The 57,671-nt window shown below is 59.5% G+C and carries 51 protein-coding genes and 2 pseudogenes (1 of these 53 running past the window's edge); 27 read left to right on the top strand and 26 right to left on the bottom strand.

Annotated features, from left to right (window positions below; all coding sequences use genetic code 11):
• The 11 genes from F8N80_RS26995 to yaaA form a co-directional block, all read right to left on the bottom strand.
• Positions 1-859, bottom strand: partial view of an alginate O-acetyltransferase gene (locus F8N80_RS26995; RefSeq protein WP_150785077.1) — the 5' portion only. Its footprint begins 317 nt before the window's first position; the window shows 859 of its 1,176 coding nt (coding positions 1-859); its start codon is at positions 857-859; its stop codon lies beyond the left edge, outside the window.
• 11 nt (positions 860-870) lie between these two features.
• Positions 871-2,436 carry an MBOAT family O-acyltransferase gene (locus F8N80_RS26990; RefSeq protein ID WP_150747503.1) on the bottom strand — a complete coding sequence of 522 codons (1,566 nt, stop codon included), beginning with the start codon at positions 2,434-2,436 and terminating at the stop codon, positions 871-873.
• Between the two features lie 211 nt (positions 2,437-2,647).
• Positions 2,648-3,778 (bottom strand): mannuronate-specific alginate lyase, encoded by a 1,131-nt coding sequence (locus F8N80_RS26980; RefSeq protein ID WP_150785076.1) that lies wholly within the window; start codon positions 3,776-3,778, stop codon positions 2,648-2,650.
• Positions 3,779-3,789: 11 nt separating this feature from the next.
• Positions 3,790-5,238: an alginate O-acetyltransferase gene (locus F8N80_RS26975; RefSeq protein ID WP_150785075.1), complete on the bottom strand. Its 1,449-nt coding sequence runs from the start codon at positions 5,236-5,238 to the stop codon at positions 3,790-3,792.
• A 10-nt stretch (positions 5,239-5,248) separates the two neighbouring features.
• Positions 5,249-6,835, bottom strand: a complete 1,587-nt coding sequence (gene algG, locus F8N80_RS26970) for a mannuronan 5-epimerase AlgG (protein ID WP_150747500.1) — start codon at positions 6,833-6,835, stop codon at positions 5,249-5,251.
• Between the two features lie 26 nt (positions 6,836-6,861).
• On the bottom strand, positions 6,862-8,349 hold the full coding sequence (locus F8N80_RS26965) for an alginate export family protein (protein WP_150785074.1): 1,488 nt from the start codon (positions 8,347-8,349) through the stop codon (positions 6,862-6,864).
• Positions 8,346-9,851 carry an alginate biosynthesis TPR repeat lipoprotein AlgK gene (algK, locus tag F8N80_RS26960; protein WP_191632992.1) on the bottom strand — a complete coding sequence of 502 codons (1,506 nt, stop codon included), beginning with the start codon at positions 9,849-9,851 and terminating at the stop codon, positions 8,346-8,348. The genes F8N80_RS26965 and algK overlap by 4 nt, the downstream gene beginning before the upstream one ends.
• 15 nt (positions 9,852-9,866) lie before the next feature.
• Entirely contained in the window at positions 9,867-11,036 is a 1,170-nt protein-coding gene (locus F8N80_RS26950) for an alginate biosynthesis protein Alg44 (RefSeq protein ID WP_150785073.1), read from the bottom strand.
• A gap of 35 nt (positions 11,037-11,071) precedes the next feature.
• Positions 11,072-12,553 carry a mannuronan synthase gene (alg8, locus tag F8N80_RS26945; protein ID WP_412071189.1) on the bottom strand — a complete coding sequence of 494 codons (1,482 nt, stop codon included), beginning with the start codon at positions 12,551-12,553 and terminating at the stop codon, positions 11,072-11,074.
• 290 nt (positions 12,554-12,843) lie between these two features.
• Positions 12,844-14,160: a nucleotide sugar dehydrogenase gene (locus tag F8N80_RS26940; protein WP_150747496.1), complete on the bottom strand. Its 1,317-nt coding sequence runs from the start codon at positions 14,158-14,160 to the stop codon at positions 12,844-12,846.
• An 828-nt stretch (positions 14,161-14,988) separates the two neighbouring features.
• Positions 14,989-15,768, bottom strand: a complete 780-nt coding sequence (gene yaaA, locus F8N80_RS26935; protein ID WP_150747495.1) for a peroxide stress protein YaaA — start codon at positions 15,766-15,768, stop codon at positions 14,989-14,991.
• A gap of 269 nt (positions 15,769-16,037) precedes the next feature.
• On the opposite strand from yaaA, the gene F8N80_RS26930 reads away from it, so the two are divergent.
• The 14 genes and pseudogenes from F8N80_RS26930 to F8N80_RS26860 all read left to right on the top strand — a co-directional run bounded on the left by F8N80_RS26930 (position 16,038) and on the right by F8N80_RS26860 (position 28,624).
• Positions 16,038-17,162 carry a polysaccharide deacetylase family protein gene (locus F8N80_RS26930; RefSeq protein ID WP_150747494.1) on the top strand — a complete coding sequence of 375 codons (1,125 nt, stop codon included), beginning with the start codon at positions 16,038-16,040 and terminating at the stop codon, positions 17,160-17,162.
• A gap of 337 nt (positions 17,163-17,499) precedes the next feature.
• Complete coding sequence (locus tag F8N80_RS26925; RefSeq protein ID WP_150747493.1) at positions 17,500-18,894, top strand: PhoH family protein; 1,395 nt, start codon at positions 17,500-17,502, stop codon at positions 18,892-18,894.
• 228 nt (positions 18,895-19,122) lie between these two features.
• Positions 19,123-19,596: a cyclic pyranopterin monophosphate synthase MoaC gene (moaC, locus tag F8N80_RS26920; RefSeq protein ID WP_150747492.1), complete on the top strand. Its 474-nt coding sequence runs from the start codon at positions 19,123-19,125 to the stop codon at positions 19,594-19,596.
• Positions 19,593-19,835 (top strand): molybdopterin converting factor subunit 1, encoded by a 243-nt coding sequence (moaD, locus tag F8N80_RS26915; protein ID WP_150747491.1) that lies wholly within the window; start codon positions 19,593-19,595, stop codon positions 19,833-19,835. The genes moaC and moaD overlap by 4 nt, the downstream gene beginning before the upstream one ends.
• A gap of 3 nt (positions 19,836-19,838) precedes the next feature.
• Positions 19,839-20,291 carry a molybdopterin synthase catalytic subunit MoaE gene (gene moaE, locus F8N80_RS26910; RefSeq protein WP_150747490.1) on the top strand — a complete coding sequence of 151 codons (453 nt, stop codon included), beginning with the start codon at positions 19,839-19,841 and terminating at the stop codon, positions 20,289-20,291.
• A gap of 306 nt (positions 20,292-20,597) precedes the next feature.
• Positions 20,598-21,374, top strand: a complete 777-nt coding sequence (locus F8N80_RS26905; RefSeq protein WP_150747489.1) for an ABC transporter substrate-binding protein — start codon at positions 20,598-20,600, stop codon at positions 21,372-21,374.
• 234 nt (positions 21,375-21,608) lie between these two features.
• Positions 21,609-22,118, top strand: coding sequence for a disulfide bond formation protein B (locus F8N80_RS26900; protein ID WP_150785072.1), 510 nt, complete (start codon positions 21,609-21,611; stop codon positions 22,116-22,118).
• 826 nt (positions 22,119-22,944) lie between these two features.
• Positions 22,945-23,889, top strand: coding sequence for a ubiquinol oxidase subunit II (gene cyoA / locus F8N80_RS26890; protein WP_150747487.1), 945 nt, complete (start codon positions 22,945-22,947; stop codon positions 23,887-23,889).
• A 3-nt stretch (positions 23,890-23,892) separates the two neighbouring features.
• Entirely contained in the window at positions 23,893-25,923 is a 2,031-nt protein-coding gene (cyoB, locus tag F8N80_RS26885) for a cytochrome o ubiquinol oxidase subunit I (RefSeq protein ID WP_150785071.1), read from the top strand.
• 3 nt (positions 25,924-25,926) lie between these two features.
• Positions 25,927-26,553, top strand: coding sequence for a cytochrome o ubiquinol oxidase subunit III (locus tag F8N80_RS26880; RefSeq protein WP_064679616.1), 627 nt, complete (start codon positions 25,927-25,929; stop codon positions 26,551-26,553).
• A complete protein-coding gene (cyoD, locus tag F8N80_RS26875; RefSeq protein ID WP_150747485.1) occupies positions 26,554-26,889 on the top strand; it encodes a cytochrome o ubiquinol oxidase subunit IV in 336 nt (111 codons plus the stop codon). It abuts the gene before it with no gap.
• Positions 26,890-26,900: 11 nt separating this feature from the next.
• Positions 26,901-27,788, top strand: coding sequence for a heme o synthase (gene cyoE, locus F8N80_RS26870; protein ID WP_150747484.1), 888 nt, complete (start codon positions 26,901-26,903; stop codon positions 27,786-27,788).
• Between the two features lie 180 nt (positions 27,789-27,968).
• Positions 27,969-28,313, top strand: a pseudogene (locus F8N80_RS26865) (toxin).
• Positions 28,310-28,624, top strand: a complete 315-nt coding sequence (locus F8N80_RS26860; protein WP_150747483.1) for a helix-turn-helix domain-containing protein — start codon at positions 28,310-28,312, stop codon at positions 28,622-28,624. Before F8N80_RS26865 ends, F8N80_RS26860 begins: the two are co-directional and overlap by 4 nt.
• A gap of 341 nt (positions 28,625-28,965) precedes the next feature.
• Here F8N80_RS26860 and F8N80_RS26855 read toward each other — a convergent pair whose 3' ends face one another.
• Both F8N80_RS26855 and F8N80_RS26850 read right to left on the bottom strand, forming a co-directional pair.
• Positions 28,966-29,244 (bottom strand): DUF3077 domain-containing protein, encoded by a 279-nt coding sequence (locus tag F8N80_RS26855; protein WP_150747482.1) that lies wholly within the window; start codon positions 29,242-29,244, stop codon positions 28,966-28,968.
• Positions 29,245-29,805: 561 nt separating this feature from the next.
• Complete coding sequence (locus F8N80_RS26850) at positions 29,806-31,224, bottom strand: aminotransferase-like domain-containing protein (RefSeq protein ID WP_150747481.1); 1,419 nt, start codon at positions 31,222-31,224, stop codon at positions 29,806-29,808.
• Between the two features lie 147 nt (positions 31,225-31,371).
• On the opposite strand from F8N80_RS26850, the gene F8N80_RS26845 reads away from it, so the two are divergent.
• The 10 genes and pseudogenes from F8N80_RS26845 (at position 31,372) to F8N80_RS26800 (ending at position 40,669) form a co-directional block, all read left to right on the top strand.
• A complete protein-coding gene (locus F8N80_RS26845) occupies positions 31,372-32,472 on the top strand; it encodes a hypothetical protein (protein WP_150785070.1) in 1,101 nt (366 codons plus the stop codon).
• A gap of 41 nt (positions 32,473-32,513) precedes the next feature.
• Positions 32,514-33,794 (top strand): ATP-grasp domain-containing protein, encoded by a 1,281-nt coding sequence (locus tag F8N80_RS26840; RefSeq protein ID WP_150747479.1) that lies wholly within the window; start codon positions 32,514-32,516, stop codon positions 33,792-33,794.
• A gap of 49 nt (positions 33,795-33,843) precedes the next feature.
• Positions 33,844-34,338 carry a RidA family protein gene (locus F8N80_RS26835; RefSeq protein WP_150747478.1) on the top strand — a complete coding sequence of 165 codons (495 nt, stop codon included), beginning with the start codon at positions 33,844-33,846 and terminating at the stop codon, positions 34,336-34,338.
• A gap of 84 nt (positions 34,339-34,422) precedes the next feature.
• Positions 34,423-34,895 (top strand): annotated as a pseudogene (locus tag F8N80_RS26830) (cupin domain-containing protein); the annotation flags it as partial.
• A gap of 224 nt (positions 34,896-35,119) precedes the next feature.
• A complete protein-coding gene (gene yfcF / locus F8N80_RS26825; RefSeq protein WP_150747476.1) occupies positions 35,120-35,767 on the top strand; it encodes a glutathione transferase in 648 nt (215 codons plus the stop codon).
• A 42-nt stretch (positions 35,768-35,809) separates the two neighbouring features.
• Positions 35,810-37,150 carry a KamA family radical SAM protein gene (locus tag F8N80_RS26820; protein WP_150747475.1) on the top strand — a complete coding sequence of 447 codons (1,341 nt, stop codon included), beginning with the start codon at positions 35,810-35,812 and terminating at the stop codon, positions 37,148-37,150.
• Between the two features lie 24 nt (positions 37,151-37,174).
• Entirely contained in the window at positions 37,175-38,047 is an 873-nt protein-coding gene (locus F8N80_RS26815) for a branched-chain amino acid aminotransferase (RefSeq protein WP_150747474.1), read from the top strand.
• A gap of 21 nt (positions 38,048-38,068) precedes the next feature.
• Positions 38,069-38,827, top strand: coding sequence for a TauD/TfdA family dioxygenase (locus tag F8N80_RS26810; RefSeq protein WP_150785069.1), 759 nt, complete (start codon positions 38,069-38,071; stop codon positions 38,825-38,827).
• A gap of 67 nt (positions 38,828-38,894) precedes the next feature.
• Entirely contained in the window at positions 38,895-39,854 is a 960-nt protein-coding gene (locus tag F8N80_RS26805; RefSeq protein WP_150785068.1) for a diiron oxygenase, read from the top strand.
• Between the two features lie 14 nt (positions 39,855-39,868).
• A complete protein-coding gene (locus F8N80_RS26800; RefSeq protein WP_150785067.1) occupies positions 39,869-40,669 on the top strand; it encodes an N-acyl homoserine lactonase family protein in 801 nt (266 codons plus the stop codon).
• A 110-nt stretch (positions 40,670-40,779) separates the two neighbouring features.
• Here the strand turns inward: F8N80_RS26800 and F8N80_RS26795 are convergent, their stop codons facing one another.
• The 5 genes from F8N80_RS26795 to F8N80_RS26775 all read right to left on the bottom strand — a co-directional run bounded on the left by F8N80_RS26795 (position 40,780) and on the right by F8N80_RS26775 (position 46,325).
• Complete coding sequence (locus F8N80_RS26795) at positions 40,780-42,210, bottom strand: aminotransferase-like domain-containing protein (RefSeq protein ID WP_150747471.1); 1,431 nt, start codon at positions 42,208-42,210, stop codon at positions 40,780-40,782.
• Between the two features lie 234 nt (positions 42,211-42,444).
• Positions 42,445-43,149 carry a hypothetical protein gene (locus F8N80_RS26790; RefSeq protein ID WP_150747470.1) on the bottom strand — a complete coding sequence of 235 codons (705 nt, stop codon included), beginning with the start codon at positions 43,147-43,149 and terminating at the stop codon, positions 42,445-42,447.
• 223 nt (positions 43,150-43,372) lie between these two features.
• The gene (locus F8N80_RS26785; protein ID WP_150748931.1) at positions 43,373-43,873 is read right to left on the bottom strand and encodes a hypothetical protein; all 501 of its coding nucleotides are present in this window, start codon (positions 43,871-43,873) and stop codon (positions 43,373-43,375) included.
• A 221-nt stretch (positions 43,874-44,094) separates the two neighbouring features.
• The gene (locus tag F8N80_RS26780; protein ID WP_150785066.1) at positions 44,095-45,609 is read right to left on the bottom strand and encodes a sensor histidine kinase; all 1,515 of its coding nucleotides are present in this window, start codon (positions 45,607-45,609) and stop codon (positions 44,095-44,097) included.
• A gap of 5 nt (positions 45,610-45,614) precedes the next feature.
• Positions 45,615-46,325: a response regulator transcription factor gene (locus F8N80_RS26775; protein WP_150748929.1), complete on the bottom strand. Its 711-nt coding sequence runs from the start codon at positions 46,323-46,325 to the stop codon at positions 45,615-45,617.
• A 151-nt stretch (positions 46,326-46,476) separates the two neighbouring features.
• Between F8N80_RS26775 and msrB the strand changes: the two genes are divergently transcribed.
• On the top strand, positions 46,477-46,995 hold the full coding sequence (msrB, locus tag F8N80_RS26770; RefSeq protein ID WP_150748928.1) for a peptide-methionine (R)-S-oxide reductase MsrB: 519 nt from the start codon (positions 46,477-46,479) through the stop codon (positions 46,993-46,995).
• Positions 46,996-47,062: 67 nt separating this feature from the next.
• A complete protein-coding gene (msrA, locus tag F8N80_RS26765; protein WP_150785065.1) occupies positions 47,063-47,776 on the top strand; it encodes a peptide-methionine (S)-S-oxide reductase MsrA in 714 nt (237 codons plus the stop codon).
• On the opposite strand, the gene F8N80_RS26760 is transcribed toward msrA, so the two are convergent.
• The 8 genes from F8N80_RS26760 to F8N80_RS26725 all read right to left on the bottom strand — a co-directional run bounded on the left by F8N80_RS26760 (position 47,770) and on the right by F8N80_RS26725 (position 56,217).
• A complete protein-coding gene (locus tag F8N80_RS26760) occupies positions 47,770-48,024 on the bottom strand; it encodes a Txe/YoeB family addiction module toxin (RefSeq protein WP_150748926.1) in 255 nt (84 codons plus the stop codon). The genes msrA and F8N80_RS26760 overlap by 7 nt on opposite strands.
• Entirely contained in the window at positions 48,021-48,275 is a 255-nt protein-coding gene (locus F8N80_RS26755; protein WP_082069261.1) for a type II toxin-antitoxin system prevent-host-death family antitoxin, read from the bottom strand. The genes F8N80_RS26760 and F8N80_RS26755 overlap by 4 nt, the downstream gene beginning before the upstream one ends.
• A gap of 189 nt (positions 48,276-48,464) precedes the next feature.
• Positions 48,465-48,974, bottom strand: a complete 510-nt coding sequence (locus F8N80_RS26750; RefSeq protein ID WP_150785064.1) for an adenylate kinase — start codon at positions 48,972-48,974, stop codon at positions 48,465-48,467.
• 12 nt (positions 48,975-48,986) lie between these two features.
• A complete protein-coding gene (locus F8N80_RS26745; protein WP_150785063.1) occupies positions 48,987-50,933 on the bottom strand; it encodes an alkaline phosphatase D family protein in 1,947 nt (648 codons plus the stop codon).
• A 154-nt stretch (positions 50,934-51,087) separates the two neighbouring features.
• A complete protein-coding gene (locus F8N80_RS26740) occupies positions 51,088-51,309 on the bottom strand; it encodes a formate dehydrogenase subunit delta (protein ID WP_150748924.1) in 222 nt (73 codons plus the stop codon).
• Entirely contained in the window at positions 51,306-54,188 is a 2,883-nt protein-coding gene (gene fdhF / locus F8N80_RS26735) for a formate dehydrogenase subunit alpha (RefSeq protein WP_150785062.1), read from the bottom strand. Before fdhF ends, F8N80_RS26740 begins: the two co-directional genes overlap by 4 nt.
• Complete coding sequence (locus F8N80_RS26730; protein ID WP_191632991.1) at positions 54,185-55,744, bottom strand: formate dehydrogenase beta subunit; 1,560 nt, start codon at positions 55,742-55,744, stop codon at positions 54,185-54,187. Before F8N80_RS26730 ends, fdhF begins: the two co-directional genes overlap by 4 nt.
• On the bottom strand, positions 55,741-56,217 hold the full coding sequence (locus F8N80_RS26725; RefSeq protein ID WP_150748922.1) for a formate dehydrogenase subunit gamma: 477 nt from the start codon (positions 56,215-56,217) through the stop codon (positions 55,741-55,743). Before F8N80_RS26725 ends, F8N80_RS26730 begins: the two co-directional genes overlap by 4 nt.
• Positions 56,218-56,721: 504 nt before the next feature.
• On the opposite strand from F8N80_RS26725, the gene F8N80_RS26720 reads away from it, so the two are divergent.
• The gene (locus F8N80_RS26720; RefSeq protein WP_150748921.1) at positions 56,722-57,063 is read left to right on the top strand and encodes a potassium channel family protein; all 342 of its coding nucleotides are present in this window, start codon (positions 56,722-56,724) and stop codon (positions 57,061-57,063) included.
• The last annotated feature ends 608 nt before the right edge of the window (positions 57,064-57,671 follow it).

The following is a 57,671-nucleotide window of genomic DNA, read 5'->3' as shown; positions in this document are numbered from 1 at the left end:
CGATCAGGGCCACCGGTACTTCGGTGTTGGCGAACAGCGCGTCATCACCGCCAGCCTGATCATCAGCCACCACGGTGTTGCGCTTCTGCAACGGCTCGGTGGCCGGCATCAGGTTTTCGAACAGCGGATCCAGCGGCAGGAACAGACGCAAGTCGCCCTTGTGCGTGACCTTTTCCGCAGGTTCAGTCACGAAGTTTTGCGGCTCACCGCTCAGTGGCGTCTTGTCGGCAATGGTCTTGGCCAGGGTCTGGGCAGCGATTTGCGCGCCTTCCGGGGTCCAGTGGGTGTCGGTGCGCAGGAACACTTGCTGACCGTCCAGCTTGCCCTTGAGCAGCGGGCCGAGCAGGTCGGGAGCAATCACCTTGTTGGCCGCGACACGGGCGTGGAAGTCCTGATAGAGGTTGGCGTGGATGCTCGAAGGCTTCACGTCACCCAGGTGTTCCGGGTACAGGCGAGTCTTGGCCGGCACGATCGCCATCACCAGTTTCACGCCTTTCTCTTTCAGGGTCTGGCGCACGCCTTCGACCAGCGCGTAGTTGCCTTGCAGGTTCAACTCTTCGTTGACGATAGGGTTGAATTCCTCATCGCTGTACAACCACTGGTCCTGACCGAGCACGACGCCCGGACGACCTTCGTTGAACAGTTTGAAATCCAGCGCGGCCCAGAGGTTGGTGCCCAGGCGCTTGATCGGGAACTCTTCGTCGTAGTGCGTTTCCACGGCTTTGGACCAGCGGCCGTTGAGCACCGTCGCATCGGCGTTGGTGCTGAAGCCGAGGAAGCTGCGCGTGGACCACAGGCCCAGGGCCAACAGGGTCAGCATGAACAGGGCGATGTAGAAGATGCGTAATGAGCGGGTCATGGTCAGATCCCTCAGAACTGGAAGTAAAGGAACGGCGAGAAGCTTTGCGCCGAGAGTTTTAGGATCGAGGCAATGAACAGCAGCAGCACCAGGGCGCGCATCACATAACGCGACCAGTCTGCGGTCCAGTAGGCCGGTTGCACGGTCGCTTCAACGCCGACGGTGTAGCCCGGTTCGTGGATGCTGGCCGGGTCGTCGCCCGGTACGGCCTTGATCATTCCTGGCTGTGCAGTAGCCGGGCCATTGGCCTCGACGTTCACCGCAGGCTTGGTCTTTTCCGGTGGCAGGTTGCTGTAGAAATCACGGATGCCGAAGAACGCCAGGGTTGCGTACGCCACCACCAGAGTCGCCACTTGCAGGCCGGTCAGGCTGGCCTGGTTGAGTTCCGACAGCGACCATTCGCCGAAGCTGAACATCGCACCGTACATACGGCCGGCGACGTGCAGGTTTTCCGCGCGGAAGATCACCCAGCCCATCACCACGAGCAGGAAGGTCAGGGCCCAGCGGATCGGGTTGATGCTGCGCGGCGAGGTGTTCAGGCCCAGGGCCTTTTCGATCGCCAGCCACATGCCGTGCCAGGCACCCCACACGATGTAGGTGATGTTCGCACCGTGCCACAGACCACCGAGCAGCATGGTCAGGAACAGGTTGCGATAGGTCATCAGCGTGCCTTTACGGTTACCGCCGAGGGTGATGTACAGGTAGTCACGCAGCCAGGTGGAGAGGCTGATGTGCCAGCGCCGCCAGAACTCGGTGATCGACTGGCTGATGTACGGCTGCTTGAAGTTTTCCATGAAGCGGAAACCCATCATCAAGCCCAGGCCGATGGCCATGTCGCTGTAACCGGAGAAGTCGAAATACAGCTGCGCGGTGTAGGCCAGTGCGCCCAGCCAGGCATCGCCCGTGGTCGGGTTCTGCAGGGCGAAGCAATGGTCGGCCACCACCGCCAGGGTGTCGGCGATGAAGACTTTCTTGATGAAACCCTGCATGAACCGCGTACAGCCCTCGGAGAACTTGTCGAGGGTGTGGGTGCGGTTGTTGAACTGATCGGCCAGGTCGCGAAAACGCAGTACCGGGCCGGCGATCAGGTGCGGGAAGATCGCCACGAATGCAGCGAAGTCGATCAGGTTGCGGGTCGCCGGGGTGTCACCACGGTAGACGTCGATGATGTAGCTGATGGACTCGAAGATGTAGAACGAGATCCCGATCGGCAGCAGCACGTGGGTCAGGATGAACGGCGACAGGCCGACCGACGTCATCATCGCGTTGATGCTGTCGACGCCGAAGTTGGCGTACTTGAAGTAGCCGAGAATGCACAGGTCGACGCCCACGCCCAGGAGCAACCAGCGCTGCGCCGGTTTGGTCCTGACGCCTGCGGCACCGACTTTGAGGCCGATCCAGTAGTTCCACAGCGTGACGGCGGCGAACAGCGCCAGAAAGTCCACACGCCACCAGGCATAGAACACATAGCTGGCAATCAGCAGCAGCAGGTTGCGATAGCGTATTCCGCTCAGGTAATACATGCCGAGAAAGATCGGCAAGAACAAAAACAGGAATACATTGGACGAAAATACCATCCCGATCTCTCCGTGTTTAACCAACAGTCAGAGGCCAACGGCCCCCCCAAACCCCCCACCGAAAACCGGGGGAATATCACTCAACTCAAATCTTGCACTGCCCCTGTAGGAGCGAGGCTTGCCCGCGAAGAACGATGACACGGTTCATCAGTTCAACCGCGTAACGGCCTTCGCGGGCAAGCCTCGCTCCTACAGGGGTTTTGTGTTTGTCCTAGGAACCTTTGCCTTTCTCGTACGCCGGGTCGTAGACCTTGGTCAGGTCACCCCCGAGGCGGAAGGTCTTGAACGGCTGCATCTCGTGTTTCTTTTCCAGCACATCCGGCGAGCAGGTGTAGAGCGAGCAGAACGGTTCGAGCCAGGCGAATTTCGAGTCGACCTTGAGGTCGGTCATGTCCTGTTCCTTGCCGCTCTTCTCTTCGAACTCATCCTGGTCTTCAACCCCGGCGAGCACCCGGTCACCCAAGCGTTTCAACGCGCCGTTGTTTTCCTGACGCAAGTCCACACCATTGACCTGGGCGAAACTGGCGATCATCGCCAGCGGCGGCAGGGCATAGTTGTGATAGGCGAGGGCGCGTTGCTGGCGCTTGAGCTCGTTGGGCAAAAAGCCCTGGGCGTCGACCTGATTGGCGCCGACCTTGAATTCCTTCACCGACCAGTCGAACAGGTCGCGGCGGTTGGTGGCGACGGAGGTTGCCATCACCGACCAGGCGGACCAGTACGAATGGTTGTTGGTTTTTTCCAGCGGCAGGTTGTCCCAATCGCTGACCACTTGATCAGCCATCTTGCTGAACCAGGCTTCGATCAGTTGCGATTCCTGCTGATGGTTCGCCAACGGATGAGAGTCGGAGAACTTCAGGCGGACATAGGACGATGCCATGCTGCCCAGCGCCCATTTGCGCATGGACTTGCCGGTGTGGTTGAAATCCTTGGACATCAACGCATCGGCCTTGGCCCAGGCGGTCAACCAGTTCAGGGTGCATTCCAGCTGTTCAGGGCGACCGTCACGCATGTACTGCATCACGTGCTTGCTGGTGGCGCGCTCGATCTTGGTAATGTCGGCAGTGGTGTCGCGGAAAGCTTTTTCCGATACCTCGTTCAGGGTCGAACGGGCCTTGTCGGAGCCTTCGTACTTGCTGCGAAATTGCAACGACCCGGTGTAGGGCGTCGGCATGGCATCACAGCCTTCGCTCTTGTCACCGGTTTTGACTTTTTCGATCGGCGCGAAATAACCCTGGGGTGGACGCAGGGGCGCGGCGGCCTGAGTCGCCCCGGCAAACATGGCCAGGGTCAACAGGGACGGTGCGATCAATCTTTTCAAAGTTCGGGTTTGCATGCATCTCATAAGAGGTTGCCTCATTGCCCGGCTTGAGCGGTACGCTGCCCAATGCCAGGGAACACGTTGCGTTTGCAGATTTTCGCTTCGACTTTCTGCGGCGCGGCACCTGCTTCAGGGCCCTGGACTTCGACGGCCAGCAGGTTCTGCGAGCCCCAGTCTTCGTCCGTGCGCAACTCAAAGGCGAAACGCCCGTCGGTGTCGGAGGTTTCCGGTTTTTCGATCTTGATGTCCTCGTGGCGACCGTTCATGTACCAGAGGGTGGCTTGCAGGGTTTTCACCGACGGATCGGCGAAGCGGATATCCACCTGATGGCTGCTGTTCTGCAGGTTCAGGTTCTTGCTGTTGACCATCAATTCGTTCTTGCCCGGTTTCAACGTGGTGCTGCCGGTCATCTGTGCATCCTTTCCTTCGCAACCGTTGTCCAGCAGCGCCATCATCTGGCGGTAGGTGGTTTCCTGGTCGAGGCGATAAAGCGGCGAGAACTCCCAGATCAGGATCTTCGGCGGCTTGGTCTGGAACTCTTCGCTGCCCAGGTACTGCAGCATCGAACCTTCCAGCCCACCGCCGGGGAACGCCACGTTGAGGATGTCGGCGCCGATGGCCTCCTGGAGGAAACCGGCGAAGTTATAGTTCTTGCCACTGTGGCTGGTGCCGACCAGGGTGATCTCCGGATTGCCGGCGTCACTGAACAGATCGCCATCGCCGGCTTCGCCTTTAGGCTCGGTGGTGAACTGATCCATGTACTGGATCGCGTAGCTGGTGCCACAGAGTTGACCGGCCATGTTGTGTAATGTTCCGGTCTTGCCCATGCGACCCGACTTATGGGTCTCGAATTCACGCTTGGGAATGTCGGCGAAGCCCGGAATCTGCTTGACCTTCTCGGCCACGATTTTTGCCGTGCGCTGGGCGCCATACGGTGTCCAGTGCTGGTCGCCGCGGAAGTAGAAGTCGTGGGCGGGCAGGGTGTCGGGCAGCGATTCATTGGTCAGTGGCGACAGGTCCGGCACGACGTAGCCCATCTGCGCGAAACGGCCGAGCATGGTCTTGTAGTTCTTCAGCGCCTTGTCGAAATCGAATTGGGCTTTCTCTTGCGGATTGAGCTTGTTGCGGTTCACCAGGCCACGGGTCGGCTGGTAAACCACGACCAGTTCGACGCCTTTGCTCTTGAACGCATCGTGCAGCTCTTTCATGCGTTTGTAGCCGGCGGGCGTGGTGTCGAATTCGGTGCGCAAGTCTTCCTGGGTCCGGAACAGCCAGTCACCCTGGGCCTGTACCAGCGTGGTGAAGTTCTGCTGGTAGCGCGTGGTGTAGTTCTTGGCGTCGTGGGCTTCCGGGCAGAGGTTGCAGCACGGTTCGGCGCTGAAGCTGGGCGCTTTGGTTTCATCGGCCCGCGCACCGGCGCTGGCCGCGAGAATACCGGCGGCCAGGGCCGACAGGCTGAGTAATTTGATCAAGTGTGGACGCATAAAATTATCCTCAGTCCTGCATTTCGGTCTGGCGTTCGACAGGGTCGATCAGCACGGCTTTCTGCTGGCGCACCAGCAGGTCGAGAATTTCATCCTGGCGCTCGCCAAGAATCCCGTTGAAGCTGATGCCGCTGGATTTGGTCGGCGCGAGCATGGACACGCGATACAACTCGACGCTCAACGGCGAGTCGATGGACAGCGGTCCGCTGCCGTTGCCGGCCAGTTCGCCACCGACGATGATCAGGGACACCTGGGCGTCGAACGGATCGAGGTCGATGTCCCGGTCGGTGTCGGTCAGGTCCTTGATGTGGCCGTAGACACCGGTCAGGCCGTTGGCCATGGCCAGGTTTTCGTAGAGGCGGATGTTCACGCTGTTACGAATCCGGATGCCGTGGCGCCGGTTGCTGATCACCTTGTTGCCCCACAGCAGGTTGTTGCCACTCTCGTAGAGGGTGATGCCGTCGGTGTGGTTCTGGTAGATCTCGTTGTAGGCGACCAGGTTGTTCACGCTGTTACGGTCGATCACCAGGCCCGAGAGCTTGTTGTCGTAGCTGCGGTTGTTGAAGATGAAGCTGTCGTTGACCTCACGGGAAATGATGATCCCGTGCTTCTTCTTGGTCCCGAACACCGTGTTGTCGGCAATGATCAGGCCGTGGGAGCGGTCATGCGGGTCAATGCCATAGACGATGTTGTCTTTGTAGGTATTGCCCTTGACCACGAAGCCTTCGGTCTCGTAGCAGTAGAAGCCGTACCACATGTCCGAGAACTCGGAACCGATGATCCAGCCGGTCGGTTCAGCGCGCTTGAGCACCTTGGCCATGTTCGGCGTGTACTGCGAGATACTCACGCCGTAGGACTTACTGTTGGCGTAGCCGAAACTGGCCATCTTGCTATTGGCGATGTAGGTCTGGGTGCCGCCCCACGCCAGCAGGAACGGACGGAATTCCTTCGGCGACTTGAAGGTCGCCGGGCCGTTTTCCTTCTCGCGCCAGCCGGTGATCTTGGTATCGCGCACAAACAGCTGGCCGTCGTTGACCAGGAACGAACCGGCCTCCTGGGACAGGCGCAATTCCTGGGTCTGCTTGTCGATTTCCAGGATGCCCTTGTTCCCGACCACGATCGGCAACTTCGCCAGGAACACGCCCGGCGAGGTTTCGCTGAAGTACTGCTTGGGCACCTTTTTGACCAGGTCCTTGAGGTTCATGTAGCCGTCGTCGATGAAGATCGCCTGCGGGATGCCGTGCTGACGCACCACCCATTCGGCCATCTTGTTGTCGCCGCCGATGAAGTCCTTCAGCGCGTTTTCCTGCATCATCCGCCGTACGCTGATTTTGCCGGGCTTGGTGCGCACGATTTTCGCGGCGATGGCCTCGGCGGTGTAGCCGGAAGTGTCCGGCAGTTTCGGCTTCTCCAGCTCCAGCGGCGCGGTCGGTGCGCTGCTGACGGTATAGGTCTTGGCCTGTTGCAGTTCCTTGGCCATGGTGGCCGGCTTCCCTGGTTGAGGGGTTGCCGGTTCCACGCTGGCGAAGGCCGCCGAGCTTGCCAGCAGCATCGCGCCGGCCAGCAAGGTGATCGAGCCTCTCTTCGGACTGTTCATGTGAGGAACTCCCTTCGCGGTTCGCATCAGAAGCGCCAGATCACGTCGATGAATGCGCGATGCATGTACGAGTCGACGCCTTTGCCGTAGGCATCGCCTGGCTTGAATACACCGCCACGCAAACGCACCAGGGCCGACGGCTCATCGATAGACTGGCTTAGGGAGGCCGGCAGCAGGCCTTGCTTGAAGTACTTGGTGACGACCACGTCCATTTCCTGGCCGAGGTCCTTGTTGCCATCTTCCAGCGGCAGCGAGGTGCTGGAGAGCACGGCGCCGGTCACGTCATCGGTGTCGTTCTGCACGGCGTTGATGCCGTTGCTGCCGACCGGCTTGTTGCCGTCGACGCGCCAGAACTTGTGGTAGATCACGCTGGCGTCGTATTCGTCGTTGAGCATCCACGAACCGAACAGGGTGGCGGTCTGCATGTTGTTCATTTCGCCACGGAAGGCTTCGCCGAAACGGTGCACTCGCGAGCGGGTACCGGTGTAGTTCGAGCGGTTGCTTTCCAGGCCGTTCTGTTCGTAATCGGCGCTGGCGCGGGCATAGGCTGCACCGACTTGCCATTGCGGATCGAGGCGCAGACGCACGCCCAGGTCAGTGGCCCAGCCATCGACGTTGCCACTGGTCTTGGCTTGTGCCGGCGCGGTGCCGTCGGCGTTCAGCGGGTTGACCGTGTCGCGGTCGCCGCTCATGCCGGTGATGCTGCCCCAGTAGTTGACGGTGTTGGTGTTGCGCCAGTTATAGGCATCGCTGTCGGCGGTGAGGCCGATCCAGCTGATGTCGCCGTTCTCTTTCTTGTCCAGAGAATCGGCGGCCACACCCGGTTCCGCATAGTCGAGCTTGCCGTTATCGTGGGTGTGATGCCCGCGAATGCCGACCCAGTTGCCCGGGTTCCACTGATACGCCGCATCGGCATAAGCGTGCAGGCGATCCTTGTCCTTGGGCGCGAGTTCGGTGAGGTCGGTGCGGTATTCGCTGAAGCGTTCGGCCACACCGGCGTTGGCGCGCAACAGGGTGGTGTCGAAGGTCCAGTTCAGGGCTTCGATGTTGGTGTCGCGCCATTGGCCGTCGTCATTGCGCAGGCGTTGCCGACCGAGCTTGAGGATCTCGCCGGGGTAGGGCGTCAGACCGCTGTAGCCGACCCAGAACTCACGCATGGCCAGGTAGTTTTTCTTGCTCTTGCGATCGCCGTTGTCGGTGGCCTGGGTGCCGTCGGTGTCGGACTGTTGCAGGGTGTCGGTCTCGATGATGTCGGTCGACGTCACGGCCTGACCCATGGCGTAGCCGCTCCACGCGCCGCTCTCGCCATAAATCCATGGACGCAGGTCGAGGCCGACGCCGTTGACGTCGCCGCCGCTCGCCGTACCCAGGTCGGTATCGTCTTCGGACTGGGCAGTGACTTTCACGTCAAGGCCGTAGTTCTTGCTTTCGGTCAAGGCGGCCAGGGTCGGGCACGACCACAACAGGGCGAATGACAGGCCGATGCCGGCCTTAACGAATGGATTCAACTTCATAGGGATTCCTCGCCGTCTTCTTCTTCCAGCGCATGCAGTTCCAGGTTGTTCTGGCTCAAGGCACCACGAACGGCCTGTTCTTGTTTCAACAGGCGTTGGGCCTCGGCAAGCCGGGCAGGCGGCAGCTGGGCTTCGAGTGTTTGCGCAAGCTCGGTGGCTTGCGGAGTGTTCTGGGCCTTGGCCAATTGGCTGAAGACATAAGCGTTAAGTGGGTCGGGCTTGGTGCCCTTGCCTTGGGAGAACAATTGGGCGATGGCGAAGTCGGCGCTGTTCTGGCCGTTGCGCGCAGCGGTCAGCAGGTGGTCCAGGGCCTTCTGCGAGTAGACCTGGCCCAGGTAGCCACGGCGGTAGATCTGGCCGAGGTAGTAATCGGCGGCCACTTCCCGGCCGACGGCTTTCTTGAAGTGTTCTTCGGCGACCTTGGCGTCGGCCGGGACGATTTTGCCTTCGTAGTAGAGCTTGCCCAGCAACAGTTCGGCGCGGGGCTGGTCGGCGGCGCGGCCGTTGTCCAGGTACTTCATCAGGGTGTCGACGTCGCCCAGTTCCGGGAAGTCGTAGAGCAATTGCGCCAGGCTGACCCAGGAAGCGGGGTAGCCGGGTGCAATGCCTTCGAGCAGCGACTGCGCGGTTTTCTCGTCGGTCGTGCCCAGGGTTGCATCACCCAGTACGCGGGCCACGCTGTCCACGCGCTGAGCGGAGACCGCACCGCGAGCCTGGGCGGCTTGCATCTGCTTGATCAGCTCGGCTTGTTTCTCAGGCGCCGCTTTCTTCTGATAGACCGTGGCCAACTCGACATAGCAGATGTCGGTGGTGTTCAACGCGGCCTTGCAGATGCTTTCCACTTCGTCCAGATGCTGGTCGTAAGTGCCTTGGGTGCGATACAGCAGCACCTGGGCCAGACCCGCTTCCGGCTTGCCTTCGGCGCGCCACTGGCTGATCTGCTGCTGTGCGTTGACGTTGGGGAAACTGTGGGGGTATTGCAGGTACAGCATCGCCAACGGGATCAGGGTGTTGCCTTCTCCGGCGGCGGAGGCTTTCTTCAACAGGCCTTCGGCTTCCTGCTGTTCGGCTTCGGTGGAACCGGGTTTGGCCACCAACAGACGACCCAGGCGCGCCTGAGCCCGCGGCGAGACGCTGGCCGCGGCGCGGTAAGTCGCCTCGGCCTGTTTCATCTGCGCCGGGTCATGGCTGTCGACCTGGATATCGGCCAGGCCGACCTGTGCTTCGCTGTAGCCCAGTTCGGCCAGTTGCTGGTAATTCTGCGCCGCCAGCGCGGTATCGCCGCGCTTGAGGGCTTCATTGGCCAGACGCTGGTCGGGCAGGCCGGCGCAACCGCTGAGGCTGACTGCCAATGCTATTGCGCACAACGCATAACCAGTGTGGGAGCGGGCTTGCTCGCGAAAGCGGTGTGTCAGCCAGCATTGATTCTGAATGTTAAACCGCATTCGCGAGCAAGCCCGCTCCCACAGGGGTTGCGGTGTTCTGAGGTTTGGAGTCATCACAGGCATGTCCTCGACTTAAAGACCGGCGGCCATGGCTTTGTCGATCAGCCAGTTCAGGTTCGGACCACGGGTGCTGTTCACTTCCACCGGGCGACCGGCGAAAGCGCTGTTCAGCGGCTCGTCAGGCTTGATCTGGACGCGGATATCGGACGACAGGTCGGCGCTGTTCAGGCTGGTGCTGCTGACGATCTTGCCGCTGCGGACTTTGTCTTCGCCGGCGATCTGGAAGCTGACCGTGCTGCCTGGCAACACGTCGCCGAACTGGCGATAGGAGAAGCGCGCTTCGACGTTGGCTTCGCTGTTGCGCGGCACCAGTTGGAAGATCACGTCGCCTTTGCTGGCGTACTGACCGTCGGCAACCAGTTGCTGCGCCACGGTGCAATCGCATGGCGAGGTCAGGGTGCCGGTCATTTGCTTGCCGAACAGCTCTTCAACCTTGGCCGGTTGCAGCTGGTCTTCGTCCAGATGACCCTTGAGTATGTCGAGCATGCTGGTGCTGAAGGTCGCCAGCGGGGCGCCTTTGGCAGCAACACCGTCGGCTTTGATCAGGCTCTGCACGGTGCCGTCGCGCGGCATGGTGATGTTCATCGCCGGTACGCTGACCAGGCCAGCCTGGGCGTGGCTGACGAAGTACATGCCGTACACCGACTTGAAGATGAAACCGAAGGCCGTCAGGCCGACGAGGAAAATCGCCAGGCTGAAGGTCACTGCGCGCAGACGGCCGAACGGGGTCATGCCGTGGCCGCCATCCTTGACCTTGCGCGCCTTGGTGAAGTTGTCGCGCTGCAGGGTCGCCAGCATCTCACCGACGCTGACGATGTCGCCGGCCAGGTGCGAGGTGATCAGGTGGCGCAGGGTGGAAATGTCCTGCTGCTCCAGGTTCTGGAACTGGCAACCGGCGCGACCGGTCTGGCGATCGAAGGAGCGCACTTGCAGCTCCACGTCCATGGCCAGGCCGAGGTTATCGATGACGAATTGCAGGCGAGCCTTGTAAACCTCGCCAACCTTGAGTGGCAACTGACCGGCGTTGAAGGCCAGGCCGCCAGCGGAGAGGTCGATGACCCGGGCTTCAACCGGAGTCCGGTCGGGACCGAAGAAACGCAGCTTGGCCGGGATTTTCACTCGGGCGTGTTGGCGCTGGGCTTCTGATTCATGCACTACGTTGGCGTTGACGGCGGTATTCATATAGACGATTTCCTAGTTAATTCAGGCGAGTTCGGTCAGACCATCATCAGCAGCACGGCAACAAAAATGCTGCCGGCGGAGAAGGTCATGGTCCGAGACGACCAAGTGTTGAACCAACCTTGAAAGCTGGCGAGATCACGGGTCAGGGAAGTGGGCTGGCGACTCCAGGACTGTCGGTCGAGGCGGAAGAACACGTAGATCTTCACCAGCGCGCCGACGATCTGGTTGTAATAGAGAATCGCCGGGTAGGCCGGGCCGATCGTGTGACCGGACAAAGACAGGAGCACGGTCAGGATCAGGCGGGTAATGCCGATCCACAGCAGGTAAACCAGGATGAACGCGGCGCCGTACTTGAAGGTGGCGATGAGCGCGACGGTCAGGCCGAGCAGCGACGTCCACATCGACACACGTTGGTCGAACAGCACCACCGAAGTGAACAGGCCGAGGCGTTGCATCCCCAGGCCCAGGGCGCGGGAGTTCTGGCGCAGGTTATTGCCGTACCAGCGGAACATCAGTTTGCGGCTGGCCTTGATGAAGCTTTTTTCCGGCGGGTGTTCCACGGTGTGGATCGCGGCATCCGGCACGTAGAACGTGTCGTAGCCCAGGCGCATCAGGCTGAACCAGCTCGACTTGTCATCACCGGTGAGGAACTTGAAGCGACCCAGGCGCCAGTGTTGCAGCGAATCGCTTTCGACGTCGGCGATGAAGTCCGGGTTGGTGACCACGGAGGCGCGGAATACCGACATCCGGCCGGTCATGGTCAGTACGCGCTTGGACAAGGCCATCGAGCACATGTTGATGTGACGCTGGGCGAAGCGCAGTTTGTGCCATTCGCTCATGATGTAGCCGCCGCGCACTTCGCAGAACTCGTTGGTGGTCAGGCCGCCGACATTGCCGAACAGCTGGAACCACGGCACGGTCTTGAGCACGACGCCTTCAGCCAGCACGGTGTCGCCATCGATCACTGCAACCACGGCGCGGTCGTCCGGCAAGTGGCGGGAGATGGCGCGAAAACCGTAGGCCAGGCCATCGCGCTTGCCGGTGCCGGGAATGCGCACGAAGTCGAGCTTGACGCGGTTCGGCGGGTTCATCCGCGACCACAGGCTTTTCACCAGCAGTTCATCGGACATTTCCACGATCGAGCAGACCACGGTGGTGGGCAGGCCGCAGTCGATCGCTTCGCGAATCACCGAGCTGTAGACCTGGGCGGTGGTCAGCGCGTCGATTCGAAAACTGGTGACCATCAGGAACACATGGGACGGGTCTGCCGCTTTACCCAGCTTGCGCACTTTGCGCCGCAGGTGCGGGTAGACCACGTACAGAAACAGCATGCCGCGCAGAAAGTGCGTGGCACCCATCGAGTAGCGCCATATGCCGACGATACCGATCAGGAAGATAAAGTCCTTCGACTCGGAGTCGAACGTGGACGCAGGCAACGCCATGGCGATGCCCATCAATAAACTTAGGTAAAACAGCCAACCGGCGGCCTGAAGTAGGCCGTGCTTTAGCCTGTGCATAATCTGCATCCGTCTCTATCTCGGGCGAGCCTGTGGGGTGGCCCGATGGGGTTAAGGCAGGCATAAAAACCGTAGGAGCGAGGCTTGCCCGCGAAGGCGGCGCGCCTGACACACCGCGTTGCCTGGTTCGCCGGCAAGCCTGGCTCCTACAGGAGCGAAGGCGGTGTGCCTGACACACCGCGTTGCCTGGTTCGCCGGCAAGCCTGGCTCCTACAGGAGCGAAGGCGGTGTGCCTGACACACCGCCTTGCCTGGTTCGCCGGTAAGCCTGGCTCCTACAGGGGCGGTGTGTTACCAGCAGATGCCTTCGGTGCGGCCACTGACGCTGGTGGCTTGGGACATGAAGCCGACCAGGTCGATCACTTGCTTGCCGTGTGGCGCCTGTTGCGCCAGTGCACGGAATTTCTCGTCACGGTTGCCGAGGATGATCACGTCGCAGTTGTCGATCACGTCGTCGAAATCGGCGTTGAGCAAGGACGAGACGTGAGGGATCTTCGACTCGATGTAATCCTTGTTCGCACCGTGAACACGGGCGTATTCGACGTTGGTGTCGTAGATGCTCAGGTCGTAGCCCTTGCCGATCAGCATTTCCGCCAGATCAACCAGCGGGCTTTCACGCAGGTCATCAGTACCGGCCTTGAAGCTCAGACCCAGCAGGGCGACTTTACGTTTGCCGTGGCTGGAGACGATGTCGAAGGCGTTCTGCACCTGGGACTCGTTACTGCGCATCAGCGAGTTGAGCAGCGGTGCTTCCACGTCCAGGGAACCGGCGCGGTAGGTCAGGGCGCGAACGTCTTTTGGCAGGCAGGAGCCGCCGAACGCGAAACCAGGGCGCATGTAGTACTGGGACAGGTTCAGCGTCTTGTCCTGGCAGACCACTTCCATCACTTCACGACCATCGACGCCGACAGCCTTGGCGATGTTGCCGATTTCGTTGGCGAAGGTGACCTTGGTGGCGTGCCACACGTTGCAGGTGTACTTGATCATCTCGGCGACAGCGATGTCCTTGCGGATGATCGGTGCGTCGAGTTCTTCGTACAGCGATTGCAGAACGTCGCCCGATGCCTTGTCGAACTCGCCGATGACGGTCATCGGTGGCAGGTCGTAGTCGGCGATCGCGGTGCTTTCACGCAGGAACTCAGGGTTCACCGCAACGCCGAAATCAACGCCGGCTTTCTTGCCGGAGCAGTCTTCGAGGATCGGGATCACGACATTGGCCACGGTACCCGGCAGCACGGTGCTGCGAACCACGATGGTGTGGCGGGTGGTCTTGTCACGCAGGACAAAACCGATCTCGCGGCACACGGCTTCGATGTAGTTCAGTTCCAGGTCGCCGTTCTTCTTGCTCGGCGTGCCGACGCAGATCATCGACAGGTCGGTGTCGCGAATCGCTTCGGCGAAGTTGGTCGTGCCGCGCAGTTTGCCCGTCTCGATACCCTTCTGCAGAAGTTCGCCCAGACCCGGTTCAACGATCGGCGATTTGCCGGCATTGATCATATCGATCTTGTCTTTGGCGACATCGACGCCAACGACGTCATGGCCCCGTGCAGACAGGCAACCGGCACAGACTGCACCGACGTAACCCAAACCAAATATGCTGATGCGCATCGCATTTACCTCTCAGTTAATCAAGTCTGTTTCACCAAGCCATTACATGGCCGGAATTAAGGGTGTTAAGCGGTCATAGTGCACTCGCAAGTGCGGCCTTACAGGCGCCATAATGCAGCGCGCAGGCATAATAAGTTCCGAGTGTCTAAATAAGGGCACTCAGGATGTGCGCAACTAGGCCTTGTTATTATGATATGCCCTGTCATGCAGCCGAGCTTCTCTGTGGAAGTCACGGGTGCAAAGGTCTTGCGCGCTCAATGCCAGGCAATAAGCCCGTAAATCAAGCGGTTGGGTGCTCAGGTGAGCACGTTTATAGGGGCGCGGCCTTGGCCTGGCAGGGGATAGTATTGATGCGTTATCTCCTGTCCTTCATGTATTGCCCAAATCAGGGATTAGTAGCGCAAGTTAATCGTGACAACTTCGCTACGTGAATCACTGCTCTGCGTAAGTTATCTCGCACATGCACCGTGAGAATCGTTACCGGTGGTATGAACGACGCATTTGGACATAGTTCCGGTCCGCTCATCGCGAATCCTGAAATTTCTTGAAATATTGACAAAGATGGCACTGCTTTCATATTGATGGCATCGCCTGTTTCACCCTTGATACATAGGGTTATGAGCGCAATAGATAGGAATATGCCACTACCGATGAAAATTTTCGGTGCCACTACGGAAAAAAATCAGCGAAGTCGAGTGAAACTAAAGTTAGAGAATTGGGCGCTTGATTTTTGGCGCCAATAAAACGGCGAAACTCGCGAGGGATTGTCAGACGATCAAACGTCGGCGCATGACGGGTCATGACGAGTGTCGTGCGCCGACCGGGTGCCTACTCTGGAGCGTGATCGCGCAGAAAGACCAGAGTGTCCGCTGAGGACTGCTCGGCGCTGTAGCGATAGCCCTGCACGTCGAACTGTTTAAGGGCTGCCGGGTCGTTGATGCGCTCTTCAATGACAAACCGACTCATCATGCCCCGGGCTTTTTTTGCGTAGAAGCTGATGATCTTGTACTGGCCGTTTTTCAGGTCCTTGAACTCGGTATTGATGATGCGCGCGTTCAATGCGTTGCGCTTGACCGCCGAGAAGTACTCGTTGGAGGCCAGGTTCAGCAGCACGTCGTCGCCTTGATCGGCCAGGGCTTCGTTCAGCCATTCACTGATCCGCGTGCCCCAGAAGGCATACAGGTCCTTGCCGCGGGCGTTGGTCAGTCTGGTGCCCATTTCCAGCCGGTACGGCTGCATCAGGTCCAGTGGACGCAACAGGCCATAAAGGCCCGACAGCATGCGCAAGTGCTGCTGGGCGTAATCGAAGTCGGCTTCGCTGAAGGTTTGCGCGTTCAGCCCGGTGTACACGTCGCCCTTGAACGCCAGCAGTGCCTGTTTGGCGTTGGCGGGGGAAAAGGCCGGCGTCCAGCTGCCAAAACGCGCGGCGTTGAGCCCGCCGATCTTGTCGGAGACGTGCATCAACTCGCTGATCTGCACCGGGGTCAGTTCGCGCAACTGCAGGATCAGCTCCTGGGAATGGTCGAGGTATTGCGGCTGGGTGAAGCGCTGGGTCGCCGGCGGTGTTTCGTAGTCGAGGGTCTTGGCGGGGGAAATCACCATCAGCATGAAGTCGTCTCCTTTAATCGTGGGGGCGATTCTAGGGGGTTGTCTGTGTTGACTCCAGCTATCAAGTCCATAGGTGATGATCGGTGGATATCCGCAAATCCTTGTAGGAGCGAGGCTTGCCCGCGAAGGCGGTGTATCAGGCAGATTGACGTTGGATGTGCCGCCGCCTTCGCGGGCAAGCCTCGCTCCTACAGGAGTTCGGTGCTGCTGCGGGAATCACGGCCGGATCAGCTATAGTGCCGCGCGGGTTTTGTTATGGAGACATCCCATTGCGCATCGCTTTTCTGTTCTCGGCGTGGCTCTTGAGTTTCGGTGTCCTGGCCGCACCGGGCGAGGTGGCGACGCTTGATCGCAGTACATGGCCCGAACAGTTCAACAGCCCGACCCTGTTCGACGTTGCGTCGCGGGCCGAGATTCTGATGTTCGCCCGAGTCCTGCTGGCCAGCGAATCCCTGGATGAACCGAGCCTGGCCCAACGACTGGGCCTGCGTACGATCAACCTGGAGTCGGTCAACAACCTGCGTCAGCGCCTGTGGCAACGGTTGCTGAGCAACTACAACTTCGCCCGGCAAAGCTGCGATCAGGATGCCTCCTTCTGTTTCCTGGTCGAGGACATGGACACTTTGCGCCGGCAGGCAGCCAAGTTTCAGGTCAGTGACGACAGCTACTACATCAAGTGGGCAGAACCGAGTCGACTGTTCCATGCCCGGTACCTGGACGAGCAATTGCGCAAGGCCGCGCTGTTTGCGCAAACCAGCAGCGAAGTCGATCGTTTTGGCGACCATGAGCGCAACGGCGACCCGATGAACGACCGGCTGTTCCTGCTGACCTTCGACAGCGCCGCCAATGCCGCACCGGACAACACCGCCTGGGTGACCGAGTACCTGCGCAAGTCGAATTTGAGCGGCACCTTTTTCGTCCTCGGCAAGGACATCCAGGCGCGCCTGGCCGAACGTTCAGTTGCCAGCCTGCAAGCCACGTATTCAACGCAATGCATCGGCGTGCAAGGCTGGGAGTTCCGCTCCCATGGCCACTGGCAGGACTGGCAGGACTCGGTACGACGCAGTGTCGAACTGGTCAAAGGCAAACTACCGGAGAATTACGTGCCGCTGTTCCGTCCGCCCGATGGTCTACGTCGAGCGGACGCCGAAAGCTTCTTCAAGGCCCAGGGCCTGCAAGTGGCACTGTGGGATATCGATGCCCAGGATGGAGCCGGCAAACTCAAGCCCGACCAGAGCGCGCAACGCGTGCTGACCCTGATGCTGCTGTGGCGCCATGGGGTGATCAATTTCAACGTGAAGCAGGAGGGGGTGAAAACGGCGATGCCCTGGCTCATCACCCAGACGGCGCAAAGCGGGATCGGTTGGGAAAACTGTCGGGATGGGTTTCGCTGAAAATGGCAAAAGGCCGTAAACATTGGGCGAAGGGCGATTTCGGGAGAGAATTCGGTGCAGGCGGACTTCCGACTTTAACGGCACATTGCCTTCACGCCAAGGGCTATTCGTCACTCTGAAAAATAAACTTCAAAAAAACGTCAAAGTACTTTTTTCTGTCACAGGTTTTGGAGTATTACGAAGACAGACCGCCGAAACCTGCAACACAGGTGGCGTCTTCCAAGACCCAGCTATGGATGCAGTTCACTTGAGTCCCAGCAGGTGAATTCGGTGGCCACTTCGAGGCGCAGCACTGTCACGGTATTGCGTCGAATGGCTCCCACTAAGGTGACCGAGTATGGATGATCACGGACGTAGTTTTTCCTCCAACCAGCCAATCCTTTATGTACTCGATACCAACGTATTGATCCACGATCCAAACGCCCTGCTTAACTTCGAAGAACACCACGTAGCCATCCCCATGACCGTGCTCGAAGAGCTGGACAAGCTCAAGAGCGGGCATCACAGCGTGGCCGCGGAATGCCGTCAGGCCATTCGCCTGATTGACAAGACCCTGGGCGACGCCAGCCCTGAAGACGTCGAGCTTGGCGTGCCGATCCAGCGGGGCAAAAGCGGGCCCAAGGGTTTGCTGTCGATCCTGATGAGCAAGCGTGCCGAACCGAACATCATTCTGCCCGAGCACCTGAACGACAACATCATCATCAATCAGTTGATCGACCTGCACGCGCGCGAGCCCGAGCTGCCCGTGGTGCTGGTCACCAAAGACATCAACATGCGCCTCAAGGCCCGGGCCTGCGGGATCGCGGCCGAGGACTACAGCACCGACCAACTGGTTGACGACGTCTCGCTGCTGCCCAATGGTTATCACAACATGGACGGCTCCTTCTGGGACCGCGTGAAGAATGTCGAAACCCGTCAGGATCATGGCCGCACCTGGCACCAGGTGCAGTTGATCGACAACCTGCCGGCGGTGCACATCAATGAGTTCATCATCGACGAACAGGGCTTTGTCGGCTGGATCAAGGAGATCGAGGAAGACCGGCTGCTGATTCTCGACCTGCATCAGGAACCCCTGTTGCACCAGGAAGCCTGGGGCCTGAAACCGCGTGACATCTATCAGAGCCTGGCGCTGTACGCCTTGCTCGATCCGGATATCCACCTGGTCAACCTGTCCGGCGCCGCCGGCTCGGGTAAAACCATCCTGGCCCTGGCGGCGGCGATCGAGCAGACCATGGTCAGCAAGCGCTATCGGCGGATCATCGCGACACGTAGCGTGCAGGGCCTGGACCAGGAGATCGGCTTCCTGCCCGGTACCGAAGCGGAAAAAATGGAGCCGTGGCTGGGCGCCATCACCGACAACCTCGAAGCCTTGCACATGGATGACGAAAACACCCATGGCAGCGTCGACTACATCCTCAGCAAAGTGCCGCTGCAGTTCAAATCCCTCAACTACATTCGGGGTCGCAGTTTCCAACAGAGCCTGATCCTGATCGATGAATGCCAGAACCTCACGCCGCACCAGATGAAAACCATCATCACACGTGCCGGTGCCGGTTCCAAAGTGGTGTGCCTGGGCAACCTGGCGCAGATCGATACCCCTTACCTGTCCGCGACCAGCTCCGGGCTGACGTACCTGACCGAACGCTTCAAGGATTTCCCCAACGGTGTGCACATCACCCTGCAAGGGGTGCCGCGTTCGATTCTGGCCGAATACGCCGAATCGCATTTGTAACCCTTCACCAAAACCGGGCGGCCTCAAAACCGCCCGGTTTTTTATGCCTTACAAAAATCCCTTGTAGGAGCGAGGCTTGCCCGCGAAGACGGCGGTACAATCCAACATCAAGCTGCCTGACACACCGCCTTCGCGGGCGAGCCTCGCTCCTACAAGGACATTGCAATCAAAGGTGCGAAAATCTGACCCGCAGGTTTACAATCGGGATTCCTGATCAGGAGTAACCCTGTGCTGACTCATCTCGATTCCCAAGGTCGCGCCAACATGGTCGACGTCACCGAAAAAGCCGTGACGTTCCGCGAAGCGACCGCCCAGGCGCTGGTGCGCATGCTGCCCGACACCCTGCAAATGATCGTCAGCGGCGGTCATCCCAAGGGTGATGTGTTTGCGGTGGCGCGCATCGCCGGCATTCAGGCGGCAAAGAAAACCAGCGATCTGATCCCCCTGTGTCATCCGTTGCTGCTCACCGGCGTCAAGGTCGAACTCAGTGCCGAAGGCGACGATACCGTGCGCATCGTCGCGCGCTGCAAGTTGTCCGGGCAGACCGGCGTCGAGATGGAAGCCCTGACCGCCGCCAGCGTCGCGGCGCTGACGATCTATGACATGTGCAAGGCGGTAGACCGTGGCATGAGCATCGAAAGCGTGCGTTTGCTGGAGAAACTCGGCGGCAAGAGCGGCCATTTCCAGGCGGACCAGCCATGAACCTCACCGTGAAGTTTTTCGCTAGATACAGAGAAGCACTGGGCGTCGACTCGGTAAAGGTTGAAGGCGACTTCGCCACCGTTGACGATGTGCGTGCACTGCTGGCCAAGCGTGATGGTGCCGAGGTACTGAGCGAGCAGAACCTGATGTGTGCCCGCAACGAAGACCTGTGCCAGCTCGACGAGCCGGTGAGCGATGGCGACGAAGTGGCGTTTTTCCCGACTGTAACCGGAGGCTGAGCCATGGCGATTCGCGTGCAGTCCACGGCGTTCGATCCGGGGGCCGAAGTCAACGCCATGCATGCCGCCAATGTCGGCGTCGGTGCGGTGGTGAGTTTTGTCGGCTACGTGCGCGATTTCAATGACGGGCTGGATGTCGCCGGGATGGTTCTGGAACATTACCCGGGCATGACCGAAAAAGCCCTCGGCAAGATCGCCGTCGAGGCGCAGCAGCGCTGGCCGTTGCTCAAGCTGGAAGTGCTGCATCGCATTGGCGCCCTGGAACCGGGCGAGCCGATCGTGTTCGTCGGCGCCGCCAGCGCCCACCGCCAGGCGGCGTTCGACGCCTGCGCCTTTGTCATGGACTACCTGAAAACCCGTGCGCCGTTCTGGAAGAAGGAAAACACAAGTGACGGGGCGCGCTGGATTGAAGGGCGCGACAGTGATCATGCGGCGGCGGATCGCTGGAAGCAGTGATTCCTGCGGTGCATTCAAGTACGCCTTCGCGGGCAAGCCTCGCTCCTACGGGTTCTGTGCATACATAAGTTGTGTGAACGACTCAGAACCTGTAGGAGCGAGGCTTGCCCGCGAAGAGGCCATCCGCAACACCCGATACCCTCCTGACCCACCTCCCGACCACCGGCCGGCACCTCTTGATTTTCCCCAATTGACGACTTATACATAAAAGTCCAGTATGGAATTATAAGTACAAAAAAGGCCTCCCTCCGTTTCAGCTCTTTCTTCTGTCTTGCCAAACCAACAACAACCCGCGAGAGAACGAACATGAAGAAATTCCCACTCATCACCGGTCTGGCCCTGAGCCTGTTGGCGTGCAGTACCCTGTTCGCCGCCGAGAAAACCCTGCGCATCGGCATCGAAGCGGCCTACCCACCGTTCGCGTCGAAAAACGCCGAAGGCAAGATCGTCGGTTTCGACTATGACATCGGCAATGCCCTGTGCGCGCAGATGCAGGTCAAGTGCCAGTGGGTCGAAGGTGAGTTCGATGGCCTGATTCCTTCCTTGAAAGTGAAGAAAATCGACATGGCGCTGTCGTCCATGACCATCAACGAAGACCGCAAGAAGTCGGTGGATTTCACCCACAAGTACTACTTCACCTCATCGCGGCTGGTGATGAAGGAAGGCGCGGTGGTGGATGACCAGTACGCCAGTCTGAAGGGCAAGACCATCGGCGTGCAGCGCGCCACCACCACTGACCGTTACGCCACCGAGGTGTTTGAACCCGAGGGCATCAACGTCAAGCGTTACAGCAACAACGAAGAGATCTACATGGACCTGGCTGCCGGTCGCCTCGATGCCATTTTTGCCGACACCATTCCGCTGAATGACTTCCTGACGATGCCCCGTGGCCAAGGCTATGCCTTTGTCGGGCCGGAACTCAAGGATCCGAAATACGTGGGCGAGGGTGCCGGGATTGCGGTACGCAAGGGCAATACCGAGTTGGTTTCCCAGCTGAACTCGGCCATCGACGGCATTCGCGCCAGTGGCGAATACCAGAAGATTTCGGAGAAGTACTTCAAGTCTGATATCTACGGCGACTGAGCTAACGCTTTCGCGAGCCAGCCCGCTCCCACAATGGAATGCATTTCAACTGTGGGAGCGGGCTTGCTCGCGAAGAGGCCGCTGGCTGATTCAAATGCAGGAAAGTGTTGAAATTTAATCCCTTCTTAACCGGCCTGTCGTCTATTCCCCGATACCCACCCGTGCGCGCCAGGCTCTCCAAGGTCCAGGCCAGCGTGTAGACTTTGGGCAATCGATATTCAGAAGGGAAACGCAATGAGCGAGGAAACAATGCGGTTGGGCCGTGAACGGCGCTATCTGGTGTTACTGGGCGCCATCTGCCTGGCGCTGATCGGCGGCGCGCTGTACATGCAAATTGTCCTGGGCGAGGCACCGTGCCCGCTGTGCATCCTGCAGCGCTACGCCTTGCTGCTGATTGCGCTCTTCGCCTTCATCGGCGCGGCCATGCACACCCGCCGCAGCATCACGGTGTTTGAAACCCTGGTGGTGATCTGCGCCCTGGCAGGCGTCGGGGTGGCCGGGCATCACGTTTACACCCAGTTCTATCCGACAGTCAGCTGCGGTATCGATGTGCTGCAGCCAATCGTCGATGGTTTGCCGCTGGCGAAGATCTTCCCGCTGGGCTTCCAGGTCGACGGTTTCTGCTCGACGCCGTACCCGCCGATTCTCGGTCTGTCCCTCGCCCAATGGGCGCTGGTCGCCTTTGTACTGGTGGTCATCCTGGTGCCGCTGCTCACGTCGCGTAATCGCAGAGCGCTGCGCTGAGGTCATCCTTCGCATCGCTGCATCAACAAAAAAACGCCCCGATCCTCCTTGAGCGCGCCGGGGCGTTTTGCATTGCGCAGGACTGGTAAAAAGACCTTGATGCTCGACAAGTCGGGGGGCGGCATGTGTGCGACATGTTGTCACAGCGCGAGTGTCGCAGGACGTTTCGAAGCGGTGAATTGGCGCACGGTTTCGTAACAAAACGGGGCTTTTCTAATGGTGGGTAGCTTCGACACCGATCAGCCTGAGCAGGCAGTTTTAACAGGGCCTGACGAATTGCCAGAGCCCTTGTTTCATAGGGGCTAGGGCCGGTTCGAAGGAGCGTGTGGAACCTTCGATACTGTCCGAACTGAGCGCGGTAGACCTACTATTTTTGGTGTTTTTGTTGCGAATGAATTTCGATAATATGCCGGACTTTTGCGAAATCCGTGAATGATTGTTGCTGAAATGGATAAAAATTATTTCGGGATGAGACATGGTTTATGAATCGCTACGTCACTACAATCGCCCGCACTGAATTCCCGGCACTGCTCACCCTTACACAGGTGCACGAGCAGCAATAGGGTGTCGAGAGGCCGGATAGCTTCATGCGATTCCCAGGTGTCGGTGCCTTCCACTATCCGCACCAAATGGAATTGGTCTGTAACAAGGCCTTTGACCACGAATTCGAATAAGAACTCACCGCTGTCCCGGGATTTGTCGAACAGCGTCTGACGCGCGACGGGCAGCCCTTATTCAATCCAAGAAAAATGCCAACCCTTGGCAGGGTGAAGTGTTGGCGATCAAAACCCAACTGCATTGCGCAAGCTGCTTTAGAGGTCGTGAGATGAGTAAAAACAGGTACCCCAGACTACTAGGCTTATTGCCGCTGCTCGGCACGTTGTTGCTGGGAGGCTGCAACATGACCTTGCTCAATCCCACGGGCCAGGTCGGCCTGGAGCAGCGAAACCTGATCATCACCGCAACGTTGCTGATGCTGTTGGTCGTGGTCCCGGTCATCGTCATGACCTTCCTGTTCGCCTGGAAATACCGCGCGTCGAACACCAACGCGACCTACACCCCGAAATGGAACCACTCCACCAAGATTGAAATCGCGGTGTGGACCGTTCCGGTCCTGATCATCATTGCTCTGGGTTACGTCACCTACGTGTCGACCCACGAACTGGACCCGTACCGTCCGCTGGAATCCGACGTCAAGCCGATCACCATCGAAGTGGTCTCGCTGGACTGGAAGTGGGTGTTTATCTATCCGGAACAGGGCATCGCCACGGTCAACAAGATCGTGTTCCCGACGAATACACCGGTCAACTTCAAGGTGACTTCGGACTCGGTGATGAACTCGTTCTTCATCCCGGGCCTGGGCGGCCAGATCTACGCGATGGCCGGCATGCAGACCAAGTTGCACCTGATTGCCAACCGTGACGCTGAAATGGAAGGCATCTCCGCCAACTACAGCGGCGCAGGTTTCACCGGCATGAAATTCAAAGCGATCTCAACCTCTCAGGAAAATTTCGACGCCTGGGTAAGCGAAGTCAAAAAGGCACCTAAACAGCTGGAAACAGCTGAATACGAAGCCCTTACCAAGCCAAGCCAGAACAACCCAGTCGAGCTCTACTCCTCGGTCACGCCGAACCTGTTCCAGATCATCGTCGACAAGTACGAAGGCATGAAACCGGGCACGCCGATGCACCACGAGAAGAAAGAGAAAGAAGTGGCCCATATGGAAGGGATGGACATGAGTTCGCATTCAGCTGCCGGGGCAGAGGAGTAAACGATGTTTGGTAAATTAAGTTGGGAAGCGGTCCCGTTCCACGAGCCGATCGTGATGATAACCATCGCCATGATCGCACTCGGTGGCCTGGCACTGTTCGCGGGTATCACTTATTTCAAGAAGTGGACCTACCTGTGGACCGAGTGGCTGACGTCGGTCGACCACAAGAAAATCGGCGTGATGTACATCATCGTCGCCATGATCATGCTGCTGCGCGGTTTTGCCGACGCCATCATGATGCGTACCCAGTTGGCCATGGCCACCGAGGGTTCGCCTGGCTACCTGCCGCCTGAACACTATGACCAGATCTTCACCGCCCACGGTGTGATCATGATCATCTTCATGGCGATGCCATTCTTCACAGGCTTAATGAACCTTGCAGTGCCGCTGCAGATCGGCGCGCGTGACGTGGCCTACCCGTTCCTGAACTCCCTGAGCTTCTGGCTGCTGGTGTCCGGCGTGGTACTGATCAACCTGTCCCTGGGCGTTGGCGAATTCGCCAAGACCGGCTGGGTTGCCTATCCGCCGCTGTCGGGCCTGCAATACAGTCCGGGCGTGGGGATGGATTACTACATCTGGGCGCTACAGCTATCCGGGCTGGGGACGACGCTGACGGGGGTCAACTTCCTGGCCACCGTGCTGAAAATGCGTACCCCGGGCATGAAGCTGATGGACATGCCGATCTTCACCTGGACCTGCACCTGGGCCAACGTCCTGATCGTGGCTTCGTTCCCGATCCTGACCGCTACCCTGGCACTGCTGACGCTTGACCGTTACATGGATTTCCACATTTTCACCAATGAACTTGGTGGCAATCCGATGATGTACGTCAACCTGTTCTGGGCCTGGGGTCACCCCGAGGTGTACATCCTGATTCTGCCGGCGTTCGGGATCTTCTCCGAAGTCATCTCGACCTTCTCCGGCAAGAAACTGTTCGGCCACAAGTCGATGATCTACGCATCGGGCGCGATCTCGATCCTGGGCTTCATGGTCTGGCTGCACCACTTCTTCACCATGGGTTCGGGTGCCAGCGTCAACGCCTTCTTCGGTCTGGCGACGATGCTGATTTCGATCCCGACGGGGGTGAAGCTATTCAACTGGCTGTTCACCATCTACCAGGGCCGTCTGCGTTTCACCAGCCAGGTTCTGTGGACCCTGGGCTTCATGGTGACCTTCGCCATCGGCGGCATGACCGGCGTACTGCTGGCCATTCCGGGTGCTGACTTCGTTCTGCACAACAGCCTGTTCGTGATCGCGCACTTCCATAACGTGATCATCGGCGGCGCGGTATTCGGCTACATCGCCGGCTTCGCCTTCTACTTCCCGAAAGCGTTCGGCTTCAAGCTGCACGAAGGCTGGGGCAAGGCAGCGTTCTGGTTCTGGATCACCGGCTTCTTCGTCGCGTTCATGCCGCTCTATGTCCTGGGCTTCATGGGCATGACCCGTCGTCTGAACGCCACCACCAACCCTGAGTGGGTGCCGTACCTGTACGTCGCCATGTTCGGTGCGGTGATGATCGCTGTCGGCATCGCCTGCCAGCTGATCCAGCTGTACGTCAGCGTGCGTGACCGCAACAAGCCAGAAAACATGTGCGAACACGGCGACCCGTGGAATGCCCATACCCTGGAATGGTCGACCTCGTCGCCACCTCCGTTCTACAACTTTGCCGTGCTGCCGAAAGCCGACGTCATCGACCCGTTCACCGAAGCCAAGGAAGACGGCACCGCGTACAAGGCTCCGGCCAAGTATCAGCCGATCCACATGCCCAACAACACCGCGACCGGTGTGGTCATGGGCGCGCTGTTGACCGTGTTCGGTTTCGCGATGATCTGGCACATCTGGTGGCTGGCGATCGTTGGTCTGGTTGGCACCGTGGTGTATTTCACCATTCATGCCGCCCGTGACGATCAGGGCTACATGGTGCCGGTGGATGTCATCGAGCGCATCGAAGCCGAGCAGCACAAACGTCTGGTAGCGGCCGGGAAAGTCCCAGCCACCGCCACCCGTGTTGAAACCTCGTTGGAACAGGCTTAAACCATGTCGAACTTAGTGACCAATGCTGGACACACCCATGTCGATGGACATGGGCACGATGACCATCACCACGACTCGGGCGAGATGACCGTATTCGGTTTCTGGCTCTACCTGATGACCGACTGCATTCTGTTTGCGTCGATCTTCGCGGTGTACGCGGTACTGGTTAACAACGTAGCGGGCGGCCCGTCGGGCGCCGATATCTTCGAACTGCCTTACGTGCTGGGCGAAACCGCTCTGCTGTTGTTCAGTTCGATCACCTACGGCTTCGCCATGCTGGCGCTGTTCAAGGGTAACAAGAAGGGTGTGCTGACCTGGTTGGGCATGACCTTCCTGCTGGGCGCCGGCTTTATCGCCATGGAGATCAACGAGTTCCACCTGCTGATCTCCGAAGGCTTCGGCCCTAGCCGCTCAGGCTTCCTGTCCGGGTTCTTCACCCTGGTCGGCACCCACGGTCTGCACGTGACCAGCGGTCTGATCTGGATGGCGATCATGATGTACCAGGTGCAGAAAAACGGCCTGACGGCGACCAACAAGACCCGTCTGAGCTGCCTGAGCCTGTTCTGGCACTTCCTGGACGTGGTGTGGATCTGCGTATTCACGGTTGTTTATCTGATGGGGACTATGTAAATGGCTAACGCTCATTCCCACGATGCCCACGATGCGAACCATGGCAGCGTCAAGTCGTACGCCATCGGTTTCATCCTGTCGGTGATCCTGACCGTCATTCCTTTCGGCCTGGTGATGTACCCATCGCTGCCCAAAGCCATGACCCTGTGGATCGTACTGATCTTCGCAGTGATCCAGGTGCTGGTGCACCTGGTGTACTTCCTCCACCTGGACCGCTCCGCCGCCCAGCGTAACAACGTGATCGCGTTTGTTTTCGCAGCATTGGTAATCGTCCTGTTGGTAGGCCTGTCGCTGTGGATCATGTTCAGCATCCACACCAACATGATGGCGCACTGAGGTAAGTCCGGATGTCCTTGAAGCACTTTATCCAAATCACCAAACCGGGGATCATTTTCGGTAACGTGCTTTCAGTGGCAGGCGGATTTTTCCTGGCCTCCAAAGGGCATGTCGATCTGGCCATCTTCCTGGCTGCGATGATCGGCACGTCCCTGGTGGTGGCTTCCGGTTGCGTGTTCAACAACTGCATCGACCGCGACATCGACCTGAAGATGGAACGCACCAAGAACCGGGTGCTGGTCCAGGGCTTGATCTCCCTGAAACTGGCCCTGGCCTTTGCGACCATTCTGGGTGTTTTCGGCGTTGCACTGTTGTACAAGGTGGCCAACCCGTTGGCCGCGTTGTTCGCGGTCATCGGCTTCGTCATCTACGTCGGTTTCTACAGCCTGTACCTCAAGCGCAAGTCGGTTCACGGCACGCTGGTGGGCAGTCTGTCGGGGGCGATGCCGCCGGTGATTGGCTATGTGGCGGTGACGAACAGCTTCGACATGGCCGCACTGACGCTGCTGGTGATGTTCAGCCTGTGGCAGATGCCGCATTCCTACGCCATCGCGATCTTCCGTTTCAACGATTACCTGGCCGCATCGATTCCGGTGCTGCCGGTGAAGCGCGGGATTGAAGTGGCGAAGAAGCACATCCTGCTCTACATCCTGGCGTTCCTCGTGGCGACCCTGATGCTGACCTTCAGCGGCTACGCCGGCATGAGCTACCTCGCCGTCGCCGCGGCCATGGGCATGTACTGGCTGTACATGGCCTGGACCGGCTACAAGGCAGTGGATGATACGGTCTGGGCGCGCAAGCTGTTCGTGTTCTCGATCTTTACCATTACCGCGTTGAGCGTGATGATGTCGCTGGATTTCAAGGTGCCGAGTGAGTTGTTGCTGACTTACGCGCCGTAAGCGTCGGATGCTGTAAAGAAAACCCCGCCTTCGAGAGAAGTGCGGGGTTTTTTATTGGGGATTTTCTGGTGGATCGAGTTGCCGCCATCGTCGGTGTATCTGGTGATACCGCGTTGACAGCTTGTCTGAAGGATAAGTCGCCACTTGCTTGACTATAAGCAATTTGCTTATAGTTTGCTTATGCGAACCGTATTCTTCGAAACCACAACCTTCACGGCGTCAGTCGGCGATTATCTGACGGACGACGAGTATCGAGCGCTGTAAAATCACATGCAGCTGAATCCACAGGCGGGCGACGTCATGCCGCGCACGGGCGGCTTCCGCAAGCTGCGCTGGGTCGATGGGCGCCGAGGCAAAGGCAGGCGAGGTGGCTTGCGGGTTATCTATTATTGGCTTATGAATAATGGCCAGTTCTGGATGTTTGCAATTTATGACAAAGATGAGCTTGAGAATTTGACTGCCGACCAAGAGAAGGCGCTCAAAAAAGCCATAGCAACAGAATTGAAAGTACGAGGTTCCCCATGAAAAAACGCGACCTGTTTGCAGAATTGATGCAGGGCGTTGAAGAGATGGCGGCTCAACGCGAAGGCAAGATCACGCTGCGCAATACGACGGTGGAGGACATCCCGGCGCCCGAGGTGGGAGCGCAAGAAATCGTTGCGCTACGAGCAAAGTTACACATGTCCCAAGCCGTTTTTGCCAAGCGAATTCGGACCAGCCCAAGCACCCTGAGAAATTGGGAGCAGGAAAAGTCGAAGCCCAACGCCCAAGCTGCCTTGTTGATAAGGCTGGTGGAAAAATTCCCTGACATGGTTGATCGACTGGCAACTGTTTAAGCAAATAGTCGAACTTCTAAAAAAAGCCCCGCCCTACAAGAAAAGGGCAGATTTTTTCATTAAATATTCGCGGATGGCAATTCATTCTGTTCTGCCATCCATTCGCATCTCGACCTCCTGCTGGAAGCAGTGAGGTCCAGAAGGTCACTTAAGAAAAAATCGAGATAATCTGGAAATCTTAAGATTTTATTGAGCTGCTCAAGAAAATCCGTTCGATCTGTCTAAGACTGAAGATTGTCGTGATGAGCTCGACGGAATATTCCGGGTTCTACGACATTCTGAGACATTTGGCTGTCCGACAAAAAGCCCCGCGTTTCGGAAGAAGTGCGGAGCTTTTTCTTTTACGCGCGGTTGTTACATGGAGCGTCGAGCACCTTCACCACGTCATCGATGATTGCTTTGCTCATGTCCTGCAAATAATGGGAGGCCCAGGCATGCCGGTCGGTTTCGCGAACCATGGCGGCGTCTGAGGCGAGCAGTTTGGCGACGTGGAGCAGGTCGGATGCGTGGGAGAGGGCCTGGATGACCGGGACGCCGGCGTTGATGCGGAAGAGCGGTTCGTTGGCGTGGTAACAAAAAGGCGTGAGGCCGATGGTTTTCAGGTCTTGGGGGTTGGTCATTGGGCACCTCCGGTGATTGGGCGGAGGCTGGTAATGACCGGTGGCGCAAAGGTGCTGATTTTAGACGGATCAATAACGTGCATGAGCGAACTCCAGAATCAAAGTAGAGCTGCCACGTTCGTTATCAGGCGAATGGGTGGCAGCTATGCGCAGGCTGATAAACCGGTATGCACGACCCGGCAGACCCGAAGGTCTCCCGCGCACAGCCGCCATTGCATGAGTTTGCAGGCATAAAAAAACGCCTGCAATCATGATTTGGGTGCTGGTACGCGCGCATCTTACCGGGTTATCAGGCCCGGTCGCTGAATTGGCAGCGACAGCCTCAAGCTATCGGGCATTTTCAGAGGCCGCAATCGTAGCGATCTGGTGGCTTGTGAACATGTCGGGCAACATATCTTGTAGGAGAGGACTTTGGTCCGATCCTGTCGGTCGACAGTGCGATCACCGCAATCCTTGTGGGAGCGGGCTTGCTCGCGAAGGCGGTGTGTCAGGCAACATTGATTTTGGCTGTAACGCCCTCTTCACGAGCAAGCCCGCTCCCATAAGGTTAGTGTCGGTCAGTTATTTACTTTGTGTGTCCAGCAACCGGAAGAACCGTTCGCGCACCTGGGTGTTATCGCTGTGGGCAACGTTGAAACGCAGAAAGTGGCTCGCATCCGGCGCCTTACTGAGCAACGTGCCGGGCGCGAGCACCAGGTCGATATCCAGACCTTTCCTCGCCAGGGTTTCGGCATGATGCCCTTCCGGTAAACGCGTCCAGATAAACAACCCCTCATGGGGCAGCGATGACACCGAGCATCCTGCCTCCACCAGCCAGCTCGTCACCCGACTGCTCGACTCGTAAAGCCGATCCACCGTGCGCCGGGTATGTTTGGCATAGCTGCCATCACTGAGCATCGTGCAGATAATCTGCTCCGCCAATTCCGAGGTCATGCCACCGGCGGCCATTTTCAGCGTAACCAGCCGCGCCGCCAGTTGCGGTGACAGTACCGCGTAGCTGACGCGGCTGTTGGCCGTCAGGGTCTTGGAGAAGCCGGACACGTAACTGACGTTGTCCAGCCCGCCCGCTGCCAGGCGTGGCGTCATGCGTTGCTGCATGTCGCAATACAAGTCGTCTTCGAGGATGTGGAAACCGTAACGGTGGCTCAACTCCAGCAAGCGATAAACCTGCGCGGGGGAGAACGAGTGCCCGGTCGGGTTGTGCAGGGTACTGTTGGTCATGTAGAGCACGGGACGATGGGCGATCAGCAATTGCTCGAAGGCCTCCAGGTCCATGCCGTCACAATCCCGGGGGATGGTGATGACCTTGGCACCATGCAAGGCCAGGTTGGCGTGCATGGTGAAGTAACAGGGGTCGTCGAGCAGCACCGTGTCGCCGGGTTTGACCAGCAGGCGCATCAGCATGTCGATGGCCTGCACGGTGTTGGCCGTGGTGACGATCTGGTCCACCGGCACTTCGATGCCATGGGTCGACAGCTTCACCCGCAACGCCTCGCGCAGCGGCAGGTAACCGCCGGCAACGCCGTATTCGCCCATGCGCAGGGAGGTTGCGCGCAGGGTGCCGCGCACGGCTTTAAGCAACTCTTCAGCCGGCAACCACGAGGAAGGCAGGAAACCGGCGCCAGGGCGCAGCGCGCCGTTGTCCAGCAACACCGCGCGGCGGACCACGCTGAGCGTGTCTTGAGGTTGCAGGTCGGGGCCGGCATCGGTCTGGATCGGGAGGCTGGAGCGGTGCACGTAATGCCCCGAGCCCTGGCGTGACACCACCAACCCCTTGGCCCGCAAGCGGTCCAGGGCATCAACCACCGTGGACTTGCCGACGTTCATCAGATCGGAGAGTTCGCGAATCGGCGGCAGTCTGGAGCCGTGGGGCAGGCCGCCCTGGCTGATCGCAACGGTCAACTGATCGACGATCTGCTGCACCAGCGGCGCGCCGGGCTGGAATTCGATGGCGGCGATGACTGCGCGTTGAACCTGCATTTTACTGGTCTCTCCGACAGTAAAGTTCGTTTGATTCTATACGAACTTGCTCTGATCAAAACAATCCTTCGTCTCTACCATCACCTTACAGACTTTCCTGATTGTCGGGCCTGCGGTTCTGCAATCGCTTGGTTCAGAGGTGTTGCAATGAGTGTTCGAACAACGGTCTCCGTCGCCAAGCCGGTGATCAACATCCGCCTGTTCACGATCCGGATCATCACCGCCGTGTCGCTGTTTGCCGTGCTGGGCAAGGCCAACGTGTGGCTCGACACCGCCACCAACAGCATTCTCGCCCTCGGTTATCGGGCCTTGTTGTTGCTCTTGCCCCTGACGTTGCTGGTGCTCGGCCGGCGGTCCCTGAGCGTCACGCTGTTGTGCGCCGCCCTCGGGCTGGTGTTGCTGGCGGTCACCAGCAACCAGGGCATGGTGATGTTTGCCGCGGCATTGTTTGCCTATGGCATTGCGATTGCCGGTTACCTGATCAAGAGCGAAGCGGCCCAGACCAAGGAAGGTGCCGCCTACAACCGGGTCGCCATGAACATGGGCAGCCTGCTGGCGGGGCTGATCCTGCTGTCGCCGCTGCTGACGCCCACCATGTTTTTCCTTGGCGCCGCGAGTTTTGTCCTGCTGTGCCTGCCCATCGCCATGGGCGCCACGTTCACCACCCAAGCGGCCGTTGCCCAGCCAGCCACCCACGACGGCAGCGGCTGGCGCAACAAACTGCCATGGGTGATCGCCGGGATCATCATGGGGATCAAACTGTTCGGCGTGTTCTCGATCCTGCCCCAGGCGATCCTGCTCGAGACCGGTGAGTTGCCGGCCTGGTATGGCCTGATGCTGATCCTCAACAGCGCCGTGGTGGTATTTGTCCAGGTGCCGGTGATGAAGCTGATCGAGCGCACCGGGCGCTTCAAGGTGATCGCGGTGATCGGCATCATCATCGGCGGCTTTGCGGTGCTCTCGTCTCCGGCCGCATTCCATGTCGAAACCCTTGTCGGCGCGTTGATCTGGGTGGCGCTGCTGTCCATCGCCGAATGTGCGTTCAGCTACCTCGACTACTTCTCGGTCAAGCAGAACAACATGTTCGTCAAGGAAGTGTCCCTTGGCGTCGGCGCCGGGCTGACGGTGCTGATCATGCGGGTCGTGCCACCACCGTACAACGCCCTGGTGCTGGCCGCCATCGGCGCGGGCGGGATTCTGGCCTGGTACTGGCTCAACCGTAAATCCAACGCGTCGCTGCACGACTGAGTCATCGCGTTGCCGTTTTTTCTTCACAGGTCGGGTGTTACATGAATACGACGTCTTGCGTAGTAGTGGTCGGGTACAACGGTAATCGGGTTCACGATATCCAGAAGCTGCGCGACCTCTGCAGAACACTTTATAACGCCCGGTTGATCCTGCTGGTCGAGCAGATTCAGCCCGATGACGATCAGGTGGCGGATCACGTGTGCTGCACGTCCCTGGCGCCGGAGGATGTGGCGAACTCTCTGGAACTGGTGGCGGGTTGCCTGGGTGTCGATCGCTGGAGACTGATCGGGGTGTTGCCCTTTTCCGACCGTGGTGTGTTGCTCGGCGCGGCGCTGGCGACCCACTATGGTGTGCCCGGCATCACCCCGGGCGAGGCGCAGGCGGGGCTGGATAAACAGATTTTTCGCAAACTGGAAGCGGCGGCGAGCGCTGCGCCGGAAGATTACCGTCCGGTGTTTTCCGCCCGAATCGAGAGCCTGGGCGAGCTGCGCCAGCGGGTTGTCGAGCTTGGCGGCAGAGCCTTTATCAAACCTGCCTGCGAAGGCGCGAGCAGGGGCTGCCGGGTCATTCGTCATCCGTCTGAATGCGACGAGGCGTGGCAGGCACTCAAGCCGTATCGCGAAGGCGGCATCATCCTCGAAGAATTGATCCAGAACGCTCGGGAATACAGCTGGGACTACGTGGCCGGCAGCACCTGGGTCACTGAGAAAACCACCACCGAAGGCGCCTATCGCGCGGAAATCCAGCAAGTGGTGCCGGCACCGTTGACGACCGAGGTGCAGGCGCGCCTGGCGGCAGCCGGCCAGCACATGGCCGGCCTGGTTTCGCTGGATAACGGGGCCTATCACAACGAGGTTTTCCTGCGCAGCGACGGCCTGACCTCGGCGGTGGAAACCAATATGCGCCCCGGCGGCATGCACATCTGGGACCTGGCGCGCCTGGCATTCGTCGACTTCGATCCCTGGGAGCGCTGGGTCAGATGGGCGGTGGAGGGCAAGACCGACCATCACGACCCCGTCGCCCGGGGTTATTGCGGTATTCGTCTGCTGCGGGCACCGGCCGGCGGACTGTTGCGCTACATGCCAAACATCGAGTCCCTGGCTCGGGAGCTCAACATCAAGCTGGTGGAAGCGGTGTACGCCAAACGCCTCAGTGATTCGGTCACGGCACTGGTCAAGGACAACACTTCGTTCATCGGCCACATCGTCTTGTTCAGCGAGGACTACGGGCAGCTCAACGCCAATCTGCTGCGTCTGGCAGACGCGATCGAGTCGCGCGTCGAGGTCACCTGTCTGGCTGCACCGTCGAGAGCGGTGGGCTAAGTCGTCGACATCAATGTTTTTTGCATGATTGGTTATGAGGGTTGGGTCAATGATTGAGCACATGAGCTGTGATGAACGTTTCATCGCCCTGGCAAAAGAACTCGGCTACGACATCTATGGCGAGAACACCGCCGGTGGGCATTATGCTCCGTTGATTCGGCACCATGACGAACTGTACGTCAGTGGCCTGGTGCCGCGCATGAACGGAAAAATCCAGTATCCCGGCAGAGTCGGGCTGGAACTCAGCCTGACGGACGCTCAATCGGCCGCCAGCATCAGCGCGATGCGCGGTCTGGCGCTGATCGTCGACGCCATCGGTTCGCTGGATAAAATCAAGTCGCTGATACGGATAACGGTCTATGTGAAATCCACGGCGGATTTTGTAGACCTGAGCGAAGTGGCCAACGGTGCGTCGGATGTATTCAGCCATGTCCTGGGGGATGCCGGTAAACATACTCGAACGACCGTGGGTGTTTATCAATTGCCAAAAAATGCCGCGGTAGAAGTTGACATGATCGCAGCGCTGAGACCCTCGGTATTATAAGTGTGGGGCGCGCGGCTTTACAGCGTTGAATGGTTGGCCTAAGGTTCAGTCATTCAAGTCGACTAAACAAGTTGGAACTCACGGATGAATAACGTTCAAGGTGCGTTTTTTTCATATAAGGACTTTCGCCAGAGTTTGCACCCGCCACCGGTCAGTGCGCGGGTATGGAAGGCGGGTGATCTTGCAGACTTTCGCCAGGGTCTCGAAACCAGCGAAGTCGATATTGTCGCGCTGGCCCATGAAAAAAGTATCGAAGGCTGCACGTTGACGCCAGGCATGGCGGTGTCCATGCAATGGTTGAAACCCGCCACGGTGTTGAACGGTCACGTTCATGCCTGGTGGCACCTGTTCATCATTCAGTCCGGCAGCGGCGCGTTGACCCTGGGCGATGCCGATGAAGTCAGCGTCAGCCCCGGCGACGTGTTGCTGGTGCCGGCCTGGACCCCGCACGGCTTCGTCAACAACAGCGCCACCGAACCGCTGGCCATGCTGAACATGAGCAACATGCCGCAAATGGCGCTGCTCTCCAGTTCGCCGACAGCCATGGCCTGATCACCCGCCCGCTATCATTTCCCCTGCGCTACACACCCCGGGAGTCCGCGTTCGCTGACTCCCTTTTTCTGTTTCTGCCGTCCCCCTTCCGAAGCCTCCGGGCGACTGGTTTTTCGAATGGCTGTATCGATAGAAACAGATAATTTCTGTATCTGTTCAGCGCCTGAGCAACTAACTAGGATCGCTTTCAAGGCAACGGATTAATGTGCGTTATGCAAGGGAGCGTTCTATGGAAAGTACCAGGTTTAAACTGTATGTTGGTGCGGATTTTGTCAGTGCTTTTGCAATGTCGGCATTTGTGGCGCTAAAAGAAAAGCAACTTTCATTTGAGTTTGTTGCGCTGGATTTAAAAGCGCGAGAAAACTATCAGGCGAGTTATCGTGATGTATCGCTGACCTGCAAGATCCCCACCTTGGTTCATGAAGGTTTTGCCCTGTCGGAATCGTCGGCCATTGCCGAATACCTGGAGGAAGTGACACCGGGGCATAACCCACTATTCCCGCTGGACATCAAACAGCGCGCCCGCGCCCGTCAACTCCAGGCCTGGCTGCGCAGCGACCTGCTGGTGATTCGCAAAGAACGCCCGGCGGACCTCATCTACTTCGGCAAAAAAGATAACCCGCTGTCCGACGAAGCCCAGGCCGCCGTCGGCAGATTGTTCTTCGTGGCTGACCGTTTACTGGAAGAGGGCGCCGATCACCTGTTCGGCGACTGGAGCATTGCCGACACCGACCTGGCAATCATGCTCAACCGCCTGCTCGCCAATGGCGATCAGGTGCCTGCGCGACTCGCGGCGTATGTGCGCCGCCAGTGGGATCGCGACAGCGTTCGGGCGTGGATGGACATAGAGCGCGCAGCGCCGGCCATCGCACTCTGAAATGTCCAAAGCCACCGCCAGGCAATCACCAGGAGCGCTGCCATGCAGGGACTGTCGGAGCAGGAAAGATACAAACCCTATAACTCACGCACCATCCGCGACACGCCGTACTGGCAGAAACTGACGCCAGCGTTGCAGGAAGCGATGACCGTCGTCGCCAGGGTCATGCCGTTTCGCACCAACGACTACGTATTGGGCACGCTGATCGACTGGGACAACATCCCCGACGATCCGATTTTTCGCATGACCTTTCCCCACAAGGACATGTTGCTGCCGGACGAGTACGCCTCGCTCAAGCACCTGATCGAAGGGGATGACACCGTCGCCATCAAGCGCAGGATCGAAGCGATCTGGCTGCGCATGAACCCCCATCCGGCCGGGCAACTGACGCACAACGGCGTGACCCTCGACGCAAAAGTCTTGCCGGGCATTCAGCACAAGTACCGCGAGACCGTGCTGTTTTTTCCCGGTGCCGGTCAGACGTGTCACGCCTACTGCACCTTTTGTTTCCGCTGGGCGCAGTTCATCGGCGAAGAAGAGCTCAAGTTCAATGCGCGTGAATCCCAGGAACTGGTGAGCTACCTGCGGGTGCACACTGAGGTCACCGATGTGCTGATCACCGGCGGCGATCCGATGATCATGAACACCCGTTCGCTGGCCGGTTACATCGAGCCGTTGCTGGAATTGCCCGACCTGAAAAGCATCCGCATCGGCACCAAGTCCGTGGCTTATTGGCCGCAACGCTTTGTCAGCGACAAGGATGCTCCCGAGCTGCTCGAGCTGTTCAAACGGATCGTCGCGGCGGGGAAAAACCTGTCGATCATGGGGCATTACAACCACCCGGTGGAAATCCGCCAGGACATCGCCCGCCAGGCCATCGAACGCATTCGCTCCACCGGGGCCACCCTGCGCATGCAGGCGCCGGTGATCCGCTACATCAACGAAAACCCCGCCGACTGGGCGGCACTCTGGACCGAAGGCGTGCGGCTCGGGGCCGTGCCTTATTACATGTTCGTCGAGCGCGATACCGGGCCCAGCCATTACTTCGCGATGCCGCTGGCCCGGGCGTTCGAGATTTTCCAGGCGGCCTATCGCACGGTGTCCGGGCTGGCACGCACGGTGCGCGGGCCATCCATGAGCACCTTCTACGGCAAGGTGTTGATCAACGGCATCGAGACCGTGGCCGGGGAAAAGGTGTTCGTGCTGCAGTTCCTCCAAGCGCGGAATCCGCAATGGGTGTTGCGCACCTTCTATGCGCGATTCGATCCGCAGGCGACCTGGTTCGACGAGTTGAGGCCAGCGTTTGGCGAGCGCTTGTTCTTCTTTCAGCCCGAGCCTGTGGCAGTGCCCGAATTGATACCGGTCCTGCTCGAGACGGCGTAGGACGATTCTTCAGGAGATAGGGATATGAGCGGTATTCCGTTTGATCAGCGAGAAGGGTTTATCTGGCTCGACGGCGAGTTCGTCGAGTGGTCCCAGGCGCGGCTGCATGTACTGACCCATGGTCTGCATTACGCCAGCACCGTTTATGAAGGGGAGCGCGTCTACAACGGCAAGATCTTCAAACTGCGTGAGCACAGCGAGCGACTGTATCGCTCGGCCCGATTGATGGATTTTGCCATTCCCTATGAGCTGGCCGAACTGGAAGCGGCCAGTGTCGAACTGCTGCAACGCAACAGCGTGGTCGAGGGCTATCTGCGCCCGGTGGCGTGGCGCGGCAGCGAAATGATTTCCACCTCGGCGCGCTTCAATCGCGTGCATGTGGCGATTGCCTGCTGGCAGTGGCCGAGCTATTTCGACCCGGCCGGGCACATGGCCGGCATCCGTATGAAGACCGCCGAGTGGCGGCGTCCGCCCCCGAGCTGCAGCCCCTTCGAAGCCAAGGCGTCCGGGCATTACCAGATCGCCACGCTGAGCAAGCACGACGCGGAAAATAACGGCTTTCACGATGCCCTGATGCTCGACTGGCGGGGCAACGTCGCCGAAGCCACCAGCGCCAATGTGTTCTTCGTCAAAGACCGGACATTACACACGCCGCTGCCGGACTGCTTCCTCAACGGCATCACCCGCCAGACCGTCATCGAACTGGCCAAGGCACTGGATTACCAGGTGATCGAACGCACCATTGTTCCTACGGAACTTGGGGACTTCGACGAGTGTTTTCTTACCGGTACCGCCGCCGAAATCACACCCGTGCAGAGCATCGATCAGCAGCGCTATCGACCGGGCAGCGCCTGCCGCGACTTCATTGCCGCTTACACCTCAACCGTCAACGCCTGATAAACAGCCAGGAACTTCACCATGTCAGATCAAGGGATTGTTGCGTCTACACCTTACGTTTCACTGGGCCACCGCCATGAGGAGTTGTCGGCGCGCGGCTGGACGGTGCTGACACCGGACGAATTTGCCTACGATGTGCTCGGCACGCTGTATGAGTTCGGCCCGGTCATTCCGCAATTCAATGGCCAGACCGCCTTCGCCATCACCCGCAAGCCGGGTTACGAAGACTTGCCCTATTCCCAGAGCATGAACGGCATCGGCCCGCACACCGAAGCGCCGGTCTATGGACCGCCGCCGCGCTACCTGGCATTGCATTGTCATCGACAGGCCAGGTGCGGTGGCGGGCATACGGGGCTGGTGGACGGTTATGAATTCCTGGCGTTTCTGGGGCGCACCGAACCCGAGCTGCGCGAATGGATCGACGACACGGCGGTGGAGTTTGTTGCCACCGCCAAACCCGGCGAAGCGGCGCAACACCGGGTCAAGGAATACATTCTGACGCCTACCGAGGAAGGGGATATTTTCCGCTTCAGCTACAACCAGTTTCACTACGGCGATGTGAATCCTTCCAAAGAAGATCTCCTGCAATCGCAGGTCGTCAACAGCGCCTCGCCGCTGGCCAGGTTTGCGGTGCTGGGCGAAACGTATTTCGTGCAGCTCAACACCCCGGTGCTGATTCCCGACGGGTGCATGCTGATTTGGGACAACTGGCGAATGATCCACGCCCGCAGTCGATACACTGACCCGGCGCGCAACCTGACTCGTTATTGGCTGGCCTGATTTATCCGTCGCCCACTTTTCCATCGGCGTACCCCTTGGCGGGTACGCGTCCTACAGGTATCGCGTCATGCAAACAGCAATCGAGATCGCCAAGGTCGATCATCAACTGGTCGTGCGGCTCAATCAGGCCTGGACCAAAAGAGCCACGGTGTGTGCACCGGACAACGCCGGGGCCAGTGAAGCGTTCGATCCGGCACGCCCGGATTATCCGGAGTGCATGGTGCCGTTTTTTCATCATCCGAAGTTCCAGGCGCTGAGCGATGAACTTAAAAGCACCGTACTGACCTGGGGCTGGATCGGCTACAACCTGCGCACGGTGACCGCCGAAGAACATGTGGTGAACCCGGCGCTGAGCGTCATCGCCAATCAGTACCTGGGCAAGAACGACTGGCATTTTCGCGAGGCCATGCAGCAGACCCTGATCGACGAGCACTACCACACGCTCATGCACCTGCGGGCCATTGAGCGTACCAGGGAGGAACGTGCACTCGATCAGGACCTGGACTTGCCGCCGTCGGTGACCTACCTGCGCCTGCGTGCCCTGCATGAAGAGTTGCCCGAGCAATGGCAACGGGATCTGGCGGCGATCACTTTTGCAGTAGTGGCCGAGATCAGCGTCAATGCGTATCTGGATCTGCTGGCCGACGATCAAAGCATTCAGCCGCAAAACCGTCGGGTGGCCGAACTGCATAATCGCGACGAGTATGCCCACAGCAAAATTCTCGCCGAAGTGGCGAAGGTCATGTACGCCAACATGCAGCCGACTCAGCGGACGTTTTTCGCACAGACCTTGTCGGTAGCGCTGAGTGCCTTTGTCGCGCAGGACTACTCGATGTGGGAGGCGATTCTGACGCAGCTCGGGGTCGAGGACGCTGCGCTGATCATGGCCGACACCCGGGAGAGCAACAAGAACGCCACGATCATGCGTGACTACAGCGGCCTGCATCGGCTGGCCCGGGATCTGGGCATCAGCGACGAGATCGATTTCGACTTTCGTCCTACCCTCAAAGCCACGGCAGCGGCTTGAATCAGGAGGTGAATATGTCCGTTCCTGTGTACGAAGTGTTCGCCATCCGTGTCGGCGCCAATGCCCAGCGCACCGCCCGGGAGAATTTTCTCTACGATGCCTGTTGCGGTAATCCCGATGCAGCCATGCCGCTGGATTACTACTTCTGGGTCATCCGTAACGCGCAGCAGGTGATTGTGGTCGACACCTGTTTTCAACCGGCCACGGCGCAAAGGCGCAACCGTCAGATGTATCGCCTGCCGGAAGAATCCCTGCGTCAACTGGACATTGATCCGGTGCAGGTCGACAACCTGATCCTGACTCATTTGCACTGGGATCACGCCGGTAATCTTGCGCTGTTTCCGCAGGCCACCGTGCATCTGCAGGAAGCGGAATTGCGCTTCTGTACCGGGCCGAAAATGGCCCATCGCACGGTCAATAAAACTTACGAGGTCGACGATGTGATGTCGGCGCTGCCGCCATTGTTCGAAGGGCGGATGCGTTTGCATAACGGCGCTGTCGAGGTGATTCCCGGAGTGACCTTGCATCCGGTAGGCGGGCATACGCCGGGTAGCCAGGTGGTGCGGGTGAATACCGCAAGGGGCTGGATTGTCCTGGCTTCGGATGCTGCGCATTTGTGGGCGAACATCCGTCAGCGTAGTCCGTTTCCGATTCTTGATGATCTGGCGCAGACGCTGGAAGCGTTCATCGAAATCGATCGTCTGGCCGACAGCGAAGACCACGTCATTCCCGGCCACGATCCGCTGATCGCCGAACGTTTCCCACACTGGAATGACGATCCGCACATTATCTGCCTGCACCAAAACCCGGCCTGACGACTCACTCCTGTGGGAGCGGGCTTGCTCGCGAATGCGGTAGATCAGTCACCATTGAAGTCGACTGGCAGACCGCATTCGCGAGCAAGCCCGCTCCCACAGGGTACGGGTCAGTCCTGGTTTTTGAGTAGTTGGCCGAGGGTTGCCAGCGCCTCATCGATCCGCGGTGAATACGGCGCTCCACAGCCAATGCGCACAAAGTGATCGAAGCGCTTGGCGTTGGAAAAGATATCCCCAGGTGAAGTCTGGATCCCGGCCTTCAACGCTTCATGAAAAAACGCCATGGACGAATAATGGCGAGGCAGTTCCACCCACAGCAGCGTGCCGCCCTGAGGGCTGGTGACGCAGGTGCCTGGAGGAAAGTAACGGGTGATCGCCGCGCTCATCTGCTGGCGTTGTTGCGTAAGAACTTTCCTCAAACGGCGCAGGTAACGTTCGTAGGACGGGGTCTTCATGAAGGCACTGACAGCCAGTTGCGACAGCGCTTCGCAACCGCGGGACTGGGTATGCTTGAGCATTTCCACGCGCTCGTGCCATTTCCCCGCACTGATCCAGCCCAGGCGCATGCCGGGTGCCAGGGTTTTGTTCAGCGAGGCGCAATAGATCACGTTGTCGGTGCGGTCCCAGTGTTTGAGCGTGGACAACGGCTGCTCGGTATCCACCAGGTCGCCATAGGTGTCGTCTTCGATCAGCACCGTATTGTGCTCCGCACACAGCTGCACCAATCGCGCCTTATTGGCGTCGGGCATGATGCTGCCCAACGGATTTTGCAGGTTGGGAGTGACGATCAGCGCCTGAATTCGCTCGGCACCTTGCAATAGTTGTTCGAGGGCCAGCAGATTGATCCCCGCCTGCGCCGTCGCCGGGACTTCCAGCACCCGCAGGTTCAAGCTTTCGAGAATTTGCAGCAGGCCGTAAAAGGTCGGCGATTCCACGGCCACGGTGTCGCCGGGTTGGGTCACCGCCCGCAAGGCCAGGTTGATCGCTTCGGTCGCACCATTGGTGATTACAATCCGCTCCGCGGGCAGGTTGGCCTTGGCGGTCAGCGCCCGACGGGCAAGGATGTTACGCAATGCGCTGTTACCGCAGGTCGGTCCGGTCGCGCCGAGCAAATGCTGATCCTGGCGCAGCGACTTGATCATATGGTCCTGCAAAGTCTTTAGCGGATAGAGTTCCGGCGCGCAGTAGGCACTGGCGAAATTGACCTTGATCGTCGCACGCTGGCTGGCCTTGAGTACCGACGACACCTGTTCGTGAATGCCGACATAGACACCGGTGTCGACGGGCGGGGAAGGGGTGATGGCGCCAGGCTTGGGCATGTCGTCAGGCTGGCGAATGTAGTTGCCGGAGCGCGGACGGGCTTCCAGCACGCCGTAGTCCTCGAGCTCCCGGCATACCTGAACCGCGGTCGACAGGCTGACGGCGTGTTTTTCCATCATCAGCCGAATGGAGGGGAACCGCTCCCCGGTTTTCAAGGTGCCGCTGCGGATCGCATCGAGGTAGTGGTTGGCTAACTGACGGTACAAGGGGAGCGTGTGCATGATGACCTCAGCAATCGCACCACTGAAGTCTTGGGCTGGAAAGTGAGTTGACGCTCCCCGCAGGCGGACCCGTGGTGTTCAAGGGTTAAGGGAAGTGTTCTTTCTGCTGTCGATACTGAGAGAGTAATCGTGCTTTTGCTGGAGTCGCAGGCAATAAAAAGCCCCGCTCCAGGGCGGGGCTCCTGGGCGGGGCTCTTGGCTCAGTGGCGTCTGAAGCGCCGCTGGCAGGGGGTGTTACTGGGCGGCGATGCTGTAGCCCTCGAACGCGGTTTGCTGCTGCAGCGCGGTAATGATGTTTTTACGGCTGACCGCTTGCTCGGCCCCGGCATTGTCCAGGAACGTCTCGCTTTCCAGCTCCGCTTCATCCCCTTCACCGACGAAGGTCAGGCCCAGGAACTCCAGGGCTTTACGGTCCATGTTCAGACGCGAACGCGGGGTCCGCAGCGGCAGCGTGACGCTTATGCCGTCTTTGCTGATGGTAAACACTTCACCTTCCTTCTTGGCCCGCGCAGCCTTGCTCTTGCCACTGGTCGGGTTGCTGATGGCCTGGTGAGTCTGGTTCAGCACCTTCAGCGCCAGACCGTAGACGATTTCCTGAAAGGCCGGATCGTCCTTGAAACTGGAGAGAATCCGGCTGATCGGGAATTTGCTGCTCAGGTCCTCCAGGGCCGCGATGTCAGCCGCTTCGGCATCCTTGAGTTGCTTGAGCTCGCCCATCAATTCATAGGCTTTGTCGTCGTCGAAACGGTCGTGAGCCTGGCGAATCGCGGCACGCAGCTCGCGGATCTGGTCGCTTTCCCGGGTGGACTGGAAAGCGTCCAGGACCATCTCGCTGATGGTCTTGGCCTGGGGTACATGCTGTGAAAGATTGATGGAGTTTTCGTATTCCGCTTTGGACGACAAGGTGACTACGGATTCAGCGGTATTGGAATCGGACATTGAAATTTCACTACTTCTTTTAACTTGGGTTGAGGCGAGAAAGCACAGGGGCCTTTTCAGGTCGGCTAATCTATTGGACCTGCGCGGCGTTGTCACGGCTGTCGGACAAAACACCTGATAGCGCCCCCCTGTAGGAGCTGGCTTGTCGGATCGCCGCACCGCAGCGAAGGGGCCCTCAAGTCTTGCGGCGCTCTCCAAGCCGCCTTCGCTGGCAAGCCAGCTCCTACAGGGGGACCGTCTTCAGGGACAGGAAAATCAGATAAAACCTGACTGAACGTCCGCAAAACAAACCGGTGGCAAGGCCCGACGCACAGGCCTTGAGCAGCACCATCGGAAGCGTCGCCGCATAGGCCGGGTTAACTTCGGCCGCGTAGCCAAAGTAGTAACTGACGGCAAAAAGCATGAGATAGAGCACCAGGGTATTGATGGTGCCCGGCAGGATCAACCCGGTGCCTGTGTCATCCAGCTCGACACCCTCGCGGGAAAAAATCACCAGCGCGACGATGCCGCCGAACATCACCGCGGCCATCCAGCAACTGATCGATAGCAGCGGATTGATGGTCAGGCCCAGGGAATACAGGGACCAGCCGAGTAAAATCGGCGGAGTGATCAACAACGACGTTTTACTTTCCCGGGTTGGGGAGAGGGCCCTGATGCCGAAGTAGCAAAGCAGCAGAAATATCGCGTAGACCCACAGCGGGGTGTTTTGCAAGGTGTTGAGCATTTTGCCGCTTCCTTGTGGAAGAGATGCAGAGAGCGAAGCGGATGGGCGCAGTTCGAAGCGTTATGCTTACTGCCCTCATCGGGCCACAGCCTGTCAATGAACATTGAACGCGGGTTTTCAGGGGCGGGATACTGTCAAAGTTGACAGTTCGACCAATTATTTTTTGATCGATGGGGGCTGCGGGATTTCGGATGACACAGCGGTGCAAGCGCCACAACCCCTCACGCTTGTCCCGGTGTGTTCAGGTTCATTGAGTGCACCGCCATTGCGGACGCGGTTTGCTCATCCACCGCCAGCGAAAAGCGAAAGCTCGCGCCGCGTCCGGGAATATCGATCAGCTGGATCTCGTGACCGTGCAATTGCAGGATCCGATGGACGATGCGCAACCCAAGCCCGCCATCGCGCCGCGCTCCACCGATGTTGAACGGGCGCAGGAACAGGCCTTCACGCAGTTCGGGCGCGATACCGGGGCCGCTGTCGCTGACGGTGACTTCGACAAGAGACCCATGGGGACGCAGGCTGAGTTCGATTTCTCCACCTTGTGGGGTGTGGCGCAGTGCATTGTCGAACAGGTTGGTGAGCACTCTTTCGATCAACCCCAGGTCGGCGCAGGCGGTCGAAACATTGGGGGTAAAGCTGGCTTTGAGCTCGACCTGGCGCGCCTCGGCCGTCAGTTCGAATTTCTGGAAGATGTCCTGCACCAGATCGGTCAGGGAGAAACGTTCCAGCACCGGTTGCACGAAGCCGTGTTCCAGGCGCACCAGTTCCAGCAGCGACTGCGCCAGGCCGCCGACCTTGCGGCTTTGATCCAGGGCGATGCCCAGGTAGCGGCGACGGTCGGCGGGGGACAAGGTGGCATCCTTGAGCGACAGGGTTTCCAGGTAGCCATGCAGCGAGGCCAGAGGTGTGCGCAGGTCGTGGGAAATGTTCGCCACCAGTTCGCGACGTTCCTGCTCCTGGCGGGTCAGCGAGCGCCATTGTTCACTGAGTCGTGCCTGCATCTGCCGGAAGGTGGCGTCGAGCACGGCAATTTCATCGTGACTGGCGGGTTTTTCTACCGGGGCAGGTGGCGGCATCGGTAGGCCGTCAATGTCGAATCCGCTGACGTTTTCGGTCAAGCGGCGCAACGGCCGGGTGATCAGCGCGAAGGCCGCAAGTCCGGCAATCAGGCACAACAAGGCCACCAGTGCGATGGATGACAGGGCGGTATTGAGCGCTGCACCGGTGGCGCCGCGTTCGGCGAGGCGGTCGCGCTCTTCACCGAGCAGCACCACATACAGGTAGCCTGCCGGTTTGCCATTGACCTGCAACGGCGCGGCGCTGAACACCTTGCGGCCATCGGCGCTGCGCGGGTCGTCGCCGAGAATCGGCAAGGCATCCCCCTTGAGCAGACGCTGGACTGGCGCCAGGTCAACTTGCTGCCGGCGGATCCGCCCCTCGGGTGCCGCGCTGCCGACAATCGCGCCTTCGGTGTCCAGCAGATAGACCTCGACGCTAGGGTTGACTTGCATCAGCTTGCTGAACAACTCGCGCACGGCATCGGGCATCAGGCCATTGGCATCCATCAGCACCGTGTCCTGGGCGATATGCTGCGCCAGGTTGCGCGACAGGCCTTGCACCACCTCCAGTTCATGCATCTGGCTGGAGCGCACCTGCATCCACGCCGAGGTACCGCAGCACACCAGCAACAGCACGGCGAAGACCAGGGACAGGCGTTGCGTCAGGGTCAGCCTCATGGGCGCTATTGCTCCTTCGCCGCGAACTTGTAGCCACGACCCCACACCGTGAGGATTCGCATGGGTTGTGCCGGATCGGCCTCGATTTTCGCGCGCAGGCGGTTGATGTGCGTGTTGACCGTGTGCTCGTAGCCTTCGTGGCTGTAACCCCACACGGCGTTGAGCAAGTCCATGCGCGAGAACACCTTGCCGGGTTGGCGGGCGAAGAAATACAACAGGTCGAACTCCCGGGGCGTGAGGTCGAGACGGCGGCCGTCAAGGGACACCTCGCGGGTGATCGGGTCGATGGCCAGGCCGTCGATGATCAGGCTGCCGGCGTCCATTTTCAGGTTGCGGGCCATGGCGTCGACCCGTCGCAGCAGGGCTTTGACCCGGGCGACCAGCTCCAGTATGGAAAAGGGTTTGGCCAGGTAGTCGTCGGCACCGAGTTCGAGCCCGAGAATACGGTGGACCTCGCTGGAGCGCGCGCTGGTGATGATGATCGGTGTGTAACGGGCCATGGCGCGGGCGCGGCGGCAGATTTCCAGGCCGTCGATACCGGGCAGCATCAGGTCGAGAATCAGAGCATCCCAGCTTCCTTGCTGCAACAGGCGCATGCCTTCGTCGCCGTTGGCGCAGTGCACCACCTCGAACTGCTCATCGCGCAGATGCAGGCAGATAAGGTCGGCGATAGGCAGGTCGTCCTCGACCACGAGGACGCGTTTGGTCGGTTCCATCAAGCTCAATCCTTCGGCGCGATGAGCGCATTGTGCGGGTTTTCCTCGGCTGGAGTTATCACGAATTGTTTAACTCTGCGTGAGGTTTTGGCGATCAAACCAAGCCTACGCTGTGTTCCTTGTCAGGCACCTGGATTTATCGGAGAAGATCATGTTTTCACGGCGGCAGTTTCTTGGAACGTGCGGCGGGCTGGGGGCTGCAGCCTTGGTGATCGGTGTATTGCCAAAATTTGCCGCAAGCGCTGCCCTGGTCAGTGAGGCCAGCGCGGCGGAGGTATTCGAGGTGAGCCACAGCGACAGCGAATGGCGCGCCATGCTCAGCGCCGGGCAGTACGAAATCCTGCGCGAAGAAGGCACCGAGCGGGCCTACAGCAGCCCGCTGAACAATGAACACCGGGACGGCATTTTTGCCTGTGCCGGCTGCGATCTGCCGCTGTTTTCCTCCGCGACCAAATTCGACAGCCGTACCGGCTGGCCGAGCTTCTGGGCGCCGCTGGACAAGGCCGTGGCCACCCGTCAGGACCGTTCATTGGGCATTGTGCGCGAAGAGGTCCACTGCCGGCGATGCGGCGGTCATCTGGGGCATGTCTTCGATGACGGGCCCAAACCCACCGGCTTGCGTTACTGCATGAACGGTCTGGCGCTGACCTTCAAGCCACAGGTGGCTTGATCCTTTCTCGATTGCCTGCGCCGCCTGTCGCAGGTGAAGGCCTTTCATTCATTCAGGAGTCAGCGTCATGAAAACCCTGTTCACCTGGCGTCGCGCCCTGTTGGGGCTGGCTGCCGCCGGCGTCATCGGTCAATGCGCGGCGTTCTCGTTCGGCGCCGCTGAAAAAGCAGTGATCATTGCTCCTCCGACCCTCGATGAGACGACCCAGGCTCGTAGCGAAACCGCGGTCCTTGCCGGCGGTTGCTTCTGGGGCGTCCAAGGCGTGTTCCAGCATGTCAAGGGTGTGAAGAAGGCGGTCTCCGGTTACGCCGGCGGCGCAGCCGACACGGCTCGGTATGAGCGGGTCAGCGAGGGTGATACCGGCCACGCGGAGTCCGTCGAAGTGACCTTCGATCCGACTCAGGTCAGTTATGGCACCTTGCTGCAAATCTATTTCTCGGTAGCCCACAACCCGACCGAACTCAATCGTCAGGGACCTGACACCGGTACCCAGTATCGGTCGGCGATTTTCCCGCTGAGCAGCGAACAGCAGCGCGTGGCTCAGGCCTACATCGCCCAGCTGGACACCGCTCGCTCGTTCGATAAGCCCATTGTGACCCGGCTTGAAAGCTACAACGGTTTCTACCCGGCGGAGGAGGAGCACCAGGATTTTCTGACCGAGCACCCGACCTATCCCTACATCGTGATCAACGACCTGCCGAAGGTGGCACAGTTGAAGCGGCTGTATCCGGATCGGTATCAGGAAAAACCGGTGTTGGTGAAGGCGGGTTTATCTCAATAGTGGTACCTGCACATTACGATGCTTATTAAATCGTCCGCGACTGCATAGACCAAGCGATGCTCGGCAGTGATCCGGCGTGACCAGAAGCCGCTCAAGTTGTGTTTGAGCGGTTCAGGTTTTCCAAGTCCGTCGAATGGCTCGCGCTGGATAGATTTGATCAGCAGGTTGATTCGCTTGAGTGCTGCCTTATCGTTGTGCTGGAACCACAGATAGTCTTCCCAACCTTGCGCGGTGAACTCGATATTCATTCTTCGATGAGTTGCCTGGCTTTGGTTTTGCCCGCCCGCAGGTTGCCGATCGATTTGATCAGTCGCTCGGCATTGGCTGGGGAGCGCAGCAGATAGGCGGTCTCTTCGAGGGCGTTGTACTCCGCCAGAGACATCATCACCACGGGTTCTCCTTTCTGGCGAGTCACCAGCAATGGGGCACGGTCTTCATTGACCCGGTCCATGGTTTCGGCCAGGTGAGCTCGTGCGGTGGTGTAGTTGATGGTTTGCATGTTGTAGTCCTCGCTCAATGCAAAGAACGTACAGAAATAAGTACAGGATGACAAGGCGATACCTACTAATGGTTGATACGTAGACGATGCATCTACGTTAGTGCTGAGTATCGCCCAAGGTTCCTCGAGACGTTTCCGTAACGGGTGTAGTCCTGGTCCGACTCATCCGCCATCCTCTTGCACCTGGTCTCAAACAAACGGGGTCTCTGGCAGGGCATTGATGAAATCAGTGATTTCCATCCGGTTCACCAGTTGAAGTTTCGGGCCGCTGAACCCAGCGAACAGTTGCTGATGCGCAGCATATCCGCTGGACCCTTCTCGCGTCCGATAGCTGCCGGCCCAGCCCAGCAAAGCAATCAACAACTCGTCATGATCATCGCGCCTGGCTTCTCGCTGGCGAATATTGGCAATGCATTCTTTGTCTTCAATACACAGCCAGATCATCGCGGTGGCGCGGTAGATCAGTTCACTGGCCATCCAGCCGTAAACTCCCTCGATGACCCAGCGCTCTTCACTGGCGGCAATCCGCGCCATCGCCAATGCCTCGCCTCGGGGACGGGCGATGCTGTGTTCGTCGGATAGCCAATGAATCGAATCCAGGTCAACCCACGATACTTGTAGATGCCTGGCCAATCGCTCGGCCAGCCAGCTCTTACCGGAACCGGAGTTGCCAATGATCAGGGTTCTGGTGAAATCCATAAGCGACACCGATCAAATGTGGGCGCAATGATCATTTCCCTCAGGCGCCACCATCCGCGTCTTCGGCGAACCATCCGCATTCAACTGATAAATCTCCTGGGGTTGTCCTTTTTCATTAAAGAACACCTGCCCGATCCCCGCCGAGTTCCACAGCCGCTCCCCCGCTTCCGCATGTTCCGGAACATGCGGAACGATGCGCATCCGTCGGCGTTTGGTCAGCCAGTTCAGCGGCGAGCGGGGTGAATAGAGCCAGCGGTTGAGACGGTCGAACCACTCGAGCAGGCTCGGTGGAAATTCGTTTTTTATGCCACTGCTGGTGACCTGCCAGATCCTCGGGCCCGCCTTGCGATGTCGGATAAGCACTTCGTAGACGAAGGAATAATGCACATCGCCCGATAGCACCACGTAGTTACCGGGTGTACGCGAGTGTCGGAAAATATTCAGGATCACCTGCGCCGCGCCACGATGAGCCATCCAGTTTTCCGCGTCCACCAGCAAGGGATAACCGAACCAGCTGAACGCGCGCTGCACGGTTTCGATCAGTTTGACGCCAAAGATCGGCGCGGGCGAAACGATGATCGCCGAGGGATGATCCAGCAATTCCTGTTGCAGCTCGCTGAGGGCCTCCCAATCCAGCAAGCCTGACGGCTGCTTGAGCGTCATCTCACTGCGCCAGCGTCGGGTGCGGGTGTCGAGCACGACGATCGCCGGGGTGGTGGGCAGCACGAAATGCCAGTTCTGGAATCTCAGCAACTCATCGATCAACGCGTCCTGGACATCACTGTCCAGGTAATGGTCCTGCCCCGTGGCACTCAATAAACGGGTTTGCTCCAGCACGCCGCTGAACGCATCCGGGTTATTGCCCCAGCCCTGGCACAGCAGGTAGGCGATCAACGCATTGCCAATGATGCGCTTGGAGAACGGATGGCCGTAGGCCGTTTCCTCCCACTGCGCGGAAAGATTCCAGTCATCGGTAATGTCGTGATCGTCGAATATCATCAGGCACGGCATATGCGCAAGCGCTCGGGCGACCTTGCCAAGACCGGCCTTGAAGCCATCGATGCGCGTCTGCTCCAGCGCATACCGCTCGCGCCGTTCGGGAATCAATTTCGGCGGTTTCGGCGCGATCAAGGTCCAGGGCGTCGGCGACCACACCAGCAGGTACATGGCCATGACCTCGGCGAAGGTCACCAGATGGTTGTCGGCACTGCTGCTGGTGAAAATCGGCTTGCGCGCCCCACCGAAAAATCGGTCACGCAGGGTGTCGTTGCTCTGCAGCGCCGGTAACAGATCCGCACGATGATAGTAACTGGCCGGGTGTTTGTAGAGCTTGGCGCTGTCGCTCACTACCGCACCTTCGAGGTGTTCCTCGAATAGCCCCAGCCGCTCGATCAAGGCATGAATGGCCCGCAGCGTTGGCCCTGCGACATCGTCGGCATACACCTGGTCGCCGCTCATCATCAACAATGCCGGACGCTTTTGCGCCTCCGGCTCTGCCTCCAGCAAACGATCGACACAGAGCAGACCATCCGGTGCCGGGAAGTGCGGCTTGCGGCAGGAACCGTGCAGCAGTTGATCGACCTGTGAGCGCAGGACAAAATTCGGGCAACGGGCCTCGCCGTACAGCAAATGCGGGGCCCAATCGGCGATGCCCGACTCGGTGCCATCGTCGTCGCCGATCAACAGGTCGTAGTCGATCAGCGTGTCGCAGGGCAGGGGGCAGTCCAGTGGCACATCGATCAAATGCACGAACGCATGAGTACCGACCGGGATCACCGTGCACTGTGTGTCGTCCAGGCGGATATCGTCGGTATTGTGCAGCCGCAACGTCAGCGACAATGCCCGCGACCCCACCAGCCACAACACCAATCGCGTGGGCTCCAGCCGCCGCAACAGCGGGCCGACCAAGACAGGGGGCAGGGGGTGATGAGCGTCAGGCAGTGGCAAAGACATGGACATCCGGGGTCTTGATACAGAGAAGCGCGCAATGATAACGCAGCTGATGTCAATGAACTGCAACTGGCGTCAACCTGCCAGCCAAGGCCGCAACTGACTACCCGCTCTCATGACATCAGCCTCGCCATTGGCCACAACCCAACGGGCTCGTGTGAACCTAAGCCTCCCACCCCGCCCCACTGACCGCCGCCTGCGCCAGTGGGTGCAACTCTGCCCCCTGATGCTCTGTCTGCCAGGCCAGCAACTCCTTGCGCATGCCGGGCGTCCAGTACATCTGCAGATGATTACGCACGCCGAGCACAGCTTGTTGCTGGTCCGGCTCGCTGGCGAAGTATTGGGCGATCTGGTTGACCATTTTGATCAGGTTGGCAGTGCTCATCGGCGTACCTCCGCTTTAGCGCCGCGCGCCTGGCGGCGTTCGTTGAGCAAACGGTGCTGTTCGTCGCTGAACGCCTGGTAGCGCTTTTGCCACTCGGAAGGGTGGTAGACGCGGCTGACTTCCACGGCAGTGACCTTGTACTCCGGACAGTTGGTGGCCCAGTCGGAGTTGTCGGTGGTGATGACGTTGGCCCCCGATTCCGGGAAGTGGAAGGTGGTGTACACCACGCCCGGGGCGACCCGTTCGGTGACCCGCGCACGCAGTACGGTCTGGCCGGCGCGGCTGCCGATGCCGACCCAGTCACCTTCGTTGATGCCACGGCTCTCGGCGTCGGTCGGGTGGATTTCCAGACGGTCTTCGGCGTGCCAGGCGACATTATCGGTACGCCGGGTCTGGGCGCCGACGTTGTACTGGCTGAGGATGCGTCCGGTGGTCAGCAGAAGAGGGTAGCGATTGTTGACCTTTTCCTCGGTGGGCACGTAGCCGGTGAGCATGAAGCGCCCCTTGCCACGCACGAATTCCTCGATGTGCATGGTCGGCGTGCCGTCCGGCGCCGCGGCGTTGCATGGCCATTGCAGGCTGCCGTGGCTGTCCAGTGCGGCATAGCTGACATTGGTGAAGGTCGGCGTCAGGCTGGCGATTTCATCCATGATTTCGGACGGGTGCCGGTAGTTCATCGGGTAACCCAGGGCGTTGGCCAGGGCCACGGTGCCTTCCCAGTCGGCCTTGCCGCCCAGGGGCTCCATGACCTTGCGCACCCGGGAGATGCGCCGCTCGGCGTTGGTGAAGGTGCCGTCTTTTTCCAGGAACGAGCTGCCCGGCAGGAACACGTGGGCGAACTTGGCGGTTTCGTTGAGGAAAATGTCCTGCACCACCACGCACTCCATGGCCGACAGCGCCGCGGTGACGTGCTGGGTATTGGGATCGCTCTGTGCGATGTCTTCGCCCTGGCAATACAAGCCCTTGAAACTGCCGCCCAGCGCCGCCTCGAACATATTGGGGATGCGCAGGCCCGGCTCGGGTTGCAGGGTGACGTTCCAAGCCTGTTCGAACTGCGCCCGTACCACCTCGTTGGAGATGTGACGGTAGCCGGGCAGTTCGTGGGGGAAGGAGCCCATGTCGCAGGAACCCTGAACATTGTTCTGCCCCCGCAGCGGGTTCACGCCCACGCCTTCGCGGCCAATGTTGCCGGTGACCATGGCCAGGTTGGCGATGCCCATGACCGCGGTGCTGCCCTGGCTGTGCTCGGTGACGCCCAGGCCGTAGTAGATCGCCGCGTTGCCGCCAGTGGCATACAGACGGGCGGCGGCACGGATGTCGGCAGCGTCTACACCGCAGATGGGACCAAGGACTTCCGGCGAGTTTTCCGCTCGGCTGACGAACTCGCTCCAGTGGGCGAAATCCGTTCCCTCGCAACGGGCGTCGATAAAGGCCTGGTTGAGCAGGCCTTCGGTGACGATGACGTGGGCCAGGGCGTTGAGCATCGCGACGTTGGTGCCCGGCCGCAGGGCCAGGTGCACTTCGGCGCGGGCATGCACCGAGTCCACCAGATCGATGCGGCGTGGATCGATGACGATCAGTCGCGCGCCTTCACGCAGGCGGCGTTTGAGCTGGGAGGCGAATACCGGGTGGGCATCGCTGGGGTTGGCGCCCATCACCAGGATCACGTCGGCCTGCATCACCGAGTCGAAACTCTGGGTGCCGGCGGACTCGCCCAGGGTTTGTTTCAGGCCATAGCCGGTTGGCGAGTGGCAGACCCGCGCACAGGTGTCGACGTTGTTGTTGCCGAAGGCGGCGCGCACCAGTTTTTGCACCAGGTAGGTTTCTTCGTTGGTGCAGCGGCTGGAGGTGATGCCACCAATGGAGTCGCGGCCGTATTTCTGCTGCAGCCGACGGAACTCGCTGGCGGCATAGGTCACCGCTTCATCCCAGCTGACTTCCTGCCAGGGGTCGTTGATGTGCTGGCGGATCATCGGCTTGGTGATGCGATCCGGGTGGGTGGCGTAGCCCCAGGCGAAGCGCCCCTTGACGCAGGAGTGGCCGTGGTTGGCCTGGCCGTTCTTGTCCGGAACCATGCGTACCAGCTGGTCGCCTTTCATCTCGGCGCGGAACGAGCAGCCTACGCCGCAATAGGCACAGGTGGTGATCACGCTACGTTCGGGCTGGCCCAGTTCGACCACGCTTTTTTCCATCAGGGTCGCGGTGGGGCAGGCTTGCACACAGGCGCCGCAGGACACGCATTCCGACTCGAGGAAGTTATCGCCACCGGCGGCCGCGACCCGGGATTCGAAACCGCGCCCGGTAATGGTCAGGGCAAAGGTGCCCTGGGTTTCTTCGCAGGCGCGAACGCAGCGGTTGCAGACGATGCACTTGCTCGGGTCGAAGTCGAAGTAGGGGTTGGAGGTGTCCTTGACGTCGGCCAGATGGTTGTCGCCTTCATAGCCGTAACGCACCTCCCGCAGGCCGACCTGGCCGGCGACGGTTTGCAGCTCGCAGTTGCCGTTGGCCGAGCAGGTCAGGCAATCCAGCGGGTGATCGGAGATGTACAGCTCCATGACGTTGCGGCGCAGCGTCGCGAGTTTTGGGGTCTGGGTGTGCACGCTCATGCCTTCGCTGACCGGCGTGGTGCAGGACGCCGGATAACCGCGCATGCCATCGATCTCCACCAGACACATGCGGCAGGAGCCGAAAGCTTCCAGGCTGTCGGTGGCACAGAGTTTGGGAATGGTGGTGCCCAGCAGCGCGGCGGCGCGCATCACCGAGGTGCCTTCGGGCACGCTGATGCTACGGCCGTCGATGTTCAGGGTGACTTGCACCTGACTGTCGCGGGCCGGAGTGCCTAGATCGATATCGGTGTTCGGGTCGAAGAGAGTGATCATTGCTCGGCCTCCGAGGGCTGCAAGCCGAAGTCGGCGGGGAAGTGCTTGAGGGCGCTGGCGACTGGAAAGGAGACCATGCCACCCAACGCGCACAGCGAACCGTATTGCAGGGTGTCGCACAGGTCCTTGAGGATGATCACCTGCTCATCGCGACCGCTCTGGTCCGGTGCGGCCAGCAGGCGGTCGATCACCTCCACGCCCCGGGTCGAGCCGATGCGGCAGGGGGTGCATTTGCCACAGGATTCTTCGGCGCAGAACTGCATGGCGAAGCGTGCCATATGGGCCATGTCCAGGCTGTCGTCAGCCACCACCACACCGCCGTGACCGAGCATCGCGCCGATGGCGGCGAACGCTTCGTAGTCCAGCGGCGTGTCGAATTGCGCCGGTGGCACCCAAGCGCCGAGCGGCCCGCCAACCTGCGCAGCCTTCAGCGGCCGGCCACTGGCGGTCCCGCCGCCGTAGTCTTCCACCAGTTCCCGCAGGGTCAGGCCAAAGGCCCGTTCCACCAGGCCGCCGTGACGAATATTGCCCGCCAACTGGAAGGGCATGGTGCCCAGGGAGCGGCCCATGCCGTAATCGCGGTAGAACTGCGCGCCCTTGGCCAGAATCAGCGGCACCGAGGCCAGGGTCAGCACGTTGTGCACCAGGGTCGGCAGGCCGAACAGGCCTTTCAAGGCAGGGATCGGCGGCTTGGCGCGAACGATCCCGCGCTTGCCTTCGAGGGAGTCCAGCAGCGCGGTTTCCTCACCACAGATGTAAGCGCCGGCACCGACCCGCACTTCCATATCGAAGGCCTGACCGCTGCCGCCGACGTTCGAGCCCAGATAACCGGCGGTCCGTGCGATGTTCAGCGCTGCACGCAGTGTGGCCACGGCATCCGGATATTCGGAGCGTACATAGATGTAGCCGTAGGTGGCGCCAACGCAGAGGCCGGCAATGGCCATGCCTTCGATCAGCAGGAAGGGGTCGCCTTCCATTAACATGCGATCGGCAAAGGTGCCGGAGTCGCCTTCGTCGGCGTTGCACACAATGTATTTCTGCGCCGCCTGGGTGGCACGGACCGTGCGCCATTTGATCCCGGCCGGGAAGGCCGCACCGCCACGGCCACGCAGGCCTGAATCGAACACTTCCGTCGCGGTCTGCTCGCCGCCAATGGTGACGGCCCTTTTTAAACCCTCGAAACCGCCGTGCTCCCGGTAATCGTCCAGCGACAGCGGCCGGGTGATGCCGGCGCGGGCGAATAGCAGGCGTTGTTGAGTCTTCAGATAAGGCAGCTCTTCCACCAGACCCAAGGCCAGAGGATGAGCGGACGGTTCGCCCAGGGCATCGAGCACCGACGGCACATCGGCAGCGGTCAGCGGGCCGAAGCCGATACGGCCTTGCGGGCTGTCCATTTCCAGCAACGGTTCCAGCCAATACAAGCCGCGCGAACTGGTGCGCTGCAGCTCCAGTGGCAGATTGCGTTCCCGGGCCTGAGTGATAAGGGCCACCGCCACCTCATCGGCACCCACGGCACGGGCCAGCGAATCACTGGGCAGATAGAGAGACGGCATCATGCGTCCTCCCGGCAGGCGTCAAGCAACGCATCCAGACGCTCGGCGCTGAGCCGCGCATGCACCCGGCCATCCAGTTCGAGCGCGGGCGAACAGGCGCAGGCGCCGAGGCAATACACCGGGCGCAAACTGATGCTGCCATCGGCGCTGCTGCCGTGATCGTCCAGTTGCAGGCGTTCGCGCAACTGCGCCGCGAGCTGCTCGGCACCGCGGCTCTTGCAGGACTCGGCCCGGCACAGCCGCAGGATATGCCGGGCCGGCGGCGCGGTACGGAAGTCATGGTAAAAGCTGATCACCCCGCGAACCTCGGCCTGACTCTGGTTCAGCGCGTGGGCAATCTCGGGTATAGCCGCATCGGGGATGTAACCGATGCGCTCCTGAATATCATGAAGGATGGGCAACAGTGCGCCCGCAGAGCCCTTATGGCGCTCCAACAGGCTGTTGACCATTGGCAGGTGCAGCATCTCATCAGGCATTCAGCAATCCTCACGGTCACGGACACACCAGAAGGTCGTCGGTTGTCCGAAAGTGTCGGCTGCGGCATTCACGCCACGTCACGGTATCGTGGCATTGTCAGGCCGTTGGCCAGGGCACCCTGAGCGGGCATCTTGTTGTGCCCGGCGCGGTCTTTGCCGCACCTCTTAAAGGGCATTAAGGCAGCTTGCCATGCTGCTTTTGATTCATCTGCACCAGAGCGACGTGTTCGATTCTCTTTACGACTACCTGTTAAGTCTAGAAGAGCGCAGCCGAAGGCGTTCACTCACTCAATAGCTTTCAGATAATCCTTGAACGCGATGGGCGGCCCATCAAGCTGCTCCATCGACCGCGCATTGCTGAAATCTGCTGTCAATCCATGGGCAATGTGGGGCGCGGGTGTCGGAGGAAGTCATCGGCACTCCTGGCGCTTGTGCCAAGCTGAAAGGGTGTTGATACACCGTGCATTCAATTGCCGGCAAGGCTAACCCCCCAGGGTCCATGACATGAACACCACTCATGCAGCGCACGTCCGTCGAGAGTTCTATAAAGCAGTCGGGTTCTACTTTCACGTTGTCTGGCCGATTTTTTCCATACTGCTGTTTTTGATTGTGCTGTTTGGCCTGATCATCAGCTATCTGGAAGGGTGGAATCCGTTTGACGGTATCTACTTCGCGTTCGTGACCGGCCTGACCATCGGTTATGGAGAACTCGTCCCCAAACTGGCCGTCTCGCGGATTCTGGCGATTTTATTGGGATTTAACGGGGTACTGATGACGGCGATATTTGCGGCGATCAGTATTCGGGCCATTGAGATTGCGGTGCGGGCGACAGATCAGGTGGAGTAAGGAGCGACGGTGTGGGGCAGCACGCACAACCCCTGTAGGAGCGAGCTTGCTCGCGAAAGCGCCGGTTCAGCCAACATCAATGCTGAATCACTGCCCTCATCGCGAGCAAGCCGACAATACCTACCGGGTGATGACCAGATCTTCAGGAATCACCTCTACACGTGGATCGAGCACAGCCGCCATGATGCGGCGGCATCAGGGCAGTGTGTTGTCGTCTTATCAACGGTTCGATCTTCTCGGTCGAAATCTGGGTAAAAGAGGTGTTGACAGCAGCGAGTAACGCTGTAGAATTCGCCTCCCGCTAACGAGAGATCGGAAGCGCAAGTGGTTGAAATTGCAAAGGAAACTTTGAAAATTTCTGAAAATAACCGCTTGACAGCAGCAGAGGAAAGCGTAGAATGCGCGCCTCGGTTGAGACGAAAGATCTTAACCAACCGCTCTTTAACAACTGAATCAAGCAATTCGTGTGGGTGCTTGTGGGGTCAGACTGATAGTCAACAAGATTATCAGCATCACAAGTTACTCCGCGAGAAATCAAAGATGTAACCAACGATTGCTGAGCCAAGTTTAGGGTTTCTTAAAAACCCAAAGATGTTTGAACTGAAGAG

This window comes from Pseudomonas fluorescens (assembly GCF_902497995.1).
GTDB classification, from domain to species: Bacteria; Pseudomonadota; Gammaproteobacteria; order Pseudomonadales; family Pseudomonadaceae; genus Aquipseudomonas; species Aquipseudomonas fluorescens_BK.
This window is presented reverse-complemented; position numbering and strand designations above follow the sequence as displayed.

Coding starts and splice junctions, on each gene's coding strand:
- F8N80_RS26990 (WP_150747503.1), bottom strand. CDS start 2,436: ATGGTATTTTCGTCCAATGTATTCCTGTTTTTGTTCTTGCCGATCTTT.
- F8N80_RS26980 (WP_150785076.1), bottom strand. CDS start 3,778: ATGAGATGCATGCAAACCCGAACTTTGAAAAGATTGATCGCACCGTCC.
- F8N80_RS26975 (WP_150785075.1), bottom strand. CDS start 5,238: ATGCGTCCACACTTGATCAAATTACTCAGCCTGTCGGCCCTGGCCGCC.
- algG (WP_150747500.1), bottom strand. CDS start 6,835: ATGAACAGTCCGAAGAGAGGCTCGATCACCTTGCTGGCCGGCGCGATG.
- F8N80_RS26965 (WP_150785074.1), bottom strand. CDS start 8,349: ATGAAGTTGAATCCATTCGTTAAGGCCGGCATCGGCCTGTCATTCGCC.
- F8N80_RS26950 (WP_150785073.1), bottom strand. CDS start 11,036: ATGAATACCGCCGTCAACGCCAACGTAGTGCATGAATCAGAAGCCCAG.
- alg8 (WP_412071189.1), bottom strand. CDS start 12,553: ATGCACAGGCTAAAGCACGGCCTACTTCAGGCCGCCGGTTGGCTGTTT.
- F8N80_RS26940 (WP_150747496.1), bottom strand. CDS start 14,160: ATGCGCATCAGCATATTTGGTTTGGGTTACGTCGGTGCAGTCTGTGCC.
- yaaA (WP_150747495.1), bottom strand. CDS start 15,768: ATGCTGATGGTGATTTCCCCCGCCAAGACCCTCGACTACGAAACACCG.
- F8N80_RS26925 (WP_150747493.1), top strand. CDS start 17,500: ATGGATGATCACGGACGTAGTTTTTCCTCCAACCAGCCAATCCTTTAT.
- moaD (WP_150747491.1), top strand. CDS start 19,593: ATGAACCTCACCGTGAAGTTTTTCGCTAGATACAGAGAAGCACTGGGC.
- moaE (WP_150747490.1), top strand. CDS start 19,839: ATGGCGATTCGCGTGCAGTCCACGGCGTTCGATCCGGGGGCCGAAGTC.
- F8N80_RS26905 (WP_150747489.1), top strand. CDS start 20,598: ATGAAGAAATTCCCACTCATCACCGGTCTGGCCCTGAGCCTGTTGGCG.
- F8N80_RS26900 (WP_150785072.1), top strand. CDS start 21,609: ATGAGCGAGGAAACAATGCGGTTGGGCCGTGAACGGCGCTATCTGGTG.
- cyoA (WP_150747487.1), top strand. CDS start 22,945: ATGAGTAAAAACAGGTACCCCAGACTACTAGGCTTATTGCCGCTGCTC.
- cyoB (WP_150785071.1), top strand. CDS start 23,893: ATGTTTGGTAAATTAAGTTGGGAAGCGGTCCCGTTCCACGAGCCGATC.
- F8N80_RS26880 (WP_064679616.1), top strand. CDS start 25,927: ATGTCGAACTTAGTGACCAATGCTGGACACACCCATGTCGATGGACAT.
- cyoD (WP_150747485.1), top strand. CDS start 26,554: ATGGCTAACGCTCATTCCCACGATGCCCACGATGCGAACCATGGCAGC.
- cyoE (WP_150747484.1), top strand. CDS start 26,901: ATGTCCTTGAAGCACTTTATCCAAATCACCAAACCGGGGATCATTTTC.
- F8N80_RS26860 (WP_150747483.1), top strand. CDS start 28,310: ATGAAAAAACGCGACCTGTTTGCAGAATTGATGCAGGGCGTTGAAGAG.
- F8N80_RS26855 (WP_150747482.1), bottom strand. CDS start 29,244: ATGACCAACCCCCAAGACCTGAAAACCATCGGCCTCACGCCTTTTTGT.
- F8N80_RS26850 (WP_150747481.1), bottom strand. CDS start 31,224: ATGCAGGTTCAACGCGCAGTCATCGCCGCCATCGAATTCCAGCCCGGC.
- F8N80_RS26845 (WP_150785070.1), top strand. CDS start 31,372: ATGAGTGTTCGAACAACGGTCTCCGTCGCCAAGCCGGTGATCAACATC.
- F8N80_RS26840 (WP_150747479.1), top strand. CDS start 32,514: ATGAATACGACGTCTTGCGTAGTAGTGGTCGGGTACAACGGTAATCGG.
- F8N80_RS26835 (WP_150747478.1), top strand. CDS start 33,844: ATGATTGAGCACATGAGCTGTGATGAACGTTTCATCGCCCTGGCAAAA.
- yfcF (WP_150747476.1), top strand. CDS start 35,120: ATGGAAAGTACCAGGTTTAAACTGTATGTTGGTGCGGATTTTGTCAGT.
- F8N80_RS26820 (WP_150747475.1), top strand. CDS start 35,810: ATGCAGGGACTGTCGGAGCAGGAAAGATACAAACCCTATAACTCACGC.
- F8N80_RS26815 (WP_150747474.1), top strand. CDS start 37,175: ATGAGCGGTATTCCGTTTGATCAGCGAGAAGGGTTTATCTGGCTCGAC.
- F8N80_RS26810 (WP_150785069.1), top strand. CDS start 38,069: ATGTCAGATCAAGGGATTGTTGCGTCTACACCTTACGTTTCACTGGGC.
- F8N80_RS26805 (WP_150785068.1), top strand. CDS start 38,895: ATGCAAACAGCAATCGAGATCGCCAAGGTCGATCATCAACTGGTCGTG.
- F8N80_RS26800 (WP_150785067.1), top strand. CDS start 39,869: ATGTCCGTTCCTGTGTACGAAGTGTTCGCCATCCGTGTCGGCGCCAAT.
- F8N80_RS26795 (WP_150747471.1), bottom strand. CDS start 42,210: ATGCACACGCTCCCCTTGTACCGTCAGTTAGCCAACCACTACCTCGAT.
- F8N80_RS26790 (WP_150747470.1), bottom strand. CDS start 43,149: ATGTCCGATTCCAATACCGCTGAATCCGTAGTCACCTTGTCGTCCAAA.
- F8N80_RS26785 (WP_150748931.1), bottom strand. CDS start 43,873: ATGCTCAACACCTTGCAAAACACCCCGCTGTGGGTCTACGCGATATTT.
- F8N80_RS26780 (WP_150785066.1), bottom strand. CDS start 45,609: ATGAGGCTGACCCTGACGCAACGCCTGTCCCTGGTCTTCGCCGTGCTG.
- F8N80_RS26775 (WP_150748929.1), bottom strand. CDS start 46,325: ATGGAACCGACCAAACGCGTCCTCGTGGTCGAGGACGACCTGCCTATC.
- msrB (WP_150748928.1), top strand. CDS start 46,477: ATGTTTTCACGGCGGCAGTTTCTTGGAACGTGCGGCGGGCTGGGGGCT.
- msrA (WP_150785065.1), top strand. CDS start 47,063: ATGAAAACCCTGTTCACCTGGCGTCGCGCCCTGTTGGGGCTGGCTGCC.
- F8N80_RS26760 (WP_150748926.1), bottom strand. CDS start 48,024: ATGAATATCGAGTTCACCGCGCAAGGTTGGGAAGACTATCTGTGGTTC.
- F8N80_RS26755 (WP_082069261.1), bottom strand. CDS start 48,275: ATGCAAACCATCAACTACACCACCGCACGAGCTCACCTGGCCGAAACC.
- F8N80_RS26750 (WP_150785064.1), bottom strand. CDS start 48,974: ATGGATTTCACCAGAACCCTGATCATTGGCAACTCCGGTTCCGGTAAG.
- F8N80_RS26745 (WP_150785063.1), bottom strand. CDS start 50,933: ATGTCCATGTCTTTGCCACTGCCTGACGCTCATCACCCCCTGCCCCCT.
- F8N80_RS26740 (WP_150748924.1), bottom strand. CDS start 51,309: ATGAGCACTGCCAACCTGATCAAAATGGTCAACCAGATCGCCCAATAC.
- fdhF (WP_150785062.1), bottom strand. CDS start 54,188: ATGATCACTCTCTTCGACCCGAACACCGATATCGATCTAGGCACTCCG.
- F8N80_RS26730 (WP_191632991.1), bottom strand. CDS start 55,744: ATGATGCCGTCTCTCTATCTGCCCAGTGATTCGCTGGCCCGTGCCGTG.
- F8N80_RS26725 (WP_150748922.1), bottom strand. CDS start 56,217: ATGCCTGATGAGATGCTGCACCTGCCAATGGTCAACAGCCTGTTGGAG.
- F8N80_RS26720 (WP_150748921.1), top strand. CDS start 56,722: ATGAACACCACTCATGCAGCGCACGTCCGTCGAGAGTTCTATAAAGCA.